Below are 57671 nucleotides of genomic sequence, written 5' to 3'. Positions count from 1 at the left end.
CGCACCCTGGTGAGGCACGTCTGATGATCGCAGGACGCACAGCCTCGCAGCGCTTCTTCGGCGGCATCGGCCTCTACGCGGCAATCGCGGCTTACGTGCTCTTTGCCTTGTTCCCGATCTACTGGACGCTGAAGATCTCGGTCACGCCGGAGCGGCTGCTTTATTCCGAAGGCATCACCTTCTGGCCGTCGCACATGACGCTGCAGAACTTCGTCACCGTGCTCGAGGCCACCGATTTCCCCCGCTATTTCCTCAACAGCGTCATCGTCTCGGTATCGACGGCGGCACTGGTGACAATCATCGCCACGCTTGCCGGCTATGCCATGTCGCGCTTCACCTTTCGCGGCAAGGCAGCACTGGCGCTGATGTTGCTTTTGACCCAGACCTTTCCGCTGGTGATGGTCATTCCGCCGATCTACCGCGTGATGGGTCAGATCGGACTGATCAACAGCCTGACCGGGCTGATCATCATCTACACCGCCTTCAACACGGCTTTTGCCACCTTCCTCATGCAGTCCTTTTTCGACGGCATCCCCAAGGATCTGGAGGAAGCGGCGATGATCGACGGCTGCACGCGTGCGCAGGCGATGCGCAAGGTGATTGTACCGCTGACGCTGCCGGGCATGGGCGCGACGCTCGGTTTCGTCTTCACCGCCGCCTGGAGCGAGCTTCTGTTCGCGCTAATGCTGATTTCCAGCGACGACCAGAAGACCTTCGCCGTCGGCTTGCTCACCTTCATCGGCAAGTTCGCCGTCGATTGGGGACAGATGATGGCGGCATCCATCCTGGCGTTGATCCCGGTCTGCATCTTCTTCGCCTTCCTGCAACGCTATCTCGTCACCGGCCTGACCGCCGGCGCCGTCAAAGGATAGATCGATGGCCTCTGTTACGCTCGAGAAGGTCCGCAAGGACTATGGCGCCGTCCGCGTCCTGCACGCGGTCGACCTTGAAATCGCCGATGGCGAGTTCGTCGTCCTGGTTGGGCCGTCGGGCTGCGGCAAGTCCACGCTTTTGCGCATGATCGCCGGGTTGGAGGAGGCTTCCGGCGGCGAGATCCGCATTGGCGAGCGGCTGGTCAATGACGTAGCACCCAAGGACCGCGACATCGCAATGGTGTTCCAGTCCTATGCGCTCTATCCGCATATGGACGTGTCGAAGAACATGGGCTTCAGCCTGCTCCTGAAGAAGGCGGAGAAGGCGACGATCGACGCCAGGGTGGACGGCGCCGCCAAGCGGCTCGGGCTCGACACCTTCCTGCAGCGCCTGCCGCGGCAATTGTCCGGCGGCCAGCGCCAGCGCGTCGCCATGGGCCGGGCGATCGTGCGCGACCCCAAGGTCTTCCTGTTCGACGAGCCGCTGTCCAACCTCGACGCCAAGCTGCGCGTCCATATGCGCGCCGAGATCAAGGCGCTGCACCAGCAACTGAAGACGACATCGGTCTATGTCACGCACGACCAGATCGAGGCGATGACCATGGCCGACCGGATCGTCGTCATGCATGACGGGCTGATCCAGCAGGTCGGCGCGCCGCTCGATCTCTACGACCGGCCGGCCAACATGTTCGTTGCGGGTTTCATCGGTTCACCCGGCATGAATTTTCTGCCGGCGACGGTTCGTAAGGGCGCTACGTTGGAGGCCGTACTGGCCGACGGCCAGGCGCTGCGGCTGCCGGAAGGCCTGCCACTGACCCACGGTGACGCCATCACCGTCGGTTTGCGGCCCGAGCATATCAAGCTGGCGGACGAGGGTGCGTTGAAGGGCGAGGTGGGTGTGGTCGAGCCGCTCGGCCTTTCGACGCAGTTCTACGTCAAGCTAGCCAGCCAGCAGCTGTGCGTCTTTGCCATGGGCCGTGCCGGCGTCAAGTCCGGCGACGTGGTGCGGTTGGCGGCCGAACCGGACCAGCTGCATCTGTTCGATGCGAAAAGCGGCGAGCGCATCGGCTGAGGGGACGCAGCCGGGTCGGATGCGGGCAGCCGGATCAGGCGCCGCTATCGGGCGGGACATACACGGTAACGCTACATTTCAATTGGATAAAATAGCGGAACGTCCAAGAGACATTTCCGGAACCTAACAGGATCGCTCGGACCTTTGCGTCTAGGGCGCAAGACCTTAGTCCCGCCGTCTTCTCAAAAGAACGGAGGTCATTTCGCCGCGAACTAGGCCACCGTCGGAGTTAGTCAACACCGACGGTGGCACCTGCAATATGGGCGAGTGGGTTGTGTGCGGATATGGTGTGATCGCGGAAGGCGATTGTAGACCGCTAACCGCGAGGGCTTCTTTTGGACAGCGGCGAGCTGTCCAACGGGTTTTCAGCCGATTTGGCCGATCGCCGCTCCTTCAGCCACAGGGACTTCTTTCTCCTTGCCAGGTTCTCGTCTCGAACGCTGTCTTCGGCGGTCACTCCGCCATGCATCGCGGCAATCACGTAGTCGGCTCTGTTGGTTCGAAAGTCGCCTTTTTGTACGGACATCGTTTTCTCCCAGTGCGAGGCATTTCCCCCCTTTTTGCCTGACGCTGAAACTAACTACCTATCCGTGGTGCAAGTCTACCAATTGGCGATTGTATTAAAACGATACACTCAGATGGCGCGATCGCACGAGAGGAGCCCATCCTGGCGAGGCTTCTTCATTGACCCTGTTGTGATCCTTGCGGGGGTGCCGCGGCGGGAGGTGTCGGAGCCTGCGGTGCGGGTTCCGTGGAAGGCGTGGCGGGGCTGTCAGGCTGAGGTGCAGGCGGTGGGGCCTCTTCCTCAGTCAGAACCTGGTCAGTCCTGGCCTTGATCTCATCAGCCGTCTGCTGGCTTATCAGCCCGTTGCTGACGGCGAAGCCAGCAGCCAGAGCGACAAGGGCTGCAATGATTGCAGCTTTCAACTTCTTCGACATCCATAGGCGCCTTATTCGTGACACCCAACCCACGGCCAAGGGTGCCGCAACCATGGCTAAGGGTCAATCCTTTGGCTGAAGTCTCTGCTCGGATGCAACGAAATCAACTGTTACAAACGAAAAACGCCGCCCATTGGGCGGCGTTTCGGCATTGCGGCGGGAAACCCGGATTACTTGATCTTGGTTTCCTTGAACTCGACGTGCTTCTTGGCGACCGGGTCGTACTTGCGGAACGACAGCTTGTCGGTCTTGGTGCGGCTGTTCTTGCTGGTCACGTAGAAGAAACCGGTGTCGGCGGTCGACAGAAGCTTGATCTTGATGTTTGCGGCTTTGGCCATGATATCAGTCCGTTTGTTCGTGGGGTTTTGGCCGCTGGAGCACGGGGAAACACCCGGACGCGGGAAACTTGGCGCGACACATAAAGAACGCGCCCGGAAAGTCAAGCCCGGTAGGCCTTGTGCGACCCACCAGAGCCGGCTCGGGAGCGGAAATCATGCGGTTTCCGTCGCCGATGCCGCAACCTTCTTCCAGTCTCCGGTCGTGTTCCACCAGCGATTCGGATTGGCGCGGTCGTCCAGCCCCTTGGAACGGCTGGCGAGAATCGGCTGAATGCGGATCACCGGTTCCTGGTAGGAGTGCGCCTGGAAAATCGCCTCGACGACGCGGGCGGCCAGCGCCTGGTCGTCCGGCAGTTCGAAGGAAACCTCGACCGTGCCGGGGCGCCGCCGCAATTCGGTTTCGGCGCCGGCGGCCGCACCGTCAAGCGGCCTGTAGCGTTCGATGCCGTGCGCCGACTGATAGGCATTGCGGTCATATTTGCCCATGGCCAGCGGCGCGATCGCCACCACGGCATCCATGATGCGGTCGACGTCAGCGGCCGGAGCCTGGAAGGTCACGAGCAGAAGCAGTGTCATTCGTAGCGATGTGGTTTCAAAGCCGCTGTCGATCATGGAAGTGTCCTCAAGTGTTTTGGGACACCTTTTTAGCCCTGTGCTCCTGACACGGTTCTGTCAGCAGCCTGTCACCGTGCCGTGCCAAATGCATGGCAGGCCGCAGTCGCGCTACAGCAGGATCTTGCGAACCAACCTGACGGCGACCAAAGCGATATAGGCGGCGAAGAACAGGCCGAGCGACCAGCCGAAGCCGGACGGGCCGAACGCATCCATGCCGATGCCGATCGCCTGCGGGCCGAGCACCATGCCGACGCCGTAGCACAGCACGAAGGCGGCATTGGCCGACGCCAGTTCATGGCCGGAAAGCTGCGAGCCGAGATGGGCAAGGCCGATCGTGTACATGGCAGCGACGACGCCGCCCCAGACGAACAGAAGCGCGGCCATCAAATGCCAATTCTGGGCGAAGAAGGGCATGAACACGGTGCCGATAAGACCGACCGTCGCGCAGGCAATCAGCAGGTAGCGGCGATCGCTGACGCGGTCGCTGATCATGCCGATCGGGATCTGCAACAACACATTGCCGAGGCCGATCATGGTCAGCAGAAGGGCCGCATCGGCCTCGGAATAGCCGATTCGGCTGCCGTAGATCGGGAACAGCGCAAAGCCGCCGGTTTCCACCGCGCCGAACACCAGCACGGCAGCGGTCGCCGACGGCACCAGCCAGATGTAGCGCAGGAAATTGCTGGTTTCGCCATCCGAGGCGATCGACGGGCTCTCGTTGCGTGCTGCCAGCACGGGTATGGCCGCCAGCGTCACCAACGCGATGATGACGCCGAACGGCCTGAAGCCGGAACTGCCGAGATGAGCGAACAGCCACGGTCCGGCGGCAAAGCCGAGCGACAGGACAGTGGCGTAAATGCCAAGGACAAGGCCGCGCCGGTGCGGCGGCGCCGAGGTGCTGATCCAGAATTCAGACAGGATGAACAGCACCGTCAGCGCAATGTGCAGCACGATGCGCAGTGGAAACCACATCCAGAAATCGGGTGCGAAATGGAAGCCGACAAAGGCCAGCGCGCCGGCGGCGATCATGGCGATCATGGTCCAGGCAACGCCGAAGCGCATGGCGAGCGGGGTCGCCAGCGGCGCACCGGCGATCGAGGCGAGGCCGGCGACGGCGGTGTTGAGGCCGATCATCGAAGCCGAGTGGCCGCGTGTTTCGAGGATGACGCTGAGCAGCGGCATGCCGAGGCCGATGGCGATGCCGACGACGCTGATCGACGAGATCGCCGCCACCATCGGCAGCCAGTGTACGCGCTCGTCGCCCTTTGGTTGGGTATCGACCGTCATGGATGCTGAATACTCTGTCTGTTTGATCTTACGCAATTCGGACGGAAAACCGCGTCACACTTTCCTGGAATTGCTCTAGAGAAGTTCGCGGATGAAGCGGCTGCGGACAAGCCGGTAGAAGGGCACGGGACCGCCTGGACGCAACAGTGGATCATGGGCGAGGCGCTTTTCCAACTCGTCCAGGATCATTCGGGTGATGTCGGGTATGTCGGCTTCCCTGGCCTTGGCAAGCGGCAGCCAGACCAGCTCTTCCAGTTCGTTGGTCGGACCGCCACCGGGCAGTTCGACCGCGACGTCGTCACGCCAGGCGCTGAAGAAGCGGGTGTCGAAGCGGCGCACCCGGTTGGGTGGCGTGATGGCGCGCGCGACGAAGCGCAGCATGTCGAGAGAGGGTTGCACGCCGTGTTCGGCAAAGCCTTGCCAGTCGGATCTGGGGGTTGCGAAAGCACCCTTGCGGCCGATCAGCAGCCCGGCTTCCTCATAGGTCTCTCGGATGGCCGACAGGGCGATGGCGCGGGCTCGTGCGGCGCTTGTGCGCCCCGGCCCGGCGATCAGCTTGGCTTCCTGCTCCGGGTGCAGGGCGGCGACGACCGGTATGCGGCTATCGGCCGGATCGGTGCGGCCGCCGGGAAAGACGAACTTGCCCGGCATGAAGGCGTGGCCGGCATGGCGGCGACCCATCAGAACCAGTACGTCGTCGTCCTTGCGGTCGAGCAGGATGAGAGTTGCCGCGTCGCGCGGGCGAATTGGCCGGTCGCTATGAGCGATCATGCTCCGCTCGATCCTGTCGACTTCCGCCTTGGTCATACCGTCCATGCGCAGGACCTAGCGGAAACTTCTGGCAAGCGAAAGTGGCCTTTCACGGTCGGTATGTTGCGCCAGGCAGCATTCTTGGCTGCGGCCTAGGCTCCGGGATGCGGCTCGATCACGTCGTGCTCGCCGCCGAAGCCGTGCATATAGAAGGCCCATTGCAGTCCGATGACGGCACCCTTGACCGGCTGCAGCAGCGCAACCGACAAAAGGATGGTCAGCGGCACCCAGATGGCGATGTGCTGCCATATGGACAAAGTCGACGTCGCCTCCACGCCCATGAAAGCGCCCAGCACGATGTGGCCGACAATGACGATGACGAGGTAGGCCGGCAGGTCGTCGGCCCGGTGGTGATGCAATTCCTCGCCGCAGACGCCGCATGTGTCGACGGTCTTGGTAAAAGCGCGAAACAGCTTGCCTTCGCCGCAATGCGGGCAGCGGCCGAGCAGGCCGCGCTTCATCGCCGTCCACAGCGGGCGTGCGGCCCGGCCCGAGTGATGTTCTCCGCCGAAAACCTGTTCTTCCATGGCTGTTGTCATCATCGTCTCCTGCCGCGCGAACCCGGTCGCGATTGCGACGCGCGGGCGCGGCCCTTGGCCTTGTGAAACGACCGCTTGGAGCCCGGCAGAGGCTTTGGGTCGGTCAACATCTCAAAGCGCATTGCGCCGGCCATCGGCGCCACCTCGATAAGCCGGACCTCGACGCGGTCCGCGAGTTGGTAGCCTTTGCCAGAGCGTTCTCCGAACAGGGAGCGAGCCGTTTCATCGTATATATAGTAATCGCCGCCCAGAGTTGACACCGGGATGAAACCATCCGCGCCGTACTGCGGCAATTGGACAAATAGTCCTGATTTGGTGACGCCGGAGATGCGGGCATCGAAGCGGTCATCGACGCGTTCGGCGAGATAGGCGGCGATCAGACGGTCGACCGTGTCCCGCTCGGCCGCCATTGCGCGGCGTTCCGTGCCGGAGATCAGCACCGCGACATCTTCGAGCCGTGCCGCTTCGTCCTGCGTCAGCCCACCCGGACCCAGTCCGAGTGCGGCAATAAGTCCGCGATGCACGATCAAATCGGCATAGCGGCGGATCGGCGAGGTGAAATGGGCGTAGCGGCGGAGGTTGAGACCGAAATGGCCGATGTTCTTTGGCGAGTATTCGGCCTGGCTCTGCGAGCGCAGCACCACTTCGTTGACGAGGCCTTCATTGTCGGCGCCGCGCACGCGCTCCAAAATGCCGTTGAACTGGCTTGGCTGCATCTGCGCGCCGCGCGCCAGTGACAGGCCCAATGTCTGCAGGAACTCGCGCAGCGATTCCTGCTTGGCGAGCGACGGCGCGTCGTGGACGCGATAGACCAGCTCCTGCTTCTTCGCCTCCAGCGTCTCGGCCGCGGCGACATTGGCCTGGATCATGAATTCTTCGATGAGCTTGTGGGCATCGAGCCGCTCCGGCACGATGACGCGGTCGACGGTGCCGTCCGGCTTGAGTACGATCTTGCGCTCCGGCAGATCGAGTTCGAGCGGCTGGCGGCCATCGCGGCCGCGCTTCAGGATCGCATAGGCGTCCCACAGTGGCTTCAGCACGGTTTCGAGGATCGGGCCTGTCTTGTCGTCCGGCGCGCCGTCGATCGCCGCCTGAGCCTGTTGGTAGGCGAGCTTTGCCGCCGACTTCATCATGACGCGATGGAAGGTGTGCCTGAGCTTGCGGCCCTCGGCCGAAAAGATCATGCGCACCGCCAATGCCGGCCGGTCCTGGCCCTCGCGCAGCGAGCAGAGATCGTTGGAGATGCGCTCGGGCAGCATCGGCACGACACGATCCGGGAAATAGACCGAGTTGCCGCGCTTCAGCGCTTCGCGGTCGAGTGCAGTGCCATAGCGCACATAGGCGGCGACGTCGGCGATCGCCACGGTGGCAACCACGCCGCCGGGGTTCTTCTCGTCGAGATCCGGCGTGGCGAAGACGGCGTCGTCATGGTCCTTGGCGTCGGCCGGATCGATGGTGACCAGCGGCAGGTCGCGCCAATCCTCGCGATGGTCAAGCGTCGCCGGTTTGACGGCTTCGGATTCTGCGATGACGTCGGCCGGGAAGATATGCGGAATGTCGTGCGCATGGATGGCGATCATAGAGACCGCCTTTTCGCTGGTCAGAGAGCCCAGCACGTTGAGCACCTTGGCTCTCGGCAAGCCGAAACGGGAGGCTCGCGCCGGCTCGACCTCGACCAGGTCGCCATTCTTGGCGCCGTTCTGGAATTCCTTGTCGACGATCAGTTCGGGCTGGCGCCGTTCCACCGGTTCGATGCGGAAGGTGCCGTCCTGCAGGATGCGAAAGATACCGAGCACGGCATCGGTACGTTTTTCGAAAATCTTCACCACCCGCCCGGTGTAGGCGGGGCCGCCCAGGGCGACGTTCGTGTCGTCGGCCGGAAAGGTCTTGGCCAGCACGCGGTCGCCAATGCCGGGCGCCGGTCCACTGCCACTGCGCGACAGGCGGATGGAAACGATCGGCGGCGGCCCATTGGCTGTGTGTTCGGTTGGGCGCGCCAAGAGCACGCCATCGGCATCGCGGTCGAAAATATCGAGGACCGTGACATGGGGCAGGGCACCGACGCGGGCCAGCCCCTTGCGCTCCTTGGTGAGGACGCCTTCGTCCTGCAGGTCGCGCAAAATATCCTTCAGCCAGATGCGGTCGTCGCCGCGCAGCGCGAACGCCTTGGCGATGTCGCGCTTGCCGGCGCGATCAGGATTTTCGGCAATGTAGCGCAGGATTTCGTCACGCGACGGCCGATAGTCGTCCTTGACCTTGGCCCTGGTGTCGGCGGTGCGCGGATCGCCGTGGGTTCTGCCGGTGATCTTGCGCGCCACGCTGTCCTACCCTTTTTTCTTCGCGGCCGGCTTCTTAGCAGCCGGCTTCTTGGCGGCTACTTTCTTGGTTGCCGGAGCTTTGGCCGCGGCCGCCTTGCGGAACGGCTTTTTGCCGCCGCCGCCCTTGGCTTCCTTCTCGGCAATCAGCGCCAGCGCATCCTCCATCGTCACCGACTGGGGATCCTTGCCCTTGGGCAGCGTAGCATTGACCTTGCCGAAATTCACGTAAGGCCCGTATTTGCCGTCGCGCACGACGATCTTGCCGCCGCCATCGGGGTGGTCGCCGAGCTCCTTGAGCGCAGCGGCCGTGCCGCCATTGCGGCCACCCTTGCCCTTCAGCTGCTTCTCGGCGATCACCGACACGGCGCGGTTGAGGCCGATCGAGAACACGTCCTCGATGCTTTCGAGATTGGCATAGGTGCCGTCATGCAGCACGAACGGACCGTAACGGCCGAGCCCGGCCGAGATCATCTTGGCCGTTTCCGGATGCTGGCCGACATCGCGCGGCAGCGACAGCAGCGCCAGCGCCTTTTCGTGGTCGATCGACTCTGCCGTCCAGCCCTTGGGCAGGCTGGAGCGCTTGGCTTCCTTGCCGTCGCCGCGTTGCAGATAGGGGCCGAAGCGGCCGCTGCGCAGCGTGATTTCCTCTGACGTATAGGGGTCCTTGCCGATGACCTTGGTGCCGTCTTCGCCGCCGCCATTCTCGCCATTGGGGTTGGCGGCATCGCCGAGCTGGCGGGTGAAGGAGCATTCGGGATAGTTGGAGCAGCCGACAAAGGCGCCGAACTTGCCGAGCTTCAGCGACAGATTGCCGGTGCCGCATTTCGGGCAGATGCGTGGATTCGAACCGTCTTCGCGCGCGGGGAACACCAGCGGCGCCAGCTCTTCATTGAGCGCATCCAGCACGTCGGTGACGCGCAGTTCCTTGATGTCGGCGACGGCGCCGGAAAAATCCTTCCAGAAATCGCGCAGCACGTCCTTCCAGGCGAGCTTGCCGTCCGAAATCTCGTCGAGCTTTTCCTCGAGGGACGCGGTGAAGTCGTACTCGACATAGCGCTTGAAGAAGCTTTCGAGGAAAGCCGACAGCAGCCGGCCCTTGGCCTGCGGCACCAGCCGGCGCTTGTCGATGGTGACATAGTCGCGGTCCTCGAGCGTCTTCAGGATCGCCGTATAGGTAGAAGGCCGGCCGATGCCGAGCTCTTCCAGCTTCTTGATCAGCGACGCTTCGGAGTAACGCGGCGGCGGCTCGGTGGTGTGCTGGGTGGCGTTGATCGCCTGGCGGGCAAGCTGCTCGCCGGCACGGATCTCGGGCAGGCGACGATTTTCCTCGTCTTCCGCATCGTCGTCCTTCTGGTCGGTGTATGCGGCGATGAAACCGTCGAACCGAACGACCGAACCGACGGCACGCAGCTCCGCGGTGCGCGATCCATTGACCGCCTCGATCTCTGCGGTGGTGCGCTCGATTTCGGCCGGCTGCATCTGGCTGGCGATGGCGCGCTTCCAGATCAGCTCATAGAGCCGCATCTGGTCGGAATCGAGATATTGCCTGACCGATGCCGGGGTGCGCATGAAATCCGTCGGGCGGATCGCTTCGTGCGCTTCCTGGGCGTTCTTGGCTTTGGCCGTATATTGGCGCGGCTTTTCCGGCAGGTATTTTGGACCGAATTCCTTGGCAATGGCATCGCGTGCGGCGTCGATCGCCTCGGGTGCCATCTGTACGCCGTCGGTTCGCATATAGGTGATCAGACCGGTGGTCTCGCCGCCGATCTCCATGCCTTCATAGAGGCGTTGCGCCACCTGCATGGTGCGGCTGGCCGAGAAGCCGAGACCCGACGAGGCGGCCTGCTGCAGCGTCGAGGTGGTGAAGGGCGGGCCGGGATTGCGCTTGGTCGGCTTGGCTTCCACCGACACCGCCTTGAAGGTCGCGCCTTCGAGCATCGACTTGATGTCGTCGGCCTGCGCCTTGTTTGAAATGTCGAGCTTTTGCAGCTTCTTGCGATCGAAGGCGGTCAGCCGCGCTTCGAAATTCTCGTTGCGCGGCGTGCCCAGCAGTGCAGCGATCTGCCAGTATTCCTCGCGAATGAAGCGCTCGATCTCGGATTCGCGGTCGCAGACGAGACGCAGCGCAACCGACTGGACGCGTCCGGCCGAACGGGCGCCCGGCAGTTTGCGCCACAGCACCGGCGACAGCGTGAAGCCGACGAGATAATCCAGCGCCCGGCGGGCGAGATAGGCATCGACCAGCGGCGCATCGATCTGGCGCGGATTGGCCATCGCTTCCAGCACCGACGATTTGGTGATGGCGTTGAAGACGACGCGGCTGACCGGCTTGTCCTTCAGCGCGCGCTTCTGCTTCAGAACTTCCAGCACATGCCAGGAAATCGCTTCGCCTTCGCGATCCGGATCGGTGGCGAGGATCAGGCCGTCGGCGTCCTTGACCGCCTTGGCGATGTCGGCGAGGCGCTTGCCGGAGGCGGTGTCGACCGCCCAGGACATGGCGAAATCCTCATCCGGACGCACCGAGCCATCCTTGGCCGGCAAGTCCCTGATATGGCCGAACGAGGCCAGAACCTTGTAGTTCTTGCCGAGGTATTTGTTGATTGTCTTCGCCTTGGCCGGCGATTCGACGACGACGACGTCCATGAGGTCTCATATCAGCTGTGGTGCGGCAGAAGAATTCCGCTGCGCGCGACGAAATCTCGTTCTATTTGTCGCTCACATGGCCGCGCTTTTGCATCCGGTCAAGGGGAAGCGCCCAAATTGCGGGCCGGTCCGCAGCAATACACTCTTAGAGTGTATGGAGAAAATCACAGAATTTGGGAAAGGCAGATGGTGGGTCTGAGTCAGCGGAAACGACCCGATTCATTTTTCCGCCGAGTCGTTGAAATGCTGCCCAAACCAGGACGGGCGACATTATAACGGGCTGTTCGATGCCGGCCGCCGGATGGCATGGAGATGCCCGGCGACCAGCCCTTGTCCCGCCAGCAGCGGGACTGGCGTGCTTAGTCGGCCTTGACGATATGCCAGACTTCGCCGACGCCGTCGCCGGTCACATCGCCGGGCTTCTTGTCCTTTATGAAGGTGTAGACCGGCTTGCCGTCATAGGCCCACATCTTGGTGCCGTCGGTGCGGTCGACGACGCTCCACTCGTCATCCGCCTTGGCGCCGGCTTCGGCTTTCAGCGGCGGCCAGTTGGTGGCGCATTTGTCGTAGCAGTTGCTCTTGCCCCTCTCGTCCTTGTCATAGGTGTAAAGCGTCATGCCATTGGCGTCGGTGTAGATCTTGGCGCCATTGACCTCGGCTTCCTTCCACGCGTCGGCAGCGAAGGATGCGGCGGTGCTGAGCAGAAGCGCTGCCAGTCCTGCGGTTATGGTTTTCATGGAAATCTCCTGACTGATATCTGGAGACGCGCGGGAAATCGCGGCCTCACAGCATCAACGCCTGCGGGCTGTCGTTTCTTCCTGGCAAGTGCGTCGGGCAATGGATGATCTTGCCAACACAATGGTGATTGGTGGACAAGGCTGCGCGTCGCTATATCGGCGTCACGACATAGGAGTTCTTGGAAATGGCATTGGACATCGGCTATGTCAGCGCGGTCGGGGCTGGGGCGATTTCGTTCCTGTCGCCTTGCGTGCTGCCGCTGGTGCCGCCTTATCTCTGTTATATGGCCGGCGTCTCGGTCGACGATTTCCGTGGCAATGCGGGTGCGACAGCGCGTGAAGGCGCACGCGGCGCGCTGATCTATTCTTCGATCGCCTTCGTGCTCGGCTTCTCGACCGTCTTTGTCGCGCTCGGCGCCGGCGCCTCGACCATCGGCCGGCTGCTGCGCGTCTGGCAGGAGCCGCTGGCCATGGGCGCAGGCGTGCTGATCATCCTGATGGGCCTGAATTTCCTCGGCGTCCTGCGCATTCCGCTGCTGTCACGCGAGGCACGCTTCCAGTCGCAAGGGAAGCCGGCAAGTGCAATCGCGGCCTATGTCATGGGGCTGGCTTTCGCCTTCGGCTGGACGCCCTGCATCGGCCCGGTGCTGGGACCGATCCTGACGCTGGCCGGCGGCCGCGAGACGGTGGGCGAGGGCGCGCTGCTGCTCGCCGCCTATTCGCTCGGGCTGGGCATCCCGTTCCTGATCGCCGCGCTGTTTTCCGGCGCCTTCATGCGCTTCCTCGGCAAATTCCGCGTCCATCTCGGCCGCGTCGAAAAGGCCATCGGCGCGCTGCTGGTGATCGCCGGTGTGTTTTTTCTGACTGGTGGCGTGCAGACCGTGTCGTATTGGCTGCTGGAGAATTTTCCAGTGCTGGGGCGGCTGGGGTAGTCTCCCCCCGCACGGGAACGATGCACACCAGCTCGCATTTGCAGTGCCGTTGACCAACACTTTTTCGAGCCGGGAGGCGAGAATGGTAGCCAAGGCGGATGTGCGAAAATTCTTCAAGGCCTATGAGAAAATCTACAATGACGCGATCGCCGACACCGTCGATCTCAACGACGTCGCGGACATGTATTCGGCGGGTTTGTCTCGGTGACGCCGGCGGCGGTCATGGTTGGCGAGAATGGCGAGCAGTTGAAGGCCATTATGACAAAGGGTTTTGAGGCCTATCGTGCCCTCGGCAGCAAGAGAATGACCTGCGTCGATGTCTCGGTGATGCCAATCGATCAGGACCATTGCGTGGCTGAGGTAAACTGGTCCGGTGACTATGAACGCAAGGATGGGAGTCTCGTGACCATCGACTTTGCGATCAACTATCTCGTCGAAAAGCGCGATGGCAAGCTGAAGGTGTTTGGCTGGATATCGGGTGACGAGCAGGCGGAATTCAGGAAACACGGCCTGTTGTAGGGGTGCTGACTGCCGAATTCTGTCCTAAGACCCGCTGATTAAGAGTCAGCTGCTCCGCCATCTCACCGGAATTTAACCGCATTGGTGAAGCATGGGCCCACTGCTATCCTGTCTTGATTCCCAACCCTTTCATATGGTTGCCCTTCCATGAGCCAGAGATCCTGCCTGTCCGTCATCCTCGCCGCCGGCGAAGGCACGCGCATGAAGAGCGTGCTGCCGAAGGTGCTGCACCAGATTGCCGGGCTGCCGATGGTCGCCCATGTGGTGAAGGCAGCGGAAGAGGCGGGTGCCGGCAGCCAGGCGCTGGTGATCGGCCATGGCGCCGACGAGATGCGCAAGGCCGCGGCAAAGTTCGCGCCCAAGGCCGAGACTTTCGTGCAGGAAAAGCGCCTTGGCACCGCGCACGCCGTGCTTGCCGCGCGCGATGCAATATCAAAGGGTTATGACGATATCCTGGTCATGTTCGGGGACACGCCGCTGATCGATGCAGATGCGCTGACCGTGGCGCGGCTGAAACTGGCTGAAGGCGCTGCCGTCGTCGTGATCGGCTTCCGTCCGCCCAGTCCGACTGGTTATGGCCGGTTGATCGAAAAGGACGGCAAGCTGACCGCCATCCGCGAGGAGAAGGACTGCTCCGAGGAGGAGAGGAAAATAACCTTCTGCAATGCCGGCATGATGGCGGTGGCCGGCGCCCATGCGCTGGCGCTGCTCGATCAGGTCGGCAACAAGAATGCCAAGGGCGAGTATTATCTCACCGATATTGTCGAGATCGCCAGTGCGCGAGGCCTCGATGTCGTGGCCACCGAAGCCAGTTTCGAAAGCGCGCTCGGCATCAACAACCGCGCCGAACTGGCGCAAGCCGAAGCCATCTGGCAGGCGCGCCGGCGGCATGAGGCGATGCTGTCGGGCGTGACGCTGATCGCGCCGGAGACCGTGTATTTCTCGCACGACACCGAGATCGGCACTGACACGATCGTCGAGCCCCATGTCTGGTTCGGTCCGGGCGTGAAGATTGCCACGGGCGCCAAGGTCCATGCCTTCAGCCATATCGAGGGCGCCACCATTGCGTCCAATTGCGATGTCGGGCCGTACGCGCGGCTGCGGCCGGGCGCCGATCTCAGGAACAAGGCCAAGGTCGGCAATTTCTGCGAGGTCAAGCAGGCGGTTATCGAAGAGGGCGCCAAGGTCAACCATTTGACCTATATCGGTGACGCCCGTGTCGGTGCTGGGGCCAATATCGGCGCCGGCACCATTACCTGCAATTATGACGGCTATTCGAAATTCTTCACCGACATCGGCGAGGGCGCTTTTGTCGGCTCCAATTCGTCGCTGGTGGCGCCTGTCACCATCGGCAAGGGCGGCTACATCGCCTCAGGCAGCGTGATCACCGAAAGCGTGCCCGACGACGCGCTGGCCTTCGGCCGCGCCCGCCAGAAGACCATTCCAGGCAAGGGCAAGGAGTTGCGCGAGCGCTTTGCTTCGGCGGCGGCGGCGAAGAAAAAGTAAGACCAGCCCGCAAACCGAACGATTGCAGTAACCGGATTGCAAGAGCGGCCTGTCATGGTGCATCGACAGAATGAGCGTTCCGTTATACGGGACGAAATGCAATGTGACTTTCCACGGCAGGCTGGCCATCCCTAAATAGCGCTGGTTTTCCGGGGAATCGGGGGCTTTCTGCATGTGCGGTATCGTTGGAATCGTCGGCCACTCGCAGGTTGCGCCGCTCATCGTCGATGCGCTGAAGCGGTTGGAGTACCGTGGCTATGATTCGGCCGGCGTCGCGACCATCGAGCGTGGCGAACTCGCCCGCCGCCGCGCCGAAGGCAAGTTGATCAACCTGGAGCGCCGGCTCAAGGACGAGCCGCTCGATGGCACGATCGGCATCGGCCACACGCGCTGGGCGACGCATGGCGTGCCCAACGAGACCAATGCGCATCCGCATTTTTCCGACGGCGTCGCCATCGTCCACAACGGCATCATCGAGAATTTCGCCGAACTGCGCGACGAACTGGTCCGCGACGGCTATTCTTTTTCGTCGCAGACCGACACCGAGGTCGTGGCGCATCTGGTGGCCCGCGAACTCGCCAAGGGGCTGAATCCGGTCGAAGCCGCGCACCAGGCGCTGAAGCGGCTGGAAGGCGCCTTTGCGCTGGCGATCATGTTCAAAGGCGACGAGGATTTGATCGTCGGCGCCCGCAATGGTCCGCCTTTGGCCGTCGGCCATGGCGATGGCGAGATGTTCCTGGGCTCCGACGCCATCGCGCTCGCCCCGTTCACCAATTCGATCACCTATCTGGAAGATGGCGACTGGGCGGTGGTGCGCCGTGGCGGTGTCACCATCTTCGACATTGACGGCACAAAGGTCGACCGCAAACGCCAGCAGTCGCTGTCGACCAGCTTCATGGTCGACAAGGGCAACCGACGCCATTTCATGGAAAAGGAAATCCATGAGCAGCCCGAGGTGATCTCGCACACCTTGGCGCATTACGTGGATTTCGTCTCCGGAGTGTCGAAGCCGCTCGACCTGCCGTTCGACTTCGCCAAAATTGGTCGGCTGGCGATCTCGGCCTGCGGCACGGCGTATCTGGCCGGCCTGATCGGCAAGTACTGGTTCGAACGCTACGCGCGCCTGCCCGTCGACATCGATGTCGCCTCCGAATTCCGTTACCGCGAAATGCCGCTGTCGAAGAACGATGCGGCGTTTTTCATCTCGCAATCGGGCGAGACCGCCGACACGCTGGCCTCGCTGCGTTATTGCCGCAAAGCCGGCATGAAGATCGGCGCGATCGTCAATGTGCGCGAATCGACCATGGCGCGCGAATCCGACGTCGTGCTGCCGACGCTTGCCGGACCCGAGATCGGCGTCGCCTCGACCAAGGCCTTCACCTGCCAGCTTTCCGTGCTGGCCGCGCTTGCGGTGCGCGCCGGCGTGGCGCGCGGTATGATTTCGAAGGAACAGGAGAAAACCCTGGTGCGCGCGCTTTCGGAGGCGCCGCGCTACGCCAACCAGGTGCTCAAGCTTGAAGAGCAGATCGAGCGGATCGCGCGCGAACTCTCGCGCTACAAGGACGTGCTCTATCTCGGCCGCGACACCAACTTCCCGCTGGCCATGGAAGGCGCGCTGAAACTCAAGGAAATCTCCTACATCCACGCCGAAGGCTATGCAGCCGGCGAACTGAAGCATGGGCCGATCGCGCTGATCGACGAGAACATGCCGGTCATCGTCATCGCGCCGCATGACCGGATCTTCGAGAAAACCGTTTCCAACATGCAGGAGGTGGCGGCGCGCGGCGGCAAGATCATCCTGATCACCGACAGCAAGGGCGCAGCGCAGGTGAGCGTGAAGACGATGGAAACAATCGTGCTGCCGGATGTGCCCGAAATCATCTCGCCGATCATCTATGCGCTGCCGATCCAGATGCTGGCCTATTTCACCGCCGTGTTCATGGGCACCGACGTCGATCAGCCACGCAATCTGGCGAAATCGGTGACGGTGGAATAGGTTTTGCCTTCCAGACCGGAGGTTGGGCCGAATGGCATCGAAGTTCGCACGTCCAGTTCATCCTGGAGAATTCCTGCGTGAAGAATATCTCGTCCCGCTCGGCATGAGTGCAGGCGCGCTGGCGAAAAAGCTCAACCTTCCGCGCACCCGTATCGAACGCATTGCCAAGGAAGAGATCGGCCTCCCGATACCGCTCTTCGCCTCGCCAGATTTTTCAACACCACGCCCGAATTCTGGATGAATTTTCAACAGGCCTATGAGCTTGAAACCGAAGCCAGAAAGCTGGCGCCGGAGCTCGAGAAGATTGAGCCGTTGGAAGTAGAGGCATAATCGGCTCTTTAAAAACTTCGCAGTTCCAAAGCTTCGTCCGGTTCACTAATGTTGCGCTGCAACCCGCGCTCCGGTGAACCATGTCCGATGCTCCCAAGACCTCCGGCATGACCCGGCTGAGGAACTATTTCCTCACGGGCTTCATCGTCTGCGCGCCCTTGGCGATCACCGCTTACATTGCCTGGTCGTTCATCGGCTGGGTCGATTCCTGGGTGAAGCCTTATATTCCGGCCCGCTACAGCCCTGACACCTACCTGTCGTTTCCGGTGCCGGGGTTCGGACTGATCGTGGCGCTTATCCTGATCACGCTGATCGGTTTCCTGACGGCAAACATCGTCGGCCGCGCCATCGTCAATTTCGGCGAGCGCCTGCTTGGCCGCATGCCGCTGGTGCGCGGCATCTACGGCTCGCTGAAACAGATTTTCGAGACCGTGCTGTCGAACAAGGGTGACATGTTCCGCCAGGTCGGGCTGGTCGAATATCCGCGCAAGGGCGTGTGGTCGCTGGTGTTCGTCGCCAGTGAAAAGGAAACCGAGATCAACCAGAAGCTCGACCAGGAAGGCGATCCGCTGATTGCCGTATTCATGCCGTGCACGCCAAACCCGACCACGGGCTTCCTGATGTATGTGCCGAAGTCGGACATCGTGCTGCTCGACATGACGATCGAGGATGGCGCCAAGCTGATCGTCTCCGCCGGTCTGGTGGCGCCCGAAGTAAAGCAAATGGTTGTCGTGAATGGCGAGCCGATCGAAGGGATGCTCGCCAACCCTTCGGTTGCCGCCCTGGCTCAGCCGGCGCGCAGAAGCCGCACGGCTTCGTCGCGACCGAACAAGTAAAGCAGCAGGCGCAACGCCTCACCACGCTGCGATTGCAGCTCCGGATCGCGTGACAGGATCAGCCTGGCATCGTCGCGGGCGGCCTCCAGAAGGTCGGCATGCGCCTCGATGCGAGCCACCTGGAAGCCCGGCGTGCCCGACTGGCGGGTGCCAAGCAATTCGCCTTCGCCGCGCAGCTTCAGGTCCTCCTCGGCGATCACGAACCCATCCTCGGTCTCGCGCATCACCGACAGCCGGCGTTTTGCGGTCTCGCCGAGCGGGTCCTTGTAGAGCAGCACGCATGAGGAAGGCTTGTCACCGCGTCCGACCCGGCCGCGAAGCTGGTGCAGTTGGGCAAGGCCGAAGCGCTCTGCATGCTCGATGACCATGACGGTGGCGTCCGGCACGTCGACGCCGACCTCGATGACGGTGGTGGCGATCAGGATGCGTGTCTCGCCCTGCTTGAAGGCGCGCATCGCCTCGTCCTTCTCTGCACCCTTCATACGGCCGTGAACGAGACCGATGCGATCGCCGAACAATGGTTTCAGCGAGGCGAAGCGGTCTTCGGCCGACATCAGTTTGATCTCTTCGGATTCCTCGACCAGCGGACAGATCCAGTAGATCTTCTGGCCGCCGGCGACGGCGTCCACCATGCGGGCGACCAGTTCGTCGAGCCGCTCGAGCGGCAGCGTAACGGTACGGATCGGCTGGCGGCCGGCCGGTTTTTCCGTCAGTTTCGACACGTCCATGTCACCGAAAGCGGTCAGCACCAGGGTGCGCGGGATAGGAGTGGCCGTCATCACCAGCATGTCTGGCGCGTCGCCCTTGGCGGTGATGGCAAGCCGCTGATGGACGCCGAAACGATGCTGCTCGTCGATGACGGCGAAGACGAGGTCTTTGAAGGTGACGGTCTCCTGGAACAGCGCGTGGGTGCCGACGACGATGTCGATCTCGCCGCTTGCCAGGCCGGCCAGCGTATCCGTGCGTTCGCGGCCCTTCTCGCGACCGGTGAGGATGGCGATGCGAAGCCCTACCTTGGCGGCAAGCGGCGTGATGGTCGCCAGATGCTGGCGCGCCAGGATTTCGGTCGGTGCCATCAAGGCTGCCTGGCCGCCGGCCTCGACGGCACGCGCCATGGCCAGCAGCGCGACGACGGTCTTGCCGGAACCGACATCGCCCTGCAGAAGCCGCAGCATGCGCTCTGGGTCGGCGAGGTCGGCATTGATTTCGGCCAGCGCAAACTCCTGGCTTGATGTCAGCGAATAGGGCAGTGCGGCCCGCAGTTTTTCGACGATGCGGCCGTCGCCGACCAGGGGTCGCCCGGACAGCCTGCGGACTTTCGCTCGCACCAGCGCCAGCGAGACCTGGCCCGCCAGCAACTCGTCATAGGCGAGCCGCCGCCAGGCGGCACCATCGATGGAGACGTCAATCGGGTCGGCCGGATTGTGGATGCGGGCAAGCGCATCGCCAAAGGCCGCAAAGGTGTGCCGCCGCATGAAGGCGCCGTCCTGCCATTCGGGAAATTCAGGCACGCGCGTCAGCGCCTGGCCGATCGCCCGGCGCAGCACCTTGCCCGAGAGCCCGGCTGTCAGGGGATAGACCGGTTCGACCAGCGGCAGGTTTTCCGCCTCGCTGGCCAGCGCAATATGGTCGGGGTGGACCATGCTCGGGCGGCCGTTGAACCATTCCATGCGGCCCGAGACCACGACATGCTCGCCCTCGGGCATCGCCTTTTCGAGATAGGAGGCGTGAGCATGGAAGAAGGTCAGCGCGATCTCTCCGGTATCGTCATGGGCGAAGACCCGGTAGGGCACCGACCTGTTGCCACGCGGTGGCGGCTGGTGGCGATCGATGCGCACATCGAGCGTGACGATCTGGCCTTCCGCGGATCCCGCGATACCAGGCCGACTGCGCCGGTCGATGACGGTGTGCGGCAGCACGAACAGAAGATCGCCGGCACGCGCCGCGCGGTCGCCGAGATCGGCCGGAACAACCTTCTCGATCAGCGCACCGACTTTCGGTCCGACGCCTGCAAGCGACGTGATCGGGACAAACAAGGGATCGAGGATGGTCGGACGCATGATGTCAGCTTATGTTGCGACGGCGGCAGCGCAAGGCTGACAGCCCCTTCTATCCACGCTATATGCGCCGCAGCAAGCAAGGATGCGGTACGATGACCGGAACGACGAGATCAAGCGAGGGGCTGGACGTGCGCCGCCGCAAGCTTCTGTTTCGCTCCTGGCATCGCGGCATGCGCGAGATGGACCTGATCCTCGGCACTTTCGCCGACGCTGAGATCGGCGTCTTGACCAACGAGGAAATCGACCAATATGAGAGGCTCCTCGACATTCCCGATACCGAATTCCTGCCCATGGTCACCGGCGAACGCCCGGTTCCGGCCGATATCGATTGTGCCGTCCTGCGAAAGATCCTGGCTTTCCGCCGCTCTCTGACATTCTGAACACAAGCAATTCCAGGAAAAGTAACGAAGCGGTTTTCCGTTCGGAATTGCGATAAAACAAGACCGTGATTTCATGAGCCTCATTCCCACCATCGGTCTGCCGAAAGGCCGCGCCGGTCAGTTCATCGTCGATGGCGTCGCCGACGGCTACGAAGCCTTTGCGCTGGTGCAGGCGGCGCTCGAGATCGCGCCCGACAAGCCGGTTCTGTTCGTCGCGCGCGACGGTCAGCGCCTGCCGGCGATCATCGAGGCATTGTCCTTCGCGGCCCCCGGCCTGCCGGTGCTGGAACTGCCGGCCTGGGATTGCTTGCCCTACGACCGCGTCTCGCCCGGCTCCGATGCGGCCGCCAAGCGCCTCGATGCGCTGACCGCCATGATCGCTCTGGCGAAGAAGCCGCACCGCGCCGTCATCCTCACCACCGCCAATGCGCTGCTGCAGCGCATTCCGCCGTCCGAGTTGGTCGAGGCGCAGACTTTTCATGCCAGGCCCGGCAACCAGATCGACATGAACGCACTGGTCTCGCGGCTGGAAACGTCCGGTTTCGAGCGTGTGCCGACAGTGCGCGGCATCGGCGAGTTCGCGGTGCGCGGCGGCATTCTCGACCTGTTCGCCCCCGGCTGGACCGAGGCGCTCAGGCTCGATTTCTTCGGCGACACGCTGGAATCGATCCGTGTGTTCGACGCCGCCACGCAGCGCACCACCGGTCAACGCAAGTCGATGGCGCTGCAAGCGATGAGCGAAGTGGCGCTGACGCCGGAAACCATCAGCCGCTTCCGCCGCTCCTATATCGAAGCCTTCGGCGCACCGCAGCGCGACGACGGGCTCTATGCGGCGGTCAGCGAAGGGCGTCGCTTCGCTGGCATGGAGCACTGGCTGCCGTTCTTTTACGAACGGCTGGAGACGGTGTTCGACTATCTGCCTGACACGCCCGTCATCTTCGACCATCTGGCGCATGAGGCGCTGGCCGAGCGCCACACGCTGATCCTCGATCACTACGAGGCGCGCAGGAAGCAGGCCGATGGCGCGCTGAAGGATGCGGTGCCCTATAAGCCAGTCGCGCCGGACCTGCTCTATCTCTCCCCGGAAAACCTGATCACCTCGCTCGGGCCGCGCGAAGCGATCGACTTTACGCCATTCGACGCGCCCGACATTGGCGCCAAGAAGGTCTATCACGCCGGTTCGCGCCACGGCCGCAGCTTCGTCGAGGAGCGCGCCGATCCGAACGCCAACGTGTTCGATGTCGTCGTCAAACACATCGCCGATGAGCGCGCGGCGCGCCGCCGCGTCGTCATCGCCGGCTGGACCGAAGGCTCGCTCGACCGGCTTGGCCAGATCCTCGCCGAACACCATCTCGGCAACCTCAAGCAGGTCGTGACGCTGGCGGAAGCCGAAAAGCTCGAGCCGGGGCAGGCGGCCCTGGCCGTGCTGCCGCTCGAATCCGGCTTCGAGACCGAAAAACTGGTCGTCGTCGCCGAACAGGACATTTTGGGCGACCGGCTGATCCGGCGCTCGAAACGCAAGAAACGTCCCTCGGATTTCATTGCCGAGGCCTCGGCGCTGTCGGCCGGCGACATTGTCGTCCATGCCGACCACGGCATTGGCCGTTTCATTGGCCTGCGCACCATCGAAGCGGTCGGCGCACCGCATGACTGCCTGGAAATCCACTATGCCGGCGACGACCGGCTGTTCCTGCCGGTGGAAAACATCGAACTCCTGTCGCGCTACGGTTCTGACACGGCCGGGGCGACGCTGGACAAGCTTGGCGGCGGCGCCTGGCAGTCGCGCAAAGCGCGGCTGAGGAAGCGCCTGCTCGACATGGCCGGTCAGTTGATCCGCATCGCCGCCGAGCGGCAGATGCGCTCGGCGCCGCCACTGGTGCCGGCAGAAGGCCTCTATGGCGAGTTCGCCGCCCGCTTTCCCTATGAAGAGACCGACGACCAACAGACGGCCATCGATTCGGTGCGCGACGATCTTGCTGCCGGCAAGCCGATGGACCGGCTGATTTGCGGCGATGTCGGTTTCGGCAAGACCGAAGTGGCGCTGCGTGCCGCCTTCATCGCGGCAATGGAAGGTTTTCAGGTGGCGGTGGTGGTGCCGACGACATTGCTGTCACGCCAGCATTTCAAGACGTTTTCGCAGCGGTTTTCCGGCCTGCCGATCCGCGTCGCCCAGGCGTCGCGGCTGGTCGGCGCCAAGGAACTGGCCGAGACCAAGAAAGGCATCGCCGAAGGCCAGGTCGACATCGTCATCGGCACGCACGCGCTGCTCGGTTCCGCGATCTCGTTCAAGAACCTTGGTCTGCTGATCATCGACGAAGAGCAGCATTTTGGCGTCAAGCACAAGGAACGGCTGAAGGACCTGAAGACCGACGTGCACGTGCTGACGCTGTCGGCGACGCCGATCCCGCGAACGCTGCAACTGGCGTTGACCGGGGTGCGCGAGCTGTCGCTGATCGCCACGCCGCCGGTCGATCGCATGGCGGTGCGCACCTTCATATCGCCCTTCGATCCGCTGGTGATCCGCGAGACGCTGCTGCGCGAACGCTATCGCGGTGGCCATTCCTTCTATGTGGTGCCGCGCATCAGCGATCTCTCGGAAATACATGATTTCCTGAAGGAATCCGTGCCGGAGTTGAAGGTGGCGGTGGCTCATGGCCAGATGCCGCCGGGCGAACTCGACGACATCATGAATGCCTTTTATGACGGCCAGTACGACGTGCTGTTGTCGACCACCATCGTCGAATCCGGCCTCGACATCCCGACTGCCAACACGCTGATTATCCATCGCGCCGACATGTTCGGCCTGTCGCAGCTCTACCAATTGCGCGGCCGCGTCGGCCGTTCGAAGGTGCGGGCCTACGCGCTGTTCACGCTGCCGGCCAACCGCAAGCTGACCGACACCGCCGAGCGGAGGCTCAAGGTGCTGCAATCGCTCGACACTCTGGGCGCCGGCTTCCAACTGGCCAGCCACGACCTCGATATCAGAGGCGCCGGCAATCTTCTCGGCGAGGAGCAGTCCGGACACATCAAGGAGGTCGGCTTCGAACTCTACCAGCAGATGCTGGAAGAAGCCGTCGCCGAGGTGAAGGATTCGGGCGAGGTGCAGGATGGCGGCTGGTCGCCGCAGATTGCCGTCGGCACGGCGGTGATGATCCCGGAAAGCTATGTTCCGGACCTGCAGCTCCGGCTGGCGCTTTATCGCCGTCTCGGCGATCTCGAAAACACCGAGGAAATCGACGCTTTCGGCGCCGAGCTGATCGACCGCTTCGGCCCGCTGCCGGAGGAGGTGAAGCATCTGTTGAAGATCGTCTTCATCAAGGCGCTCTGCCGCAAGGCCAATGTCGAAAAACTCGACGCCGGGCCGAAGGGCGTCGTCATCCATTTCCGCAAGCGCGAATTCTCCAACCCGGTCGGGCTGGTCAAGTTCATTGGCGAACAGGGATCGTTGGCCAAGATCCGGCCGGACCACAGTGTCGTCTTCGTGCGCGACTGGCCGACAGCCGAGAAGAGGCTGGCGGGCTCGGCGGTCGTCATGACGCAGTTGGCACGGCTGGTGGAGAAGGCGGCGTAGCTAGCCTCGGACCATTCGCCAGCGCTGAAATTCCGGTCTAGAATAGGAAATCGGCTTCGTGTATGGAGCCGCGATCCCCAATTGGGGCGGGAATGGCGGAGTATAGGCCGCTGGAAAGAGCGTTGGGTGCAGCGATGACGAAATGGTCGCCGAATTCGTGGAGAGCAAAGCCGATCAAGCAGGTTCCTGCTTATCCGGACCTCGCCGCGCTGAAGAACACGGAAGCCCAGCTCGCAACCTTTCCGCCGCTGGTTTTTGCCGGTGAGGCGCGCAAGCTCAAGAAGCAGCTCGCTTCGGTCGCTGCCGGTGACGCATTCCTCCTTCAGGGTGGCGATTGCGCCGAGAGCTTCGCCGAGCATGGCGCGGACAACATCCGCGATTTCTTCCGCGTCTTCCTGCAGATGTCGGTGGTGCTGACCTTCGCCGGCGCGCAGCCGGTGGTTAAGGTCGGCCGCGTTGCCGGCCAGTTCGCCAAGCCGCGCTCATCCGACAATGAGACCAAGGGCGAGGTGACGCTGCCCAGCTATCGCGGCGACATCATCAACGGCATCGAATTCGACCCGAAGTCGCGCATTCCGGATCCCGCTCGCCAAGAGATGGCGTACCGCCAGTCGGCGGCGACGCTCAACCTTCTGCGCGCCTTCGCGCAAGGCGGCTATGCCAGCCTGGAGAATGTGCACCGCTGGATGCTCGGCTTCGTGTCCGACAGCCCGCAGGGCGAGAAATACGAGTCGCTCGCCAACCGCATCACCGAGACGATGGACTTCATGAAGGCCGTCGGCATCACTTCGGAAACCAACTACGCGCTGCGCGAGACCGATTTCTATACCAGCCATGAGGCGCTGCTGCTCGGCTACGAGGAGGCGCTGACGCGTGTCGATTCGACCTCCGGCGACTGGTACGCTACCTCGGGCCATATGATCTGGATCGGCGACCGCACCCGCCAGCCCGACCATGCGCATGTCGAATATTGCCGCGGCATCAAGAACCCGCTCGGCCTGAAATGCGGTCCGTCGCTGACGCCGGACGGCTTGCTGGAGCTGATCGACTTGCTCAACCCCGAAAATGAACCCGGCCGGCTGACGCTGATTGCACGTTTCGGCTCCGACAAGGTCGCCGACCATCTGCCGAAGCTGGTTCGCGCGGTGCAGAAGGAAGGCCGCTCCGTGGTGTGGTCGTCGGACCCGATGCACGGCAACACGATCGAGGCCGCCGGCTACAAGACGCGGCCGTTCGACCGCATCCTGAAGGAGGTTCAGACCTTCTTCGAAGTGCACCGCGCCGAAGGCACGCATCCGGGCGGCATCCATGTCGAGATGACCGGTAAGAACGTCACCGAATGCACCGGTGGCGCGCGCGCCATCACCGCCGAGGAGTTGCAGGACCGCTACCACACCCATTGCGACCCGCGCCTCAACGCCGACCAGGCGATCGAACTGGCGTTCCTGGTGTCAGACCTGCTCAAGAAGAGCCACCCGGTGCAGCACAAGCAGGTTGCGAACGGTTAAGCTCGATTTCGGCCTGAACGGCTGACGGAAAAAGCGCTGGAGAAATCCGGCGCTTTTCTTTTGGTTGGTTCAGTGCCCGCGTTCCCAGCGCAGGCCGGCGAGTCTGGGGTCAGCAAACGCCGTCCTTGAAAACTCGATGCGCTTTTCCGGAAACTCGCAGATCGCCTGCACGCCGAACGCCCCAAGCCGGATGCGCCAGGTCCGCGGCTCCATTCTCCACGCCAGTACATGTCGCATTTGCTTGCGTGCGTGCGCCGCAAAGCTGGAATCCTGAAGGCGATGCCAGGCACTTTTCTTTCAAGGAGGATCGACGTGAGTGGTGGTCACCAGGGATCGTGTCTGTGTGGAGCCGTCCGCTTCAGAACGAACGGAGCGTTGCGTGGCGTCGTCTATTGTCATTGCTCGCAATGCCGCAAGCAGAGCGGACATTTCTATGCCGCGACCAATGTTGCCAATGTCGACATCGTGATCGATGGCGTGGAAAGTATCACCTGGTACGAAGCCTCTACCTTCGCCAGGCGTGGGTTCTGCAAGGCATGCGGGTCGGTGCTGTTCTGGAAGCCGCGAGACCAGGACTACGTTTCAGTCATGGCGGGATCGTTCGACAAGCCGACAGGTCTTGAGGGGGAATGCCATATTTTCGTTGGTGACAAGGGCGACTATTATTCGATCGACGACGGGCTGCCGCAGTTTGAAAAGTCGACACCGTCCATACCGGTTGCTGAATGAATCTTGGACAAGTCACCTTATTCCATTGATCTGGCCAGCCATTGCATTATCCCGTGCCGGTGATTCGCAAAGGGGTTTGGCATGCAGCGGCTGATCGACGCTTATTTCAATTCGGTGCGGGCGTTTCGCAAGCTGGCCGCCAGCGAGAAGGCTTTCCAGCAGGAGCTGATGCTGCTGGCGCTGGCACTGCCGCTCGGCTGGTTCGTTTCGATCTCGTGGCGCGGTTATGCCTTGCTGGTCGGCGCGGTGCTGCTCTTGATCATGGTCGAGGTGCTGAACACCGGCATCGAGGCGGCATGCGACGCTTTCAGCCGCGAGTTCAATGTCGACATTCAGTTGGCCAAGGATTGCGGTTCGCTGGCGGTGCTGATTTCGGTGCTCATCGTCGCCGGTGTCTGGGGCATCGCCATCATCGAGCGGATCACTGGGCTACCGATCTAGCCTTTCGATGCCTATATGCCAGTCACCAAAGGAGACTGTCATGGCCGGGGCCGCCAATTTTCTGCTTCTCGAACGCGTGGGCCTGCCAGACGATCTGCGCTGGCTCGTCGAAAAATACCCGCGTGAAAACTGGCAGGACCATGCCAACGTCCACGGCATCGCCAATATGTGGCTGCAGCGGCACGACATGTTCCGCGAACTCGGCGGCATGCTGGCCAACGGCATTGACGACTTCCGTGAGGGACGGCTGACGGCGCCTGATTTCGCGCGCTGGTTCGCGCCGCGCCTCAATCATTTTCTTGGGCATCTCGACGGTCACCACAATGTCGAGGATTATCAATATTTCCCGGTATTCGCCAAGGCCGAGCCCCGTTTGAAGCGCGGCTTCGAGATTCTCGATACCGACCACCACACCATCCATGAAGGGCTGGAGCGCAATGCCGAGGCGGCCAATGCCTTCATCAAGACGCTGCAGGAGAGCGAAGACAGACAGCGCTTTGCAGCCGACGCCTATGCCGACGAAAACAGCCGGCTGATCGCCATGCTGACAAGACATCTTGCCGACGAGGAAGACCTGATCATACCGCTCATCCTCGATCGGGGGGATCGGGCGCTCGGGGTGGATTGACGATCAGCCTTCCCTGGCGCGTTCCTTGCTGGCGATGTGACGGGCGACGAGCCATGCCACAACGGCCACGGTCAGGCCGATGCCAAGCCCGATCAGCAACCGTTCGTGATGCATCAGCGCCTGGCCGATGAAGTGCTCTGCGCCAAGTCCAAAGACATAACCGATCGTACCGAACAGCACCGCCCAGACCGCCGATGAAAGCGCGTTGAGGATGACGAAGCGCGGCGCTGTGATATTGGAGAGTCCGGCTGCAATGCCGCCGACGAGACGCATGCCGTAGATATAGCGGTTCGACAGCACGAAAATGTCGGGATGGGTGTTGAGCAGGCGAAAGGCGCGGCGAAAGCCGGGCCGCTTGCGCAATCTGACGACATAGGGATGGTCGGCAAAGCTTCGTCCGAGGATGAAGAAGAAAGTGTCGCCGACAAAGGCGCCGAGGCCGGCCGCAAGGACGGCGTGCCACAGCACGAAGACCTGCTGGTGGGCGAAGAAGCCGCCGAGAATGGCAGCACTTTCGCCCTCCGCGATGCAACCGACAAAGACCGCGAGCAGCCCGTATTGTTCGATGAAATGGTGGATCGCGTCGGTCATGAAGCCGACTGCTGCGAAGACAGCCTTTCGTCGATCCGCTTGATCATCTCGGTCAGTTGCACGATCTCGTCGCGCATGCCGAGAATCTGGCCGTGGCGCAGTTCATCCAGCTTTTCATGCAGCGCCATGATCTCGATCTCGGCTTTCAGGTTGACCTCGTAATCGTGGGCGGCGTCGATGCGGTCCCGTTCGGTCTGGCGGTTCTGCGCCATCATGATCACAGGCGCCTGCAAGGCGGCTACCATCGACAAAACGAGATTGAGGAAGATGAACGGGTAGGGATCGAAGGCGTCACGCGACAGCAGCCAGACATTGCCCGCCGTCCATAGGACCAGAAAGGCGATGAAGGTCAGGATGAAGGACCATGACCCGCCGATGCGGGCGATCGTATCGGCAAGCCGGTCGCCGAAGGTCTGGTGGAAGGCAACGGCCTTGTTGGTGTCGCGCGAGATGGTGGTGCGTTCGAGCGTCGATTGCAGCACCCGGCTTTCGATCTGGCTGAGGCCGTCCGGCCGCCGCTTGAGCCAGCGGTTCGCCAGATCGTCGATCGTCTTGTTCATGGCCATCTCCAGGGTCTTAGGCTTGCCGTAAGAGGTAGAGGCTGCCGGCTCGCACGGGAAGTGTTAGATTGATTCCAGTTGCCGAGGGACCAATGGCCGATTTCAAGAAAATTCGCGCTCGCGCCGCAAAACGTAAGGGCGGCGAAGAGGAACTGACGTCGCTGCTTGGTCCGGCGCCTGACAATGCCGCCGTGGCTGACATCCCCGATGACCGCATTCTCTCCATTATGGCTGAGCGCGTCTTCGCCGCCGGTTTCGTCTGGCGCGTCATCGAGCAGAAATGGCCTGGCTTCGAGGAGGCGTTTCTGCGCTTCGAGCCGAAGCGGCTGTTGTTCCAGCCCGATGATTTCTGGCACGATCTGACGGCCGACCAGCGCATCGTACGCAACCCGCAGAAGATCAGATCCGTTCGCGACAATGCTGCCTTTGTCGAGCGTGTGTCGAAGGAATATGGCGGTTTCGGCAAATTCCTTGCGGAATGGCCCGATGATGACCAGGTCGGGCTGATGGCCTGGCTCGGCAAGCATGGCAGCCGGCTGGGCGGCAATACGGGCCAGTATTTCCTGCGCTGGCTGGGGTGGGATGCGTTCGTCATCTCGGGCGATATGGCCGCGGCGTTGCGCGACGCCGGCCTCGACATCGCCGAAAGCCCGACTTCGAAGAAGGACCTGGACAAGATCCAGAGGCAAATCAATCAATGGGCAGCGGAGACGCATCTGCCGCGCCGCCATATTTCACGCATCCTGGCGATGTCGATCGGCGAGAACCATTCGCCGCAAGCGCTGCGCGAATATATGGGCGACGACTGAAACGTGGTCGCTTGCCACGATCGGCATTCGTCGATCGGTCAACACGATCGAATCGATGGGTCCGGACACGAATGACATTCGTCATTTGCTCCGAATTGGTCCAAACGAACGCCATTGCCCGAGCAATTTTGCCGCGCTAAGTCAGCAGGCATGACCAAGAAGCTCGACATCCTGCGCATCGCCGTCGCCCAGCTCAATCCGACTGTCGGCGACATATCAGGCAATCTCGCCAAAGCCCGCGAGGCGAGGGCGGATGCCGCACGTCAGGGCGCCGATCTCGTGCTCTATACCGAGCTTTTCCTCGCCGGCTACCCGCCGGAGGATCTGGTGCTGAAGCCGGCCTTTTTGAAAGCCTGCGAAAAGGCGGCACAGGACTTTGCCGCCGACACCGCGGATGGCGGTCCCGGCGTCATCATCGGCACGCCGTTGAAGCGCAAGAGCGGCACGCACAATTCGATCATCTTCGCCGACGGCGGCAAGATCATCGCCGAACGCTACAAGCTCGATCTGCCGAACTACGGCGAGTTCGACGAGAAGCGCGTCTTCCAGGCCGGACCCGAGATCCAGGGGCCGGTCAATTTCCGCGGCGTGCGCATCGGAATTCCGATCTGCGAGGACATCTGGGGCGATGTCGATATCTGCGAGACGCTGGCCGAAAGCGGGGCGGAAATCCTGCTGGTGCCGAACGGCTCACCCTATTATCGCGCCAAGATCGATGTCCGCCACCAGGTCGTCATCCGCCAGGTCATCGAATGTGGGCTGCCGATGATCTATGCCAACCAGCTTGGCGGCCAGGACGAGCTGATCTTCGACGGCGCTTCGTTTGCCATTGGCGCCGACAAGACGCTTGCCTTCCAGATGAGCCAGTTCGAGGAAGCGGTCGACGTCACCACCTGGAAGAGACAAGGCGATCACTGGGTCTGCTCGGAAGGGCCGATGTCGAAAATCCCGGACCGGGAGGAGGCCGACTATCGCGCCTGCATGCTGGGCCTGCGCGACTACGTCAACAAGAACGGCTTCAAGAACGTCGTGCTTGGTCTGTCCGGCGGCATCGATTCGGCGATCTGCGCGGCGCTGGCCGTCGATGCGCTCGGCGAGGAACGGCTGCGCGCGGTGATGATGCCCTACCGCTATACCTCGAAGGATTCGCTCAAAGATGCCGAGGATTGCGCCCGCGCTCTCGGCTGCCGCTATGACATCGTGCCCATCTTCGAGCCGGTCGAGGGCTTCCTGCACGCACTGACGCAGATGTTCGAAGGCACCAAGGAAGGTATCACCGAGGAGAATTTGCAGAGCCGCGCGCGCGGCACCATCCTGATGGCGATCTCCAACAAGTTCGGCTCGATGGTCGTCACCACCGGCAACAAGAGCGAGATGTCGGTCGGTTATGCCACGCTCTATGGCGACATGAATGGCGGCTTCAATCCGATCAAGGACCTCTACAAGATGCAGGTTTATGCGCTGTCGCGCTGGCGCAACAGCCACGTGCCGCCGGGTGCGCTGGGCCCCTCGGGCGAGGTGATCCCGAAAAACATCATCGACAAGGCACCATCGGCGGAATTGCGCGAGAACCAGACCGATCAGGATTCGCTGCCGCCCTATCCGGTGCTGGACGATATCCTCGAATGCCTGGTCGAGAATGAGATGGGTGTCGACGACATCGTCGCGCGCGGCCATGACCGGGCGACGGTGACGCGCATCGAGCACCTGCTCTACATCGCAGAATACAAGCGACGGCAGGCGGCGCCAGGCGTGAAGATCACGAAAAAGAATTTTGGCCGCGACCGCCGCTACCCCATCACCAATCGTTTCAGGGATCGCAGCTAGGTACCGAAAGCGCACGCGGCGCGGCCGGAGACAACCATGCCCGATTGTGAGATCAGCTTCGACATGTCACGGATCGATTTCCGTGCGACATCGGACCTGTTGATGGCAAGCTATTGGGGCGCCGGACGCACTGACGAAGTCCATCGCCGCGCCTTTGCCAACTCGCTTTGCGTCGGCGCCTATGTCGATGGCAGGCAAGTCGGCTTCGGCCGGGCGATCACCGACCGCACCGTATTCGCCTATCTCGCCGATATCATCATCTGGCCGGAGAATCGCGGGCAGGGCATAGGAAGCCGGCTCGTCCAGGCCCTGATCGATCATCCGGAGGTCAGGACCGTTTTCCATTGGAGCCTGTCGACCAGCGATGCCCATGGCATGTATGAAAAGCTCGGGTTCAAGCCATCGACCGATGGCCGCTACATGCGCTTGGATCGCGTTCCTGAATGAGGCGCGGCTTGCCCGCCATTGTTGCAAAATAATCGCAGTGGTTGGACCAGATACGCTTTTGGCGTCAGCCCGTCTTGGCGGTGCATCGGAGCGTCTCTATAAGAACCGCTCCGCAATTGTCTTGCGGGAGGTCCGAATGGCAGTATTTCACATGGTAATGCGAGGCCGCGAAGCCTAGGTCTCATCCGGCGCTCCGCGAAGGTTTGCCCTTCGTGCCGATGCCGGATCGAGCACAGGCTTATGCCGATGCCGATCGCCGCCCGGTTATGGGCGAGACGCCAAATATGCCACTCCGCTTCCCGGGCACTCATTGGCCCCTTGCGCGGCTTCTTCAATTTTCGACCTACTGGGATCGGGCTCGTTTGTGCCCGAATGACATCATGGCTCGTTTCAAGATCGATTTGCGCGCGAGCGCCTTTCGCAGCGTTCTCGGCTTCACGCTCACCCATTGGCGGCGCCAGCCGTGGCGGCTCTCGCTCATCATGGCCAGCTTCCTGCTGTCGACGCTGGCCGATGTGCTGACGCCGCTCTATTCCGGCCGGCTGGTCGACGCCGTCGCCAGCAGCGCCGGCGCCGACGCGATTGCCTGGAATGCCGCGCTGACGGCGTTCTCGATGTTGATGGCGCTGGCGCTGGCCGGCGTCGTGTTGCGCAACCTGGCGTTCATGGGCATCGTCGAGCTGACCTTGAAGATGATGGCCGACATCGCCGCCGATGCTTTCCATCGCGTTCAGCGCTTTTCCACCGACTGGCATGCCAACAGCTTTGCCGGCTCGACCGTCCGCAAGGTGACGCGCGGCATGTGGGCGCTCGACCTGCTCAACGACACCATCCTCATCGCGTTGCTGCCGTCGATCGTCATGCTGGTCGGGTCGACGTTGCTGCTTGGCTGGTTCTGGCCGTTGATGGGTGCGGTCGTTGCTGCCGGTTCGGTGCTGTTCATCACGGTGACGGCGCTGCTGTCACTTGGCTATGTCGCGCCGGCGGCAAGGCTCGCCAACACCTGGGATACCCGCCTCGGCGGCTCGCTGGCCGACGCGGTCAGCTGCAACGCCGTGGTCAAGGGCTTTGGCGCCGAGGAGCGCGAAGAACGCCGCCTGGCCGAGGTCGTCGCCAAATGGCGTGCGCGTACACGGCGCACCTGGGTGCGCGGCACCATCAACGGCACCACGCAAGGAGTGCTGCTGCTGGTCATGCGCGCTGCGGTGATCGGCCTGGCGCTGATGCTGTGGTCCTGGGGGCAGGCGAGCGCCGGCGACGTTGCGTTCGTGCTGACCTCGCTCTTTGTGCTGCAGGGCTATCTCAGGGACATCGGCACGCATATCCGCAACCTGCAGCGCTCCATCAACGATATGGAAGAGCTGGTCGATTTCCAGTCCGAACCGCTCGGCATCGAGGACCGGCCAGGTGCCAAGCCGATCCGGATCACCGAAGGACGGATCAGCTTCGACAACGTCACCTTTCACTATGGCCATCACCGATCCGCGCTTTACCGCGACTTTTCGGTCGATATCGCGCCGGGTGAGCGCGTCGGGCTGGTCGGCCATTCGGGGTCGGGCAAGACGACCTTCGTCAAGCTTATCCAGCGGCTCTATGACGTGAACGCGGGGAAAATCCTGGTCGACGGTCAGGACATCTCGCAGGTGGCGCAAGCCTCGCTGCGCGGGCAGATCGCCATCGTTCAGCAGGAACCGATCCTGTTCCACCGGTCGCTGGCCGAAAACATCGCCTATGCCAGGCCGAGTGCGTCGCAGGAGGAGATCGAGCATGCCGCGAAGCTGGCGAGTGCGCATGACTTCATCACCAACCTGCCAAAGGGCTACGGTACACTGGTCGGCGAACGCGGCGTGAAACTGTCGGGTGGCGAGCGTCAGCGCGTGGCGATCGCGCGCGCCTTCCTTGCCGATGCGCGCATTCTGATCCTCGACGAGGCGACATCGAGCCTCGATTCGGAATCGGAGGTGCTGATCCAGCAGGCGATGGAGCGGCTGATGGTCGGCCGCACCACGCTGGTCATCGCGCACCGGCTTTCTACAGTGCGGGCGCTCGACAGGCTGCTGGTCTTCGATCGCGGCAACATCGTCGAGGAAGGCTCGCATGACGAACTGATCCGGCTGAAAGGCGGCATCTACCGTCGCCTGTTCGAACGCCAGGCGCTCGAACTGACCAAGGGACTTGTCAGCTGACCTGAGGCGGCCTCCAGCTTCGGCCGGAGGCCGCCTCTGTCAGGCACGGTCAGCCCAGCGGGCTGGAGCAGGAGATGCGATCGCAGGGAGGCAGTCGACCCGTCGATCAGCGCCGTGATGCTGGCCGACTTGATTTGCCTGTGAAGTCCTGTCCGGATAGTAAGTCTAGGGACCTCTGTTCATCATATTGACCGAGATACGTTGTTTCTACCATTGGTTGATATATATCCGATGGAGGCAACCCACGGACGTTCTTCACGATGCATCTTTCTGCGAATGCCGAGGAAAAGTTGGCTGCGCCGTCAGTGCTGGAATCTCAGCATGGCTCGGTTCGGCCGCTTGCTGCCGAAGATCTCGAGCGCGTCGCCGCACTCTTCCTGACGAAGTTTCGCCGGCGGCGCCGTCACCTCCTCGATCGCGCTATCGCCGAAACGGCCGCGTATATGAGAGAGATTTATCTCGACCCTGCCGGCCACTCCGGTGAAAGCAACGCTCTTGTCCAGATCAACCGGCAGGGTCGCCTGGGTGGGTTCCTCGGCGTTTTGAAAGCCCGCTACGAGCTCAATGGTGCGCCATTGAATGCGGCGATCATCGGGCCGCTCATGGCCGACCCCGGCACCGATGACGGCTCGGCCGGACCGCAATTGCTGCGGGCATTGCATCAAGGCGAATTCGATCTGCAGCTGACCGATTCGGCCAACCGGACATCCTTGGCCTTCGCGCGCCCGATGAAGTATCAACTCCTGCCGGTGCATTGTCTGGGATGGACATATGTTTTCCGGCCGGCGGGAATGGCCGCCGCCGCACTGCACCGTAAATGGCCCGGCCTGCCTCACCTTGTACTCGACCCCTTTGCGCGAGCATTCGATGCTCTTGCGAAAAGAAGGTTCGAGCCCCCCGTCCAGCATTCATCGTCGCATCGCACCCACCGTGAGCCGATCAATGCCGTGCAATTTGCCGAGGAACTGCCGACCCTCCTGTCTGGTTACGCTCTTCGGCCGAGTTGGAAGGATGGGGAGCTGCCACGGCTGCTTGCACTGGCGGCCGAGAAGCGGGCCGACGGCCCCCTTCATTTCGGCGGGATCTACGACGAAACGGGCAAAATGCTCGGTTGTTATGCCTTCTACGGTCAAGCCGGCGACATGGCGAACCTGTTGCAAATCCAGGCATTTGGATCGCATTGGGGCGCGACGCTGGATGCGCTTGTCGCCGCCGCATGGGAGATGGGCTGCGTGGGCATCACCGGGCAGACGCAGACCAGATTCATATCCCAACTCTTTGGCTACAAGAATGTCTTCTTCCGCTATGCCGGGGGAACGATGGTCCGCTCGCGGATCGCCGAGGTCACGGAAGCGGTCCGCTCCGGCGACATCTTTATCGGTGGATTGGTGGGCGACCGCTGGACCCGCCTCAGTTCCGATGATTTCGGCCGCTGATCGCCTTCAACCGGTGGTCGGCCCCAGCGGCTGGCAGCGCTCGGTTACAAAGGCCGCCTGCGGACTGGGTGCCTCCTGAGGCGTCCAACGCCCGGTCTTTTCATTCCAGCCGCCATGTTCTATGTCTGCCGGGCAGCGCGGGGGCGCGTCTTGTCAATCGTAAAAGCATCCGGTACGCCCCGCTCATGACAGTTACCGTTCGTTTCGCCCCTTCGCCGACCGGCCGCATCCATATCGGCAATGCGCGCACGGCTCTGTTCAACTGGCTGTTCGCCGTGAACAACAAGGGTCGCTTCATCCAGCGCTTCGACGACACCGACATTGCGCGCTCGAAGCAGGAGTTTTCCGACGCCATCCTCTACGACCTGCATTGGTTGGGCATTTTTCCCGACGCCACCGAGTACCAGTCGCGGCGCTTCGAAGTCTATGACGCGGCGGTCGAGAGGCTGAAGGCGGCAGGCGTTCTCTACGCCTGCTACGAAACGCCGGAGGAGCTGGATCTCAGGCGCAAGGTGCGCCGCACGCGCGGTCTGCCGCCGGTCTATGGCCGCGAGGCGTTGACCCTGACGCACGAACAGATCGCCGAATACCAGACCGATGGCCGCCGGCCGCACTGGCGTTTTCTCCTGCCCAATTTCTCAGGCGATCCACAACAGCCGGAACGCACTGAAATCCACTGGAACGACTTGGTGCGCGGTGAGGAAACCGTCGATCTGGCCTCGCTTTCCGATCCGGTCCTGGTGCGCGAGGACGGCACCTATCTCTATACGCTGCCTTCCGTGGTCGACGACATCGAGATGGGCGTCAGCCATGTCATCCGCGGCGACGACCATGTCACCAACACCGGCGTGCAGATCGCCCTGTTCCAGGCGCTGGCTGCCGAGCCGCCAGTCTTCGGCCACCACAATCTCCTGACCACCGCATCGGGCGAGGGCTTGTCGAAGCGCACCGGCGCGCTCTCCATCGAAAGCCTGCGCGAGGACGGCATCGAGCCGATGGCCGTCGCATCATTGGCCGTCCTGGTAGGCACTTCGGAGAATGTCGCAGCGATGCCGACGATGGGCGAACTCGCCGAACGCTTCGATCCGGCGGCGACATCGAAATCCGCGGCCAAGTTCGATCCGGACGAGCTGTTCGTGCTCAACCGGTCGCTGCTGCACCACATGCCGTTCGCCGAGGCACAAGACCGTCTCATCGTGCTCGGCGTCTCCGGCGAGCAGGCCGAACCGTTCTGGCTGGCGGTGCGCGGCAATCTCGACAGGCTGGCCGATGCGGTCAACTGGTGGCGCATCCTGCGCGAAGGACCGCAGGAGAAGCCGCAATTTTCCGATGACGACCGCGACTTTCTTCGACAGGCGTTCGACCTGCTGCCGGAGGAACCCTGGACTGCGACGATCTGGAAGGACTGGACGGGCAAGATCAGGGAAGCGACCGGCCGCAAGGGCAAGGCGTTGTTCATGCCGCTCAGGACAGCCCTTACCGGACTGCCTTCGGGGCCGGAGCTTGCAGATCTATTGCCGCTGATGGGTCGGGAAGGAACGTTGGCCCGACGACCCTGACCTTGCGCTGTTCCGGCGGCAGCGCGGACACGGGCGACGTCACCGGCCTGGCGGAAAGCCGCTTGATCGCCTCGCGGTCGAGCCCACCTTCCAGATTGGCCAGCGTTTCGGGATCGGCGCCCGGATCAGGTTTTGCAACCGGGACTGGAATGAATGATGACGCGTCTGTCTCTGGCTGCGATTGCACCGGATTCGGCGGATTGCCGGCGATGATCTGGAAACCCTGCGCAGCGGCGTTGCAGCCGCAAGCCGGCGGCCGCGACACGCCGGGCCGCTTGTAGAGATAGGCGGTCGGCAATTCGCTGTAAGGCCGGCCGGTGACAGATGACGTCATCGACGCCGAATCGTCGTCCATGCCGCGCGAATAGAAAACCTGCATCTCGGTTCCGGGGCAGCTCGATTCGCAATTCTTCTGGTCGCGTTCGAAATCGCCTGCCGAGGCCGAGTTCGACATAGGGAAAAAGTAGCCGTCGCAGGTGCGCACACAGGACGTGTGGAATTCGCCACCGACGCTCGGAAAATCCGGTACGCCGGGCTGGTTGAGCACACGGCGGACATTGCGCTCCTCGCTGGGATCGTCGGGCTGGTTGGGTTCATCAAGCATATCGAGCTGCTTGCTGTTGCCGCCGAAGAGCTGATCGAACAGGTTTGCGCTGCCGCCGTCGCGGTTCGCTTCCTGCAAAGGCGCACGCCGAGGCGCAACGGTGTCGTCGCGGCAGCCATTGGCGTCGAGCGCCGCCAGGATGCGTCCGCGATCGCGGCGAGAGCCACCGCCAGCCAGCCGCTCGCGCTTGTTTTGCAAGGCGTCGAGATTGGCATTCATGCGGTCGATGGTGGCGTTGAGCCCGGCGCATTGATTGAGGTTGCGGCCAAACAGCGAAAAACCGCACCCGGCCTGGCTCGCCTGGCTGCGAGCCTTCGAAATCTGCTCATGCTGCCTGGCAATCGCGGAATCGTATTTCCGGACTAGCGCCGGACCGCCACCGCCGCCGCGCGAGGACGCGGCAAGATCGGCTTCCAACTGGCGGCAGACCCGCGAAGCAGCCTGTGGCTCGGCTACTCCCCAGGTTGCGGACAACAGCAGGCCAAGCAGCACGACAGCATGCGCCTGCTTCCACCCTCCGCTTGCCATCCGCCCAAACTCCGCCTTCCAAATCGGCTGTTAGCCCCGCAAGGCTACCGTGTTCGCGGTTAACTGCAGTTTACCGCGAAATCCGTGTTCAGCCCAGATTGACGACCGCTTGTGCCTTGTGGGCGGCTTCGACCACGGCAAGCGCCGTCATGTTGACGACGCCGCGCGAGGTGACAGACGGCGTCAATATATGCGCCGGCATGTCGGTGCCGAGCAGGATCGGCCCGACATGCAGCGCATCCGTCATGGTTCTGAGCGCCGTCAGCGTGATATTGGCCGAATCGAGGTTGGGGAACACCAGCAAATTGGCTTCGCCCTTCAGTCTCGAATGGGGATAGACGCGCTGGCGCAGGTGCTCCGACAGAGCAGTGTCCGCATGCATCTCGCCATCGCATTCAAGGTCAGGCGCGATGCGCGCCAGGATCGCCGCTGCTTGCCGCATCTTCAGGGCGCTGGGCGAATCGCGCGAGCCGAAATCGGAATGCGACAAGAGTGCTGCCTTCGGCTCGATGCCGAAGCGCTGGATTTCTTCCGCCGCCAGCACCGTCATCTCGGCGATTTCTTCCGCCGTCGGGTCGACGGAGACGTGGGTGTCGGTCAGAAAGATGATGCCGCGCTGCGAGATCAGCATGGAAAGCGTCGACAGGTCGTGGTCCTTGATGCCGGCGCGGGGGCCGATGATCAAGGTGACGTTGCGCAGATGCCGCTCGAATCGACCTTCGAGGCCGCAGACCATGGCGTCGGCATCGCCGCGTTTCAGCGCAAGTGCTGCGATCACCGTGTTGTCGGTGCGCACCATGGTGCGCGCGGCCTCCGTCGTCACGCCACGCCGGCCGGCGAGTTCGATCAAAAGGTCGACATAGTGGCGGTAGCGCGGATCGTCTTCCGGGTTGATGAGGCCGAAATCGACGCCGGGCTTGATGCGCAGGCCGTAGCGCTTCAGGCGCACTTCGATGACGTGCGGGCGGCCGATCAGGATCGGCTCGGCGATGCCTTCCTCGAGCACCACCTGGGCAGCACGCAGCACGCGCTCATCCTCGCCGTCGGCATAGATGACGCGCTTGGCGCTTGATGCCTTGGCGGATGAGAACACCGGCTTCATCACCAGGCCGGAGCGGAAGACGAAGCGGTTCAGCTTGTCGATATAGGCGGCAAAGTCGGTGATCGGCCGCGTCGCGACACCGGTGTCGCAGGCTGCCTTGGCGACCGCGGGCGCTATGCGCAGAATCAGCCGCGGATCGAAGGGCGAAGGGATCAGGAATTCAGGGCCGAAGATCGGCGTCTCGCCGGAATAGGCGCGGGCCGCGACGTCCGAAGGTTCCTCGCGTGCGAGCGCTGCGATTGCCCGCACCGCTGCCATCTTCATCTCCTCATTGATGGCGCTGGCGCCGCAGTCGAGCGCACCGCGAAAAATGTAAGGAAAACACAGTACGTTGTTGACCTGATTGGGAAAATCGGATCGGCCGGTGCAGATCATCGCATCCGGACGCGCTGCACGCGCTATTTCCGGCATGATCTCCGGATTGGGGTTGGCCAGCGCCAGGATCAGCGGCTTCGGCGCCATGTGCTGGAGCAGTTCCGGCTTCAGTACGCCTGCCGCCGACAGGCCGAGGAAGACGTCGGCGCCCGAAATGACGTCGGCCAGCGCGCGCGCCTCGGTGTCCTTCACATAGGGGTCTTTCCAGCGATCCATCTCATCGGTGCGGCCCTTGTAGGCGACGCCGAAACGGTCGGTGACCCAGATGTTTTCGACCTTGGCGCCGAGCGAGACCAGCAAGTTGAGGCAGGCAAGGGCGGCAGCCCCGGCGCCGGAGGTGACGATCTTGATGTCCGATATGGTCTTGCCGGCGAACTCCAGCCCGTTGAGCACGGCGGCAGCGACGATGATGGCGGTGCCGTGCTGGTCGTCGTGGAACACCGGTATGCCCATGCGGGCCTTCAGCTGTTCCTCGACCTCGAAGCATTCCGGCGCCTTGATGTCCTCGAGATTGATGCCGCCGAAGGTCGGCTCGAGCGCCGAGATCGTCTCGACCATGCGCTCGATAGCGGGCGCGTCGATCTCTATGTCGAAGACATCGATGCCGGCGAACTTCTTGAACAGGACGGCCTTGCCTTCCATGACCGGTTTGGAGGCCAGCGGGCCGATATTGCCGAGGCCGAGCACGGCCGATCCGTTTGTGACGACACCGACCAGATTGGCGCGTGCGGTGTAGTCGGCGGCGGTCGCCGGATCGTCGCGGATTTCCAGGCAGGGGGCGGCGACGCCGGGGGAATAGGCGAGCGCGAGGTCGCGCTGATTGCCGAGCGGCTTGGTCGCCTGTATCTCGAGCTTTCCCGGCCTTGGGTGCTTGTGGAAGTAGAGGGCGGCTTCGTCGAGGTCCGAACGTGCCGTCTTTTTGCTCTCGCCTTCCATGCGGCCGCTCCCTCGAAATCTGCCTGGAGATTCCCTTTTAGCATGCAGCCGTGGTTTTTCGCGACGCTAATTGACGCGCCGGCGGCAATACCCGGCGGCGCGTAGAAAGTCTTGAACAATCAAATACTTATAACGATTGTCTGACGGACGGCTCCGACCGTTTCACGGATAAGTTGATCAAAAGGCGCTGACGTAAAGACCACCATCGACCGGTATGTTCTGCCCGGTCAGATAGCCGGCATGGACCGAGCACAGGAAGGCGCAGATCTGGCCGAATTCCTCCGGCGTGCCGAGCCGCTTGGCCGGAACATCGGCGCTGATGCGGGTCTTGCGCGCGGCTGCGGCCTGAGGGCTTTCGACTGTGCCGGCCTCATGCGGGCCGCGCAGCCGGTCGGTGTCGAGCTTGCCCGGCAGAAGGCTGTTGATGGTGACGTTGCGGTCGACAACCGTTCTGGCCACGCCGGCAAGGAATGAGGTCAGGCCGGCACGCGCGCCGGACGACAGGTCGAGGCCGGGAATGGGCACATAGACCGACAGCGAGGTGATGTTGACGATGCGACCGAAGCCGCGCGCCGCCATGCCGTCCAGCACGGCCTGCACGAGCTCGATCGGAGTCACCATGTTCTGGGTAACGCCTTCGAGGATCTTTTCGCGATCGAGCGTGCGGAAGTCGCGAAGCGGCGGTCCGCCATTGTTGTTGACCAGGATGTCCGGCTCGGGGCAAGCCACGAGCAGCGCCTTCTGCACCTCCGGCTTCGAGACGTCGCCGACGACTTCCGTCACCGTGACGCCATAGCGCTCGCGCAACTCAGCGGCGGTTTTCGCCACCAGCTCCGCATTGCGTCCGTTGACGACAATGTCGCAGCCGGCTTCCGCCAGCGCCATGGCGCAACCGCGCCCAAGTCCCTTGCTCGAAGCGCAGACGATGGCCTTCTTTCCGCGGATACCGAGATCCATGACGATTTCTCCTGTGATTTGGCCGGCAAGCTAGTCCTTCGGCTGGACCAATCGCAACCGTCATACGATTGTTGCATGAATCGGGGCATAGGCTCGCGAAAGCAACGGTGAAATCGCGATGTCCGGCCAAGAGCCCCGCACTTTCCGCAGCATGTTCATTTCCGACGTCCATCTGGGCTCGAAGGCGGCCAAGGCCGAGTTCCTGATCGATTTCCTTCGATATCACGATGCCGATATCATCTATTTGGTGGGTGACATCGTTGATGGCTGGCGGCTGCGACGGAGCTGGCATTGGCCGCAAAGCCATAATGACGTCGTGCAGAAACTGCTGCGCAAGGCGCGCAAGGGCGCCACCATCACCTACATCGCCGGCAACCATGACGAGTTCGCCCGCCAGTTCCAGGGCGTGCATTTCGGCGGCATCGTCGTTGCCGATCGCGCCATCCACGAAACCGCCGACGGCAAGCGGCTGCTCGTCATCCATGGCGACCAGTTCGACACCGTGGTCCACAATGCGCGCTGGCTCGCCTATCTCGGTGACCACGCCTATGACGCGGCCATGCTGGTCAACCGCGTGGTGACGCGGCTGCGCCAACTGCTCGGCCTGCCTTATTGGTCGTTTTCGTCCTGGGCCAAGCACAACGTCAAGAAGGCGGTGAACTTCATCGGCTCGTTCCAGACCATGCTTGCGGACGAGGCGCGCCGCTCACATGTCGATGGCGTCATCTGCGGCCACATCCATCATGCCGTCATCGAAAATTTTGGCGATGTCCAGTACATCAACACCGGCGACTGGGTGGAAAGTTGTACGGCTGTGGTCGAGCATTTTGACGGCCGCATGGAAATCCTGACCTGGGCGCAGGTGCTGCCCGAGGCGCCGGACGAGCCCTTTATCCCGCTGCTCATCGAGGACCGGGTAGGGCAGGCGGCCTAGTCCGAAGTCCTTTCGGGCTTCGGAATCAATCAATTAGTCCAACCGGTTTCGTCCGGTTTTCGTCCATGTTAAGGGATCGATACGCGTTGCCCTCCGGTCGAATACAGCGCGATTGGATCGATTCATGTCCCTGCCGCAGCTCTCGCCCGAACAACTCGTCAAGCCGCGCCATTTCGAACTGCGCATGAGCCTGATCTTCGCGACGCTTTTCGTGCCGCTCGGAACGCACTTGCCGTATTTTCCGCTGTGGCTGCAGGCCAAGGGTTTTCATCCCGAGCAGATCGCGGTCATTCTGGCGGCGCCGATGTTCCTGCGCGTGGTGACGACGCCGCTGCTGACCGCGCTGGCCGACCGTGCCAGGGACCGCGCCGATGTCTATGTCGCGCTGATGGCTGCGTCGCTGCTTTTGTCGGCAGGTTATTTCCTGACACCCACCTATGCGATGGTGCTGGCGGTCTCGCTGGCGCTGACCATCGTCTGGACGCCGCATTCGCCGATCGCCGATTCGCTGGCTCTTTCGGGTGTCCGCCGCTTCGGTTCGAACTACACAAGCATGCGCAAATGGGGCTCGATTTCCTATTTGTTCGCCAATATCGCCGGCGGCTTCATTCTGTCGGTAACCGGTTCACAAGCCGTTCCGGTTATCATTCTGGTGGCGTTTGCCGCCGCCCTTGCCGCTGGCCTGCTGGCGCCGCGCCTTGGCCGTCCGCGGCGCGCCTCGCCGCTGTCGGCCACCGACATCCAGCATTCAGCGCCGAAGCTTCTCAACCCGTATTTCCTGTATTTTTCCACGGGCGTCGGCGTCATCACCGCCAGCCACGCATTCCTCTACGGTTTCGTCTCCATCTACTGGAAGTCGATCGGCCTCGGTGATTCGGTAGTCGGTCTCTTATGGGCTTGGGGCGTGGTGTCGGAAGTCTGCATGTTCATGATGTTCACCCGCTTTTTCGACCGGTTCTCCGTCGTGTCGGTCATGGTGATGGCCGGAATCGGCTCCATCGTGCGCTGGATCGCCTTTCCGCTGGTCTGGCCGCTCGGCCTCGGCATTCCCGGCTTCTTCGCTGTCCAATCGCTGCACTCGGTCTCGGTGGCGCTGGGGCTGATCGGGCTGCAGAAGATGATCGGCGAAACGATCTCCGAGGAGCGGACAGGTGCCGCGCAAGGCATCGCCTATTTCTCCAACGGCTTCTTCATGGCGGTGGTGACGCTAGCGTCCGGCCCGCTCTACGACCGTCTCGGTGTCGACGGCTTCTTTGCCATGATCCCGATTGCGTTGATCGGACTGGCGCTGATCGGCCTTGCTGCGCGCTCAGCCCCAGAGCGCCGTATCGGGCGGTGACACCAGCGATCCCTGGTAGACAAGGCCCGGTACCCGGTCGCGGGCAAGCAGCAGCGGACCGTCGAGGTCGACGAAATCGGCATGCTGGGCAAGCAGCACCGCTGGCGCCATCGCCAATGAGGTGCCGACCATGCAGCCGACCATCACGCCGAAACCGAGTTCGCGGGCGCGATCGCGCAGCACCAGTGCCGCCGTCAGGCCGCCCGACTTGTCGAGCTTGATGTTGACGGCATCGTAAAGACCGACAAGCGCTTCGAGATTCTTAGCCTCGTGCACGCTTTCATCGGCGCAGATCGGCACCGGATGGGCGATATGGCGCAGGATCTCGTCATGACCGGCCGGCAGCGGCTGTTCGATCAGCGCGATGCTTTGTTCGGCGGCAAAGGCGAGGTTCGCAACGATGTTGTCGTCGCTCCAGCCCTCATTGGCGTCGAGGATGATGCGGCTGTCTGGCGCTGCCTGCCTGACCGCCCGGATGCGGGCAATGTCGTTGTCGCCGCCGATCTTGACCTTGAGCAGCGGCCGCGCCGCATTGGCGCGGGCCTGCGCCGCCATCGCCTCCGGCTCGCCCAGCGACAGCGTGTAGGCGGTTTCGAGCGCCTGCAAGGGAACAGCACCTATCGCAACCGCCACCGATGTTCCGCTGAGCTTCGCCTCCAGATCCCATAGGGCGCAGTCTATGGCGTTGCGGGCGGCTCCGGCCGGCATGGCATCGAGCAAGGCGCTGCGGCTGATGCCATCGGCGATCCGGCCGCGCATGGCGTCGATCGCCTCGCGCACGCCCTCAATCGTCTCGCCATAGCGCTTGTAGGGGACGCATTCGCCGCGGCCGAAATGGCCGCCGTCGCTGATCGTGCAGGAGATCACTTCGGCTTCGGTCTTGGAACCGCGCGAAATGGTGAAGGTTCCGGCGATGGGAAAACGCTCGGCCTCGACCGAAATGACACGCGCCATATTTTTCTGCTCCTGCTGTGCGACAAGCGTTGTCGGCAAATCGACAGGTCAGACCCGTCAGGCTAAACAGGACGCCATGTTGACCATCGGCAAGCGCGACGCAAGCGGCACGACCGCAGGGGAGGCTGACCACGAACCGCGCGTGGCGATCGGCGAGGAGGACGGCGTTCTTGGCTGCGCTTTCTCCGGAATCTGGACGACACGGACCGTTGCACTCGTCGACGCCGACATGCGCAAGATCGAAAAGCGAAGCGGCTTCAAAATCTTGGCGCTCGATGTTTCCAAGATCGAGAAGATGGACACTGCCGGCGCCTGGCTGATCGACCGGCTGGTCAGCGCCTTCGAGAAGAAGGGTGTCGAAATCCAGATGCAAGGCCAGAGCGAGATCGCTTCGATCCTGCTCGAAGCTGTCGGCGAGGCCGTGCGGCGCGAACCCGAATCCGGCCCGGTGCGACCGCCCAACATCGTCATTCGCGCGCTGGAGGCGGTTGGCCGCCGGGTCTACGAGATGCGCGACGATTTTCTGGCCTCGATGAACATCCTCGGCGCCACCATCCGTGGCGCGCAGATGAAGCTCGGCCGTGGCCATGCCGTCAACCCGGCGGCGATTTTCAACCAGATCGACCGTATGGGCGTCGGCGCCATTCCGGTGGTGGTGCTGATGTCGGCGATCGTCGGCGCCATCGTCGCCCAGCAGGGCGCCTATCAGCTCAGCTATTTCGGCGCCGATATCTTCGTCGTCGACCTCGTCGGCGTGCTGATCCTGCGCGAACTCGGCGTGCTGATGACGGCGATCATGATCGCCGGCCGCTCCGGCAGCGCGATCACCGCCGAGATCGGCTCGATGAAGATGCGCGAGGAGGTCGACGCGCTGAAGGTCATCGGACTTAACCCGATCGGCGTCCTGGTCTTTCCGCGCCTTGTGGCGCTGGTCATCGCCTTGCCGTGCCTGACCATCATCGCCAATTTCGCCGCACTCGGCGGCGGCATCCTGGCTGCCTGGCTCTATTCCGACATTCCACCCGCCGCCTTCATCGACCGGCTGCGTGTCGCCATCGATCTCAGCACCATCTTTGCGGGCCTGATCAAGGCGCCGTTCATGGCCATGATCATCGGCACGATTGCCTCGGTCGAAGGCATGAAGGTCGGCGGCAGCGCCGAATCGCTCGGCCAGCACGTCACCGCCTCTGTGGTGAAGTCGATCTTCGTCGTCATCATCCTCGACGGGCTTTTTGCCATGTTCTACGCAGCGATCGAGTTCTGAGATGAAGCTGCGAAACAGGAAAAGGGCGGGTGCATTGGCGGATGACGCGGGCGAGGGCGATATCGTGCTTTCCGCGCACGACATCAGCGTTTCCTTTGCCGACAAGCTTATCCTCGACAGACTGTCGCTCGACATAAGGCGCGGCGAAATCCTTGGATTTGTCGGCGCCTCGGGTGCTGGCAAATCCGTTCTGCTGCGCACCATTCTCGGCCTGACACGCAAGCAGTCGGGCACCATCAAGCTGTTCGGCGTCGATATCGAGAAAGCTGATGATGCCGAGCGTCTGCGCATCGACATGCGGCTTGGCGTGCTGTTCCAGCACGGCGCCCTGTTCTCGGCGCTGACGGTGCTGGAAAACGTCCAGGTGCCGATGCGCGAATATCTCGACCTGCCGCGAAAGCTGATGGACGAACTGGCGATGCTCAAGATCGAGCTGGTCGGGCTGCCGCCCGACGCGGCGCAGAAATTCCCATCCGAACTGTCCGGCGGCATGATCAAGCGCGCCGCACTGGCGCGGGCGCTGGCGCTCGATCCCGACATCGTCTTCCTCGACGAGCCGACATCGGGTCTCGATCCGATCAGCGCGGCGGAGTTCGACGAGCTGGTGGTCAAGCTGCGCGATACGATGGATCTGACCGTCTACATGGTGACGCATGATCTCGACACGCTGTTCACCGCTTGCGACCGGGTGGCCGTGCTCGGCAAGAAGAAAGTGCTGGTCGAAGGCACCATCGACGACATGCTGAAGAGCGAGGAACCGTGGGTAAAATCCTATTTCCGCGGAAAACGCGCCCGGCAACTTGATCTTGCGGCGCGCGCATAGCCATAAGTGGGACAATGGAAACCAGAGCCAACTACGTCATTGTCGGCATCTTCACGCTGGCCGCGATCCTGGCGGCGTTTGCCTTCGTCTACTGGACGGCGGCGATCGGCGACAAGGGCGAGACGACGTTGCTGCGCGTGCGCATTCCGGGCTCGGCCTCCGGGCTTGGCCGCGGAAGTTTCGTGCTGTTCAACGGCGTCAAGGTCGGCGACGTCAAGCGCGTCTATATCGATGTCGACAATCCGACTGTTGCCATCGCCGATACCGAGATCGACCGCATGACGCCGATCACCAAATCGACGCAAGCCGATATCGGGCTTGCCGGTCTGACCGGGCAGGCCAACATCGAGCTCAAGGGCGCCGATCCCAAGGAGGTAAAGCTCCTCGACCAAGCGGAAAAGGAAGGCAAGGTCGCCGAGATCGTCGCCAACCCGTCGGCGGTGACCAACCTCTTGCAGACGGCGCAGAATATCTTCACCCGCGCCGACAAGGTGCTGACCGAGCTCGAAGGCTTCACTAAGGACGTTCGCGGGCCGCTGACGCAGACCGTCCAGAACGTCCAGACCTTCTCCGATGCGCTGGCCAAGAATTCGGACGGCATCGACAAGTTCCTGTCCGCCGCCAGCACGCTGGCCGATGAGCTGAAAGGCGTTTCCGGCAAACTCGACGGCACGCTGAAGGCGGCCGAAGGCCTTCTCAACGCGGTCGACAAGGACAAGATCAAGAGCATCGTCGCCAATGTCGACGCAGTAACCGGTAACCTCAAGCAGACGTCGAAGCAGCTCGACGGCGTGATCAAGAACGTCGATACAGCCGTGGGGTCGGTCAACGACTTCGCCAAACGGACGCAAGGCACGCTGGCCAAGGTCGACAACGTGCTCGACGGTATCGATCCCGCACAAGTGCGCTCGGCGCTCGCCAACATCCAAAAGGCCAGCGAGAGCGCCGACAAGGCCGCCGCCGACATCGCGGAGGTGACCCACAAGTTCGCCAACCGGGCCGACGACATCGACCAGACGATCAAGGACGCAAAGCAGCTCGCGCAACGGCTCAACGATGCCTCGGTGCGGGTCGATGGCATTCTAGCCAAGGTCGATACCTTGCTCGGGTCGGGGCAGGCCGACGGCGTGATGGCGGATGCGAGGGCGACGCTGAAGTCGTTCAAGCAGGTTGCCGACACGCTGAATTCGCGCCTTGGCGTCATCACCGACAATCTGGCGCGATTCTCGGGCCAGGGGCTTTCGAACGTCGAAGCGCTGGTGCAGGACAGCCGCCGTTCGATCAGCCGCATCGAGGAGGCGGTAACCGATCTCAGCCGCAATCCGCAGCGCATCCTGTCGGGTGGCGACGGCGAGGTTCGGCAATTCGATGGCAGGGCGCGGCGTTGACTTCGGCGTCGGCGCGCCCCAGAAACATGAGCCGCGAAAGCGGGTCGATCTTACGATCCGGGGACAACGGGGATCGCGCGTGAAGTCTGTGTGGGTGAAAACGGGCGGGTTGACATCGGCTGCGGCACTGCTTGCTTTGACGCTGGCCGGCTGTGCGGCGTTGGGCGGCAAGCCCGCGCCGCTCGATACGTTCGAGCTGTCGGCGCCGTCGGTCGACGCGCATGGCCACAGCCGCCGCCAGATCCTGATCGCGCAGCCGTCGGCGCTCAAGGCGCTGGACAGCCAGAACATCGTCATCAAACCGTCGGATCGTTCGATCCAGTATCTCAAGGGCGCGCAATGGGCCGACCGGCTGCCGCTGATCGTGCAGGCGCGGCTGGCCGAGACCTTCCAGCGCTCGGGCAGCTTTGCCGGCGTCGGCAAGCCGGGCGAGGGCCTGGCGATCGACTATCAGGTGATCGTCGAGATCCGCTCATTCGAGGTTCGGGTCGACGGCGGCGAACATGCCGAGGTCGATCTGTTCGTGCGGATCCTGAACGATCGCAACGGCGAGGTCCGTGCTTCCAAGAGCTTCACCGCAGCCGCACCCGTCTCGGGCAGCGGCAATCCTGCTTATGTCAGCGCACTCGACAAGGCGTTCGGCGACGCCGCCGGGCAGATCGTGCGCTGGACGGATTCGGTGATCTGAGCGCGACGCGCGCCGGAATCCCACCAGGCTTCATCCCACCAGGCTTCTCTACCTACAAGTGGTCGAAGATCTCCGGCCGGAGCTTTCCGGTCTTCATCAGGTGCTGCAGGGTGTAGGTCACGGACAGCGCGTCATCGAGCGCATCGTGCCCCTGCAATGGCGGGTGCTTGACGCCGTAGTAATCCGCAAGCTTGTTGCTCGGCGTTCTCGCCAGATCCTCGATCGGCATTCCGGCTGCGATCAGCAGCTTGACGGCGTTGTCAAACCGGGTGGCCGGGATCGAAGGCTGAATGCCCGCGATATAGCAGCTGATGGCGATCATGTTCAATTCGTCCTTGCCCCAGGACCAGAATCGCGCCCCTTCGGAAAAACGATCGATGTCGGCGAGGGCATCCCCTAGTGCCACCCCTTTTGTCTCCAAATCTTCCTCGGTGATGCCGGTCAGTTTGGTGAAGAATGGGTCCAGGGCGTATCTCTGACCAAACCGGTCGACCGGTCTGATATAGGCCTTGTGTGTTCCGAGCAGGGGGAAGTCGCCTTCAAGTCCAAGCCTGACGGCGCCGATCTGTGCGATCACCGGGTCGGGATCGTAGGCCGCGCACCAGAATCTGCGTTGCGAGCCCTCCAGGCAAAGAAACTCGCAGTCGAATATGATTGCCGTCTTCACGATCACACCCTGCGAGCGTCAGGGCAGCGGTACTGTGGATGAATTATAGCGCTGTCGGGAGATCGACTTAGGGCGGATTCCGAAGGCATCGATAGTCTCACAAGACCTGTTGCGGGCAGGTTCAACGCGTGCCGGACGTTAGAGCTGGCACAGGCGGACCATGGCCCGCCTGTTCAATTCCCGTCTTAGTGCAGGCGGCCGCTCGCATGCGCCAGCATGGTGTAGACCTTGCCGGTGTCCGACGTCAGGTAGGTCTGCGCCATGATGTTGTCGCGGTCGTTGCGCGAGACATCCTTGAGCAGCTTCTCGAAATCGTCGCAGTAGCGGTCGACGGCGGCGCGGAACTCGGCCTCGGCCTGATACTTGCGACGGATCTCGTCGAACGTCTGCTGACCCTTCAGCGTGTAGAGCCGCCTTGTGAACACGTCACGCTCGCCGCGCCGGTAGCGGTTCCACAGCTCGATCGAGGCATCGTGGTCGATGGCCCGCGCGATATCGACGGAGAGCGAGTTCAGCGATTCGACGACATGCAGGGGCGAGCGCTGGGCAGGCGTAGCGCGGGGCGCTTCCGCAGCCGCTGGGGGAGCTGCCGACCTGAGGTCCTCCTCGTTCGATGCCGCGGTCAGCAGATCGCGTACCCAGCCACCCTGCGGCGTGCGGGCGCTGGCATCGCCGCGCGGACGCGGTGCCGCCTCGGTCGGACGGTCAAGGTCGAGCGTGCCGCGCAATGCAGGGCCGCCCAAGGGCGCCTGAGGCGTGCGCAGGTCCGGCTGCGGTGCCGGTGCTCGGCGCGGCGGCTCGGCAGCGCGTGCGGCCGGCGCTTGCGGCGCCGGACGCAGGTTGCGTGGCTCGGACCCTTCACCGCCGCGGCCGGACTTGGCCACGATGTCCGAAAGCTCCTTCAGGGCGTTGATCTGCTCGGAAACGGCGCGGCGGATGGCCGAAGTCGATTCCTTGGCCTCTTCCGGCATTTCGATGACGCCCTTCTTGAGCTCGGCGCGGGTCAGGTCGAGCTCGCTCTTGATCGAACCCGCGGTGCGCCGCATCTCCTCGGTCGCATCGGCAAAGCGCTTGGTTGCCGAGTCGACGACGTCGGTGATGGCGTTGCGGATCTTGTCGGCCGACTCCATCGTCTTGCCTTCGGCGTTCTGCAGCGTCTGGCCGACGAGATTTTCGAACGAGCGCATGACCCTTTCGAGATCTTCCGACTTCTTGACCAGGCCGACGGCGAGGTCTTCGAGCGACGACTGCCGTTCGAGCGTGTGCTCGAGGTTGCTCTGGGCCGAGCTCAACAGGTCCGAAGCACTGGACAGCAGGCGGCTGTGCTCGTCGAACTTGGTGGCAATCGACGCGACCTCGCGCAAGGTGGACGACGACAGTTCCGTCAGCCTTGTCGTGTTCGAATCGACCAGACGTGCCGAGCTGGCAAAGGTCTGCGCGGCCTTCTCGGTGGTGGCGGCGAAGCTTTGCGTGCTGCCGCTCAGGCGTTCATCGACCTGGCCGAGATTGACCGCGGCCTGCTCGATCAACTGACCGAGCTGCGAACTGGACTTGGTCATCCGGCCGATGAGGTCGGCGACGCTGTCGGACAGCGACGAGCGGGCGCCCTCGACCGCCGACAAGGTTTCGGCGGTGCGGTTGGCGAGCGCGTCGACAAGTGCGGCATTCTCGCTGCGCAGCTTCTCGGTGGCGCGTTCTGTGACCTCTTCCATGCTCTTTTGCAGGTCCGAGCCGCCCTGGGCGAAGCGCTCGACCAAAGGCCGTGCGGTTTCGTCGAGGATCTTCGACATTTCGGCCGAACGCGCCGCGAGCATGGTGTTGAGTTCGCGGGTGTTGGCGCCGATCGTCTTGGCGGCATCGTTGGTGCTCTGGCCGATATGCTGGCCAACCGCGGTGAAGGTCTCGGCGATCACATTGGCGCGCGAGACGAGTTGCGCCTCGGCGTTCGACACCTGCTCGTTGAGCTTCTGGCCCATCGTCTCGGCCGTAAAGGCGAGGCGGTTCTCGACGCCCGAGATCTGCTCTTCGACACGGGCTGCCGCGGCCGCCGCGCTCGAGGCGAGACGCTCGTCGGCGCCGGCAAGCGCCTGCTCGATTTCGCGGGCATGCACGGCCATTTCCTGGCCGGTCCGCCTTGCGCGTTCGGCAACCCGTTGCTCGGTATCGGCAAAGGCACCGACGATCGTCTCGGCATGCTCGCCGATCGTGGTGGTGCTGCTGGCGATGCGCGACACCAGCCGCTGATCCGCGTCGTCGAAGATACGGCCGATTTCCGAGGCGCGGCTCGACAGCGCTTCCGAACCCTCGGCGATGCGCGAGACGAGCTGCTGGTCGGCGGCATCGAAGATGCGGCCAAGGTCCGATGCGCGTGCGGCAAGCGCTTCGGCCGATTCGCCAATCCGCATGCCGAGCCGCTGGTCGGCGCCTTCGAAGTTGCGCAGGATGTCGCCGGCGCGCGCGGCCAGCGACTGGGCCGTTTCGATGGCGCGGGCGACCAGCTTCTGGTCGGCGGCATCGAACGTGCCAGCAATTTCGCTTGCACGAGCTGCCAGATGGTCGGCGGTGTCCTGAGCCCGGGCGGTCAGCTGATCTGCGGTTTCCTGGGCGCGGGCGGCGAGCTTCTGGTCTGCCGCTTCGAAGGTGCCGGCGATCTGATTTGCGCGAGCGGCCAGCTGATCGGCGGTTTCATGGGCACGGGCCAGCAGCGAGCTGGACGTGTCGTCCGCGCGGGCAAGCAAGGCGTTCGACGTATCTTCTGCACGGGCGTGCAGGCGACGGTCGGCCTCCTCGAAGGTGCGGGCGATGTCTTCGGCCCGCGCCAGCAGGGCGGCGGAGGTCTGCTCGGCGCGCTCGGCGATCTTGCGGTCGGCGTCGCTGAACGCGGCACCGGCCTGCTCGTGCAGGGTGCTGGTGACTTCCAGCACCTTTTCGCGCAGGGCGCCGGCGACAAACACGGCGCTCTTCTCGAGCACGGCGCGGACGTTGTCGACGCCTGTCGAGAGCGCACGTTCCATGGTGCCGGCGCGCTCCTCGATGATGCCGGTCTGGCGACTGAACGCCTGCTCGATCTTCTCGACATCGGCAGCGATCGCGTCGGAAATGCCGGTGCTTCTGGCAGCGATCTGGTCGATATGGCCCGACAGCGAGCGGTCAACGTCCTTGCGGGTCTCGGCGAGCTTGCCGAGATCGTCTTCCAGCGCGCGGGTCAGCATATTGCGGCCTTCGGACAGCTTGCCGACATGTCCGGCGATGACGTCGTCGATGTCGCTGCGGCTTTCGGTCAGCTTCTGCAGGTCGGCTTCGAGGGCGCGTTTGAGAATGTCGCGGCCCTCGGCCAGCTTCTCGACCTGGCCGGCAACCAGACCGTCGATGCTGGAGCGGCTTTCGGCCAGCTTGGCGAGATCGGCTTCCAGCGCGCGCTTGAGAACATCGCGACCTTCGGCGAGTTTCTCGACCTGGCCGGCGACCAGACCGTCGATGCTTGAGCGGCTCTCGGCCAGTTTGGCAAGATCGTCCTCGAGCGCCTTGGACAGGGTCGAGCGCTCCTGGACAAGCCTTTCCGCGTGGCTGTTGACGAGGCCACCGACGTTTTCGAGGTCGGCTTCAAGCGCTTTCGACAGCGTCGAACGATCCTGGACGAGCCTTTCGGAATGGCTGTTGACCAAGCCATTGACGCTTTCGAGGTCAGCCTCGAGTGCCCGGGCGAACTGTGCCCGGTCATCGACCAGTTTCTGCGACTGGTCGGCAATGGTCCCCTTGATCGCGTTGAGGTCGGATTCCAGAGCGCGCCGCAGGATATCTCGGCCCTCGGACAACTTCTCGACCTGACCCGCAACCAACCCGTCGATGCTGGAACGGCTGTCGGCCAGCTTGGCGAGGTCGTCCTCAAGGGCCCTGGACAGGGCGGAGCGGTCTTGGACAAGCTTGTTCATGTGATCGGCGATGACGCTGTTCACATTCTGCAGGTCGGCTTCCAGGACCCGGGAAAGCTGACCGCGATCCTCGGCCAGCTTTTCCGACTGGCTTGAGATAACGCCCTTGATCGTGTTCAGGTCGGATTCCAGCGCGCGCTTGAGAATGTCGCGGCCTTCCGCCAGCTTCTCGACCTGACCGGCGACCAGACCGTCGATGCTCGAACGGCTTTCGGCCAGCTTGGCAAGGTCGGCTTCAAGGGTCTGCGACAGCAGGCTGCGGTCCTCGGCCAACCGTCCCGAATGGCTTTCGATCAGGCCGCGTATGCCGGACAGATCATTGTCGAGCGAATGGGAAAGCTGCGTGCGGTCTTCCGCCAGTTTGGCGGAATGGGTTTCGATGAGGCTCTTGATGCCGACGATGTCGTTTTCCAACGCCTTGGCGAGCACGGCGCGGCCTTCGGCGATTTTTTCCACCTGACCGGCGACCAGACCGTCGATGTCGGCCCGGCTGTCGGACAGTTTTCCGAGATCGGCTTCCAAAGCGCGCGACAGAATGTTGCGGCCCTCGGCGAGTTTTCCGACATGTCCGGCGACCATTTCATCAATGATCGTACGAGCTTGCACCAGCTTCCCGGAGTCTTCATTCAAGGCAATAGAGAGCCTGTTGCGACCTTCTTCCAGCCTTTCGAGATGGCTGCCGAGCGATGCATCGATGGCCGCCCGCGATTCATTGACCTTGCGCAGATCCTCTTCGAGAGCGCGCGAGATCAGGCTGCGGCCTTCGGCCAGCTTCTGCACCTGGTTGGTTACTGCCGCATCGATGCCGGCGCGGCCCTCGGCGAACTTCGCCAGGTCGGCCTCCATGGCCGCGGCCATGCGCTCGCGGCTTTCGGACAGTTTCCTGCTGTGGTTCTCGACAGCTTCCTCGATGCCGACGCGGGCGTCGGCGAGCCGCTGGATGTCACTGTCGAACGAACGCGACACGACGTGACGGGCGGCTTCCATGCGTCCGGCGAAGTCGCTGGCGCGGGCTTCGAGCATAGAGGAGGTCGAAGTGACGATGTCGGCCATGTCGGCGCCGATCTGGGTCTTGCCCTGATCGATCATCGCCGACAGCGTGTCCTTGCTCTCGGCGAAGGTGTGCGCGATTTCGCGGGCGCGCTCGACCAGCGTTTCATTGATCTGGCGGGCGCGGGCCTCGAGTGCCGCATTGAGCTTCTGCGTTCCGGTGTCGAGCGCCTCGGCGCGGGTCTGGAACTCGCTGATCAGCGCCTGGCCGCGTTCGGCGAGCGTCCGCTCGATGCCGTTGAGGCTGGCCTCGAATTCGGAATTGAGGGTGCGCGCGGCGCCGCCAAGCAGCGACACCATGCCGGTGGTGCGATCGTCGAGCAGATCGGTCAACGACCGCGTCAGTCCGTCCGTGGTGTCCGTCAGCTTGGCAATGCGGGTGTCGAGAAGGCTGGCGAAGGCCTCGCCCGAGGTCGACAGACGGTCGGTGATCGAATCGAGCCGGCCTTCGACGGAATCGAAGATCGACATCGAGCTTTCGTTGATGCGGTCGATCAGCGTGTCGCCGGAATTGGTGATCGTCATCGACAATTTGGTCGATGCATTGAGGATCGAGTCGCGAATGATGTCGGAAGCCGCGCCGATCTCGTCCTTCAGCGTCTCATGCGCACCGGTAATCGAGGCGCGGACGCGCTCGGCATGGGTGACGACGGCTTCGCGCTCGCTGCCGAGCCCGTCGACCAGCGAGCGGATGCGGGATTCATTCTCGGAATAGGAGCGTTCGATCTGGTTGACTTCGCTGTGGACAAGCGTTTCCAGTTCGACGGCGCGGGCAAGCGTGCGTTCGATGCCTTCGCCCATCGCCGCGACCTCGCGACGAACGGCCTGGCCGATCATCATGACGCGATCCTGGGCAAGGTTTTCCGGCTCGGTCAGGCGGAAGGCCACTTCGGTCATCGACTGTGCGGCGATGCGCATTTCCTGGGCGCGGCGAATCATGGCGGCGAAGGCCCAGAACAGGATGACGGGCACGATGGCCGCGACGGCGAGGCCGATCAGTTCCGGACGGGCAAGGAACTGGTCGAGCGTACGGATTCTCCAGATGCTCGGTCCGAAAAGCAGATTGGCCAAACCACCGGCACCGGCGAACCAGGCGAGCGAAACGAAGGCGACGACCCAGTAAATGGTGTTCGAGGCACGCCTGTTGAGGCTGTGCAGGAGCGTCTTGTAATCCTTCTGGCGATCGTCATTGGCCGGCGCGAAACCTGCGGGCTGGGCGCCATTGCGCGGTTCCACGGGGCGCAATTCGGCAGGTTTGGCCTTGGGCGCGGGTTTCGCGGCGTGGTTTTGGTTGACCACCGGCTCCGGGTTCTGTTCCGGCTTATGATTGCGTCCCTCGCGCGCCAGCTCGTCGGCCGCCTGGGATATCTGCGCTTCAAGATCCTCCATCGAAGCCGCGATATCGAGGTCGCCGCTGCCGATCTCATTGCTGAGGTCGAGATCGAGCGCCTTTTCCAGTTCCCTGGCCACTTCGCTGTCGAGAGTTCTCGTCGTCGGTTTCTTTGCCATGCCTTCGCTACCCTGTACTAGCTGCCGCGGGCTTATAATTCTGTTTGTCTTGCCCCGCGCAGGAGGCTGAAAATGGACCCCTCGTATCGTAATGACACAGGGGGGTAAAGAAAACATGCATTCCGCGGGATACGTAAAACTTTAAATATAAGGTTAACGGAACTGTGATTTGGACGCCGCTTTGGCAACATTTTTCCGGGCCATTCATTAACCCGTTGTCCATTGGATTCGCCTAGGTTTTTGGGCGAGTCGAAGAAACGGAGTTCGAGTTCATGCGTGGCGAAAGCGGCATCGCCTTCTCAATGCCCGGGGGAGATGTATCCGGACCAAGACGGTCACGGCCGGTCGATTTGGCACACCTTGCCCGCCAGACAATGGGTGACCGCAGCCTTGAGCAAGAGGTTCTGGCGCTATTTGTACAGCAGGCGCTGTCCGTGCGCGACAGAATAGTCGACGCCGATATCAAGGACCGGCTTCTGCTCGCCCATGGATTAAAGGGTTCGGCACGGGGCGTGGGCGCCTTTGCCATCGCCGATTGCGCCACCGAGATCGAGCACCGGCCGGAAGACGGCCAGACGCTCAAGCGGCTTGGTACGCTGATCGACGAAGTGCGCGATTTCATCGCCGCCATCAACCGCTGAATCCGCGCCGAATCCGATTTGCGGAAAAACGTCATCGGGCGGCGCTTTCATGCGGCAGTTGACTTGTCAGCCGGAGTGATTATCTCGGCTGCAACTCCCTTCAGGTGACAAATGACCAAGCTGACTTTCATTGCCCATGACGGCACGCATTTCGACATGGACGCCGAGAACGGCTCTACGGTCATGGAGAACGCGATCCGCAACGCCGTGCCCGGGATCGAAGCCGAATGCGGCGGTGCCTGCGCCTGTGCCACCTGTCACGTCTATGTCGACGAAGCCTGGACGGCTGAAGTCGGCGAGCCGGAAGCGATGGAAGAGGACATGCTGGACTTCGCCTACGACGTCCAGCCCAACTCGCGCCTGTCATGCCAGATCAAGGTCCGCGATGCGCTTGACGGCTTGGTCGTGCGGGTGCCTGCCCGCCAGGGATAAGCGCAACCTTTTTGCCAACTGATTTTTCCCGCTGTGGCTTGGCAGCGGGGCGATGGTCATGCAGTGTCCTGCTGTTTCACCACAGCGCCGCGCGTCCTCTTGGACGCGCAAAGGACGCTGTAGCACTTTTATTTGCGCGTGATCCTTTCCGAAAATCGATCCGATTTTCGGGGTCATGCGCAGCGAGGCACAGGCATGACCGACATCACCAGGACAGACGTGCTTATTGTCGGGGCAGGGCCGGTTGGCCTGTTTGCCGTGTTCGAGCTCGGCCTGTTCGACATGAAGTGCCACCTGATCGACATTCTCGATCGGCCGGGCGGCCAATGCGCCGAACTCTATCCGGAAAAGCCGATCTACGACATTCCAGGCTGGCCTTCGATCTCGGCGCAGGGGCTGGTCGACAAATTGCTCGAGCAGATCGCGCCGTTCAAGCCCGATTTCAGCTACAACCGAATGGTTTCCAGCCTGGAAAAACTGGAGGACGGCAGTTTTCGCGTCACCACCGACGAAAACGAGGTGTTCGA

At 62.7% G+C, this 57671-nt stretch carries 49 protein-coding genes and 1 pseudogene (2 of these 50 only partly in view); 31 read left to right on the top strand and 19 right to left on the bottom strand.

The window, feature by feature from the left end; genetic code table 11:
• The 3 genes in view from LB559_RS01095 to LB559_RS01085 are tightly spaced (at most 4 nt apart) and all read left to right on the top strand, a layout consistent with a single transcriptional unit that may run on beyond the window.
• On the top strand, positions 1-24 hold the end of the coding sequence (locus LB559_RS01095) for a carbohydrate ABC transporter permease (protein ID WP_013531925.1). It extends 900 nt beyond the left edge of the window; 24 of the gene's 924 nt are visible here — the last part of the coding sequence; its start codon lies off the left edge, out of view; its stop codon occupies positions 22-24.
• Entirely contained in the window at positions 24-872 is an 849-nt protein-coding gene (locus LB559_RS01090; RefSeq protein WP_013531924.1) for a carbohydrate ABC transporter permease, read from the top strand. The genes LB559_RS01095 and LB559_RS01090 overlap by 1 nt, the downstream gene beginning before the upstream one ends.
• 4 nt (positions 873-876) lie before the next feature.
• Complete coding sequence (locus LB559_RS01085; protein ID WP_024503579.1) at positions 877-1944, top strand: ABC transporter ATP-binding protein; 1068 nt, start codon at positions 877-879, stop codon at positions 1942-1944.
• A gap of 316 nt (positions 1945-2260) precedes the next feature.
• Here LB559_RS01085 and LB559_RS01080 read toward each other — a convergent pair whose 3' ends face one another.
• From LB559_RS01080 to LB559_RS01040, 9 genes are all read right to left on the bottom strand, one after another.
• Entirely contained in the window at positions 2261-2470 is a 210-nt protein-coding gene (locus LB559_RS01080) for a hypothetical protein (RefSeq protein WP_013531922.1), read from the bottom strand.
• Between the two features lie 583 nt (positions 2471-3053).
• Positions 3054-3221, bottom strand: a complete 168-nt coding sequence (rpmG, locus tag LB559_RS01075; protein WP_006201775.1) for a 50S ribosomal protein L33 — start codon at positions 3219-3221, stop codon at positions 3054-3056.
• A 153-nt stretch (positions 3222-3374) separates the two neighbouring features.
• Complete coding sequence (locus LB559_RS01070) at positions 3375-3833, bottom strand: hypothetical protein (RefSeq protein ID WP_024503577.1); 459 nt, start codon at positions 3831-3833, stop codon at positions 3375-3377.
• Between the two features lie 111 nt (positions 3834-3944).
• The gene (locus LB559_RS01065) at positions 3945-5123 is read right to left on the bottom strand and encodes an MFS transporter (RefSeq protein ID WP_024503576.1); all 1179 of its coding nucleotides are present in this window, start codon (positions 5121-5123) and stop codon (positions 3945-3947) included.
• Positions 5124-5198: 75 nt separating this feature from the next.
• Positions 5199-5939: an NUDIX hydrolase gene (locus LB559_RS01060; protein WP_027161472.1), complete on the bottom strand. Its 741-nt coding sequence runs from the start codon at positions 5937-5939 to the stop codon at positions 5199-5201.
• Positions 5940-6025: 86 nt separating this feature from the next.
• The gene (locus LB559_RS01055) at positions 6026-6460 is read right to left on the bottom strand and encodes a DUF983 domain-containing protein (protein ID WP_024503574.1); all 435 of its coding nucleotides are present in this window, start codon (positions 6458-6460) and stop codon (positions 6026-6028) included.
• An 11-nt stretch (positions 6461-6471) separates the two neighbouring features.
• Positions 6472-8790 carry a ribonuclease R gene (gene rnr, locus LB559_RS01050; RefSeq protein WP_064995802.1) on the bottom strand — a complete coding sequence of 773 codons (2319 nt, stop codon included), beginning with the start codon at positions 8788-8790 and terminating at the stop codon, positions 6472-6474.
• 6 nt (positions 8791-8796) lie between these two features.
• Positions 8797-11433: a type I DNA topoisomerase gene (topA, locus tag LB559_RS01045; protein ID WP_064995803.1), complete on the bottom strand. Its 2637-nt coding sequence runs from the start codon at positions 11431-11433 to the stop codon at positions 8797-8799.
• Between the two features lie 359 nt (positions 11434-11792).
• Positions 11793-12170 (bottom strand): hypothetical protein, encoded by a 378-nt coding sequence (locus LB559_RS01040; RefSeq protein WP_064995804.1) that lies wholly within the window; start codon positions 12168-12170, stop codon positions 11793-11795.
• Between the two features lie 185 nt (positions 12171-12355).
• On the opposite strand from LB559_RS01040, the gene LB559_RS01035 reads away from it, so the two are divergent.
• The 7 genes and pseudogenes from LB559_RS01035 (at position 12356) to LB559_RS01010 (ending at position 18289) form a co-directional block, all read left to right on the top strand.
• On the top strand, positions 12356-13102 hold the full coding sequence (locus LB559_RS01035) for a cytochrome c biogenesis CcdA family protein (protein WP_063173667.1): 747 nt from the start codon (positions 12356-12358) through the stop codon (positions 13100-13102).
• 82 nt (positions 13103-13184) lie between these two features.
• The gene (locus LB559_RS32805; protein ID WP_263498926.1) at positions 13185-13310 is read left to right on the top strand and encodes a hypothetical protein; all 126 of its coding nucleotides are present in this window, start codon (positions 13185-13187) and stop codon (positions 13308-13310) included.
• A gap of 14 nt (positions 13311-13324) precedes the next feature.
• Positions 13325-13621 carry a hypothetical protein gene (locus LB559_RS01030; protein WP_224672878.1) on the top strand — a complete coding sequence of 99 codons (297 nt, stop codon included), beginning with the start codon at positions 13325-13327 and terminating at the stop codon, positions 13619-13621.
• A 147-nt stretch (positions 13622-13768) separates the two neighbouring features.
• Complete coding sequence (gene glmU / locus LB559_RS01025) at positions 13769-15127, top strand: bifunctional UDP-N-acetylglucosamine diphosphorylase/glucosamine-1-phosphate N-acetyltransferase GlmU (protein ID WP_064995805.1); 1359 nt, start codon at positions 13769-13771, stop codon at positions 15125-15127.
• 172 nt (positions 15128-15299) lie between these two features.
• Positions 15300-17123 (top strand): glutamine--fructose-6-phosphate transaminase (isomerizing), encoded by a 1824-nt coding sequence (glmS, locus tag LB559_RS01020; RefSeq protein ID WP_013531911.1) that lies wholly within the window; start codon positions 15300-15302, stop codon positions 17121-17123.
• Between the two features lie 31 nt (positions 17124-17154).
• Positions 17155-17453 (top strand): annotated as a pseudogene (locus LB559_RS01015) (HigA family addiction module antitoxin).
• Positions 17454-17533: 80 nt separating this feature from the next.
• Positions 17534-18289 carry a DUF502 domain-containing protein gene (locus tag LB559_RS01010; RefSeq protein WP_013531909.1) on the top strand — a complete coding sequence of 252 codons (756 nt, stop codon included), beginning with the start codon at positions 17534-17536 and terminating at the stop codon, positions 18287-18289.
• Here LB559_RS01010 and recG read toward each other — a convergent pair.
• On the bottom strand, positions 18241-20349 hold the full coding sequence (gene recG / locus LB559_RS01005) for an ATP-dependent DNA helicase RecG (protein ID WP_224672877.1): 2109 nt from the start codon (positions 20347-20349) through the stop codon (positions 18241-18243). The genes LB559_RS01010 and recG overlap by 49 nt on opposite strands.
• 92 nt (positions 20350-20441) lie before the next feature.
• Between recG and LB559_RS01000 the strand changes: the two genes are divergently transcribed.
• The 3 genes from LB559_RS01000 (at position 20442) to LB559_RS00990 (ending at position 25808) form a co-directional block, all read left to right on the top strand.
• Positions 20442-20729 (top strand): succinate dehydrogenase assembly factor 2, encoded by a 288-nt coding sequence (locus LB559_RS01000; RefSeq protein WP_013531907.1) that lies wholly within the window; start codon positions 20442-20444, stop codon positions 20727-20729.
• Between the two features lie 73 nt (positions 20730-20802).
• Positions 20803-24300 carry a transcription-repair coupling factor gene (gene mfd / locus LB559_RS00995; RefSeq protein WP_224672876.1) on the top strand — a complete coding sequence of 1166 codons (3498 nt, stop codon included), beginning with the start codon at positions 20803-20805 and terminating at the stop codon, positions 24298-24300.
• A gap of 134 nt (positions 24301-24434) precedes the next feature.
• On the top strand, positions 24435-25808 hold the full coding sequence (locus LB559_RS00990; protein WP_013531905.1) for a class II 3-deoxy-7-phosphoheptulonate synthase: 1374 nt from the start codon (positions 24435-24437) through the stop codon (positions 25806-25808).
• 69 nt (positions 25809-25877) lie between these two features.
• On the opposite strand, the gene LB559_RS00985 is transcribed toward LB559_RS00990, so the two are convergent.
• Entirely contained in the window at positions 25878-26021 is a 144-nt protein-coding gene (locus LB559_RS00985; protein ID WP_318014141.1) for a hypothetical protein, read from the bottom strand.
• A gap of 99 nt (positions 26022-26120) precedes the next feature.
• Between LB559_RS00985 and LB559_RS00980 the strand changes: the two genes are divergently transcribed.
• From LB559_RS00980 to LB559_RS00970, 3 genes are all read left to right on the top strand, one after another.
• Positions 26121-26537, top strand: coding sequence for a GFA family protein (locus tag LB559_RS00980; RefSeq protein ID WP_013531901.1), 417 nt, complete (start codon positions 26121-26123; stop codon positions 26535-26537).
• Between the two features lie 81 nt (positions 26538-26618).
• Entirely contained in the window at positions 26619-26978 is a 360-nt protein-coding gene (locus LB559_RS00975; RefSeq protein WP_013531900.1) for a diacylglycerol kinase, read from the top strand.
• 40 nt (positions 26979-27018) lie between these two features.
• Positions 27019-27606: a hemerythrin domain-containing protein gene (locus LB559_RS00970; RefSeq protein ID WP_224672875.1), complete on the top strand. Its 588-nt coding sequence runs from the start codon at positions 27019-27021 to the stop codon at positions 27604-27606.
• Between the two features lie 3 nt (positions 27607-27609).
• On the opposite strand, the gene LB559_RS00965 is transcribed toward LB559_RS00970, so the two are convergent.
• Complete coding sequence (locus LB559_RS00965; protein WP_224672874.1) at positions 27610-28197, bottom strand: DedA family protein; 588 nt, start codon at positions 28195-28197, stop codon at positions 27610-27612.
• A complete protein-coding gene (locus LB559_RS00960; protein WP_224672873.1) occupies positions 28194-28757 on the bottom strand; it encodes a DUF1003 domain-containing protein in 564 nt (187 codons plus the stop codon). Before LB559_RS00960 ends, LB559_RS00965 begins: the two co-directional genes overlap by 4 nt.
• A 92-nt stretch (positions 28758-28849) precedes the next feature.
• On the opposite strand from LB559_RS00960, the gene LB559_RS00955 reads away from it, so the two are divergent.
• From LB559_RS00955 to gltX, 6 genes are all read left to right on the top strand, one after another.
• On the top strand, positions 28850-29566 hold the full coding sequence (locus LB559_RS00955; RefSeq protein ID WP_063167906.1) for a DNA-3-methyladenine glycosylase I: 717 nt from the start codon (positions 28850-28852) through the stop codon (positions 29564-29566).
• Positions 29567-29716: 150 nt separating this feature from the next.
• Positions 29717-31393, top strand: coding sequence for an NAD+ synthase (locus LB559_RS00950; RefSeq protein WP_013531895.1), 1677 nt, complete (start codon positions 29717-29719; stop codon positions 31391-31393).
• A 36-nt stretch (positions 31394-31429) separates the two neighbouring features.
• Entirely contained in the window at positions 31430-31840 is a 411-nt protein-coding gene (locus tag LB559_RS00945) for a GNAT family N-acetyltransferase (RefSeq protein WP_063167907.1), read from the top strand.
• 380 nt (positions 31841-32220) lie between these two features.
• Complete coding sequence (locus tag LB559_RS00940) at positions 32221-34026, top strand: ABC transporter ATP-binding protein (RefSeq protein WP_127366343.1); 1806 nt, start codon at positions 32221-32223, stop codon at positions 34024-34026.
• A gap of 260 nt (positions 34027-34286) precedes the next feature.
• Positions 34287-35462: a hypothetical protein gene (locus LB559_RS00935; RefSeq protein WP_013531893.1), complete on the top strand. Its 1176-nt coding sequence runs from the start codon at positions 34287-34289 to the stop codon at positions 35460-35462.
• 185 nt (positions 35463-35647) lie between these two features.
• Positions 35648-37021 carry a glutamate--tRNA ligase gene (gene gltX / locus LB559_RS00930; RefSeq protein ID WP_224672872.1) on the top strand — a complete coding sequence of 458 codons (1374 nt, stop codon included), beginning with the start codon at positions 35648-35650 and terminating at the stop codon, positions 37019-37021.
• Here gltX and LB559_RS00925 read toward each other — a convergent pair.
• The 3 genes from LB559_RS00925 to LB559_RS00915 all read right to left on the bottom strand — a co-directional run bounded on the left by LB559_RS00925 (position 36939) and on the right by LB559_RS00915 (position 41523).
• Positions 36939-38153, bottom strand: a complete 1215-nt coding sequence (locus LB559_RS00925; protein ID WP_063167909.1) for a DUF2865 domain-containing protein — start codon at positions 38151-38153, stop codon at positions 36939-36941. The genes gltX and LB559_RS00925 overlap by 83 nt on opposite strands.
• 88 nt (positions 38154-38241) lie before the next feature.
• On the bottom strand, positions 38242-40566 hold the full coding sequence (locus LB559_RS00920) for an NADP-dependent malic enzyme (protein WP_224672871.1): 2325 nt from the start codon (positions 40564-40566) through the stop codon (positions 38242-38244).
• Between the two features lie 177 nt (positions 40567-40743).
• The gene (locus tag LB559_RS00915; RefSeq protein WP_224672870.1) at positions 40744-41523 is read right to left on the bottom strand and encodes an SDR family oxidoreductase; all 780 of its coding nucleotides are present in this window, start codon (positions 41521-41523) and stop codon (positions 40744-40746) included.
• Between the two features lie 118 nt (positions 41524-41641).
• On the opposite strand from LB559_RS00915, the gene LB559_RS00910 reads away from it, so the two are divergent.
• Positions 41642-42457, top strand: coding sequence for a UDP-2,3-diacylglucosamine diphosphatase (locus LB559_RS00910; RefSeq protein WP_027161490.1), 816 nt, complete (start codon positions 41642-41644; stop codon positions 42455-42457).
• A 124-nt stretch (positions 42458-42581) separates the two neighbouring features.
• Positions 42582-43796, top strand: coding sequence for an MFS transporter (locus LB559_RS00905; protein WP_224672869.1), 1215 nt, complete (start codon positions 42582-42584; stop codon positions 43794-43796).
• Here the strand turns inward: LB559_RS00905 and dgcA are convergent.
• A complete protein-coding gene (dgcA, locus tag LB559_RS00900; RefSeq protein WP_027161492.1) occupies positions 43767-44750 on the bottom strand; it encodes an N-acetyl-D-Glu racemase DgcA in 984 nt (327 codons plus the stop codon). The two genes, LB559_RS00905 and dgcA, sit on opposite strands and share 30 nt — an antisense overlap.
• 76 nt (positions 44751-44826) lie before the next feature.
• Between dgcA and LB559_RS00895 the strand changes: the two genes are divergently transcribed.
• The 4 genes from LB559_RS00895 to LB559_RS00880 all read left to right on the top strand — a co-directional run bounded on the left by LB559_RS00895 (position 44827) and on the right by LB559_RS00880 (position 48913).
• Positions 44827-46014, top strand: coding sequence for an MlaE family ABC transporter permease (locus LB559_RS00895; protein ID WP_063167913.1), 1188 nt, complete (start codon positions 44827-44829; stop codon positions 46012-46014).
• A gap of 1 nt (position 46015) precedes the next feature.
• Positions 46016-46837 carry an ABC transporter ATP-binding protein gene (locus LB559_RS00890; RefSeq protein ID WP_013531884.1) on the top strand — a complete coding sequence of 274 codons (822 nt, stop codon included), beginning with the start codon at positions 46016-46018 and terminating at the stop codon, positions 46835-46837.
• A 14-nt stretch (positions 46838-46851) separates the two neighbouring features.
• Complete coding sequence (locus LB559_RS00885; protein WP_063172061.1) at positions 46852-48225, top strand: MCE family protein; 1374 nt, start codon at positions 46852-46854, stop codon at positions 48223-48225.
• A 79-nt stretch (positions 48226-48304) separates the two neighbouring features.
• Positions 48305-48913 carry an ABC-type transport auxiliary lipoprotein family protein gene (locus LB559_RS00880; RefSeq protein ID WP_407067818.1) on the top strand — a complete coding sequence of 203 codons (609 nt, stop codon included), beginning with the start codon at positions 48305-48307 and terminating at the stop codon, positions 48911-48913.
• A 52-nt stretch (positions 48914-48965) separates the two neighbouring features.
• Here the strand turns inward: LB559_RS00880 and LB559_RS00875 are convergent, their stop codons facing one another.
• A complete protein-coding gene (locus tag LB559_RS00875; RefSeq protein ID WP_224672868.1) occupies positions 48966-49580 on the bottom strand; it encodes a 3'-5' exonuclease in 615 nt (204 codons plus the stop codon).
• Positions 49581-49765: 185 nt separating this feature from the next.
• Positions 49766-56071, bottom strand: a complete 6306-nt coding sequence (locus LB559_RS00870; RefSeq protein WP_224672867.1) for a kinesin — start codon at positions 56069-56071, stop codon at positions 49766-49768.
• A 272-nt stretch (positions 56072-56343) separates the two neighbouring features.
• Between LB559_RS00870 and LB559_RS00865 the strand changes: the two genes are divergently transcribed.
• From LB559_RS00865 to LB559_RS00855, 3 genes are all read left to right on the top strand, one after another.
• Positions 56344-56712 (top strand): Hpt domain-containing protein, encoded by a 369-nt coding sequence (locus LB559_RS00865; RefSeq protein ID WP_023813039.1) that lies wholly within the window; start codon positions 56344-56346, stop codon positions 56710-56712.
• 111 nt (positions 56713-56823) lie between these two features.
• Entirely contained in the window at positions 56824-57144 is a 321-nt protein-coding gene (locus LB559_RS00860) for a 2Fe-2S iron-sulfur cluster-binding protein (protein WP_013531878.1), read from the top strand.
• 195 nt (positions 57145-57339) lie between these two features.
• Positions 57340-57671, top strand: the start of a protein-coding gene (locus LB559_RS00855; RefSeq protein WP_224672866.1) for an NAD(P)/FAD-dependent oxidoreductase. The gene runs 697 nt beyond the window's last position; the window shows 332 of its 1029 coding nt (coding positions 1-332); it begins with the start codon at positions 57340-57342; the stop codon falls past the right edge of the window.

The organism is Mesorhizobium sp. BR1-1-3 (genome assembly GCF_020165455.1).
In the GTDB taxonomy this organism is placed as follows: Bacteria; Pseudomonadota; Alphaproteobacteria; order Rhizobiales; family Rhizobiaceae; genus Mesorhizobium; species Mesorhizobium ciceri.
This window is presented reverse-complemented; position numbering and strand designations above follow the sequence as displayed.

What these genes read in the sequence shown, in the direction of transcription:
- LB559_RS01090 (WP_013531924.1), top strand. Translation starts at nt 24, where the DNA reads ATGATCGCAGGACGCACAGCCTCGCAGCGCTTCTTCGGCGGCATCGGC.
- LB559_RS01085 (WP_024503579.1), top strand. Translation starts at nt 877, where the DNA reads ATGGCCTCTGTTACGCTCGAGAAGGTCCGCAAGGACTATGGCGCCGTC.
- LB559_RS01080 (WP_013531922.1), bottom strand. Translation starts at nt 2,470, where the DNA reads ATGTCCGTACAAAAAGGCGACTTTCGAACCAACAGAGCCGACTACGTG.
- rpmG (WP_006201775.1), bottom strand. Translation starts at nt 3,221, where the DNA reads ATGGCCAAAGCCGCAAACATCAAGATCAAGCTTCTGTCGACCGCCGAC.
- LB559_RS01070 (WP_024503577.1), bottom strand. Translation starts at nt 3,833, where the DNA reads ATGATCGACAGCGGCTTTGAAACCACATCGCTACGAATGACACTGCTT.
- LB559_RS01065 (WP_024503576.1), bottom strand. Translation starts at nt 5,123, where the DNA reads ATGACGGTCGATACCCAACCAAAGGGCGACGAGCGCGTACACTGGCTG.
- LB559_RS01060 (WP_027161472.1), bottom strand. Translation starts at nt 5,939, where the DNA reads ATGGACGGTATGACCAAGGCGGAAGTCGACAGGATCGAGCGGAGCATG.
- LB559_RS01055 (WP_024503574.1), bottom strand. Translation starts at nt 6,460, where the DNA reads ATGGAAGAACAGGTTTTCGGCGGAGAACATCACTCGGGCCGGGCCGCA.
- topA (WP_064995803.1), bottom strand. Translation starts at nt 11,433, where the DNA reads ATGGACGTCGTCGTCGTCGAATCGCCGGCCAAGGCGAAGACAATCAAC.
- LB559_RS01040 (WP_064995804.1), bottom strand. Translation starts at nt 12,170, where the DNA reads ATGAAAACCATAACCGCAGGACTGGCAGCGCTTCTGCTCAGCACCGCC.
- LB559_RS01035 (WP_063173667.1), top strand. Translation starts at nt 12,356, where the DNA reads ATGGCATTGGACATCGGCTATGTCAGCGCGGTCGGGGCTGGGGCGATT.
- LB559_RS32805 (WP_263498926.1), top strand. Translation starts at nt 13,185, where the DNA reads ATGGTAGCCAAGGCGGATGTGCGAAAATTCTTCAAGGCCTATGAGAAA.
- LB559_RS01030 (WP_224672878.1), top strand. Translation starts at nt 13,325, where the DNA reads ATGGTTGGCGAGAATGGCGAGCAGTTGAAGGCCATTATGACAAAGGGT.
- glmU (WP_064995805.1), top strand. Translation starts at nt 13,769, where the DNA reads ATGAGCCAGAGATCCTGCCTGTCCGTCATCCTCGCCGCCGGCGAAGGC.
- glmS (WP_013531911.1), top strand. Translation starts at nt 15,300, where the DNA reads ATGTGCGGTATCGTTGGAATCGTCGGCCACTCGCAGGTTGCGCCGCTC.
- LB559_RS01010 (WP_013531909.1), top strand. Translation starts at nt 17,534, where the DNA reads ATGTCCGATGCTCCCAAGACCTCCGGCATGACCCGGCTGAGGAACTAT.
- recG (WP_224672877.1), bottom strand. Translation starts at nt 20,349, where the DNA reads ATGCGTCCGACCATCCTCGATCCCTTGTTTGTCCCGATCACGTCGCTT.
- LB559_RS01000 (WP_013531907.1), top strand. Translation starts at nt 20,442, where the DNA reads ATGACCGGAACGACGAGATCAAGCGAGGGGCTGGACGTGCGCCGCCGC.
- mfd (WP_224672876.1), top strand. Translation starts at nt 20,803, where the DNA reads ATGAGCCTCATTCCCACCATCGGTCTGCCGAAAGGCCGCGCCGGTCAG.
- LB559_RS00990 (WP_013531905.1), top strand. Translation starts at nt 24,435, where the DNA reads ATGACGAAATGGTCGCCGAATTCGTGGAGAGCAAAGCCGATCAAGCAG.
- LB559_RS00985 (WP_318014141.1), bottom strand. Translation starts at nt 26,021, where the DNA reads ATGGAGCCGCGGACCTGGCGCATCCGGCTTGGGGCGTTCGGCGTGCAG.
- LB559_RS00975 (WP_013531900.1), top strand. Translation starts at nt 26,619, where the DNA reads ATGCAGCGGCTGATCGACGCTTATTTCAATTCGGTGCGGGCGTTTCGC.
- LB559_RS00970 (WP_224672875.1), top strand. Translation starts at nt 27,019, where the DNA reads ATGGCCGGGGCCGCCAATTTTCTGCTTCTCGAACGCGTGGGCCTGCCA.
- LB559_RS00965 (WP_224672874.1), bottom strand. Translation starts at nt 28,197, where the DNA reads ATGACCGACGCGATCCACCATTTCATCGAACAATACGGGCTGCTCGCG.
- LB559_RS00960 (WP_224672873.1), bottom strand. Translation starts at nt 28,757, where the DNA reads ATGAACAAGACGATCGACGATCTGGCGAACCGCTGGCTCAAGCGGCGG.
- LB559_RS00955 (WP_063167906.1), top strand. Translation starts at nt 28,850, where the DNA reads ATGGCCGATTTCAAGAAAATTCGCGCTCGCGCCGCAAAACGTAAGGGC.
- LB559_RS00950 (WP_013531895.1), top strand. Translation starts at nt 29,717, where the DNA reads ATGACCAAGAAGCTCGACATCCTGCGCATCGCCGTCGCCCAGCTCAAT.
- LB559_RS00945 (WP_063167907.1), top strand. Translation starts at nt 31,430, where the DNA reads ATGCCCGATTGTGAGATCAGCTTCGACATGTCACGGATCGATTTCCGT.
- LB559_RS00940 (WP_127366343.1), top strand. Translation starts at nt 32,221, where the DNA reads ATGGCTCGTTTCAAGATCGATTTGCGCGCGAGCGCCTTTCGCAGCGTT.
- LB559_RS00935 (WP_013531893.1), top strand. Translation starts at nt 34,287, where the DNA reads ATGCATCTTTCTGCGAATGCCGAGGAAAAGTTGGCTGCGCCGTCAGTG.
- gltX (WP_224672872.1), top strand. Translation starts at nt 35,648, where the DNA reads ATGACAGTTACCGTTCGTTTCGCCCCTTCGCCGACCGGCCGCATCCAT.
- LB559_RS00925 (WP_063167909.1), bottom strand. Translation starts at nt 38,153, where the DNA reads ATGGCAAGCGGAGGGTGGAAGCAGGCGCATGCTGTCGTGCTGCTTGGC.
- LB559_RS00920 (WP_224672871.1), bottom strand. Translation starts at nt 40,566, where the DNA reads ATGGAAGGCGAGAGCAAAAAGACGGCACGTTCGGACCTCGACGAAGCC.
- LB559_RS00915 (WP_224672870.1), bottom strand. Translation starts at nt 41,523, where the DNA reads ATGGATCTCGGTATCCGCGGAAAGAAGGCCATCGTCTGCGCTTCGAGC.
- LB559_RS00910 (WP_027161490.1), top strand. Translation starts at nt 41,642, where the DNA reads ATGTCCGGCCAAGAGCCCCGCACTTTCCGCAGCATGTTCATTTCCGAC.
- LB559_RS00905 (WP_224672869.1), top strand. Translation starts at nt 42,582, where the DNA reads ATGTCCCTGCCGCAGCTCTCGCCCGAACAACTCGTCAAGCCGCGCCAT.
- dgcA (WP_027161492.1), bottom strand. Translation starts at nt 44,750, where the DNA reads ATGGCGCGTGTCATTTCGGTCGAGGCCGAGCGTTTTCCCATCGCCGGA.
- LB559_RS00895 (WP_063167913.1), top strand. Translation starts at nt 44,827, where the DNA reads ATGTTGACCATCGGCAAGCGCGACGCAAGCGGCACGACCGCAGGGGAG.
- LB559_RS00890 (WP_013531884.1), top strand. Translation starts at nt 46,016, where the DNA reads ATGAAGCTGCGAAACAGGAAAAGGGCGGGTGCATTGGCGGATGACGCG.
- LB559_RS00885 (WP_063172061.1), top strand. Translation starts at nt 46,852, where the DNA reads ATGGAAACCAGAGCCAACTACGTCATTGTCGGCATCTTCACGCTGGCC.
- LB559_RS00870 (WP_224672867.1), bottom strand. Translation starts at nt 56,071, where the DNA reads ATGGCAAAGAAACCGACGACGAGAACTCTCGACAGCGAAGTGGCCAGG.
- LB559_RS00865 (WP_023813039.1), top strand. Translation starts at nt 56,344, where the DNA reads ATGCGTGGCGAAAGCGGCATCGCCTTCTCAATGCCCGGGGGAGATGTA.
- LB559_RS00860 (WP_013531878.1), top strand. Translation starts at nt 56,824, where the DNA reads ATGACCAAGCTGACTTTCATTGCCCATGACGGCACGCATTTCGACATG.